This is a genomic window from Pseudoalteromonas sp. 2CM28B (assembly GCF_023161935.1).
Window position 1 is genome coordinate 1 of the sequence record NZ_JALNTH010000036.1, and the last position, 57,671, is coordinate 57,671.

Consider the following 57,671-nt stretch of genomic DNA (forward strand, 5'->3'; position numbering starts at 1 on the left):
ACCATCTTAAATGGTTTCAAACTAAGAACATACCCAAGACAATTTATTAAAAATTAGTTTTTACACAGTCTGGGCACTCAGCCGACAGTCAATATATATGGTTTAACTTACAGTACAAATCAGTTATTTATATCGCTAACGGGTAAATTGGGTTGTTTCTGGTAAATTCATTATTTTTGTCGGATGGCGTGGCTCCGCCACTTGTTTAACCTACGTTAAAAGGTAGGTTGGTTAAGCCAAAGGCGCCACCCAACAGATTTTCAGATACACGCCTTTAAAATCCGCTCATGGCACTCTCTGGCTACTCGACAACATTAAATATTGAGAATTATTGGCAAGGTATTTTACTTTGTCGGATGGCGCTTCGCTTATCAGACCTACGCGAGCACTTATCTGCCGAGAATAGTTATATCACTCCCATCTACACTCGCGCATATTCACTTTATTATTGTCAAAATTAACACCTTCTAATAACAGTTTTTGTCGTTGTTCTTGGTATTTATCACTCCCTTCGGGAAATGATATTTTACCTTGGCTATTAACCACTCGATGCCAAGGGATCACCGAATCTTTTGGCATCTCTTTTAATAAGCGACCTACCAACCTAGCATTATTAGGATAACCCGCAAGTGCTGCTACTTGGCCATAACTGGCAACATTGCCTTTGGGTATACTGGCTATGATAGTGTAAATTACCGTTTCTTTATTAACGTCCATTCTTGCTTAAATACTCCTGACTGAGTAATTTAAATTGCTGCCAAATTTTACGAGCTACAGGCCCATGATGCATAGCATGCTGACGAAAGGCTCTAATTTGCGCACTAAACTGGTGCTCTCTGTCGGTAACTATGATTTGCTGTAATGAGCCCGCGGCAATTTCTTTTTTACAATGCCCTAAACTCATCATTGCCCAACCCGCCCCTGAAAGTAGAAAAGACTTCAAGGTAGATATATCATCAATTTTCATCACCGCAGCCCCTTTTGAATAGGAAAGTCTATCGCTGTCTATGCTCAAGCCACTTTCAAACATAGCCAAACAGGGGTAAAGCTGTAACTCATCGTAGGTAAGCTGCTTAGGTAAAACCCCTTTAGCTCCTACAATGCCAATATCTAGTTTACCAATGGGTAAGCTTTCTAAATCGCCAGTTGCATGAAATAAATCAAACCACGGGCCTATTCCAAGCTCGGCTTGACCGGTATTAACTTGCTCTAAAGATACAAACCGTTTACCACTGGTTAAACGAAATTCTGTACTAGAAAAATGCTTAAAAGTATTACTTATGATCTCGTTATAACTTTGCACATGACAAATTTGCTCGTAGCAAACTCTATATTGCGCTTCATTCCCCAGCGCCAGCTCGGTTGCAAGCTGAGTAAGCTGCTCATTCGCGTTTAAAAGTTGTTTAGCCTCGCGATGAAAAATACGCCCCTTTTCGGTGAGTTGTAATCGGTATTTTGAACGGTCGAGTAGATCAAAACCTAATTTCGCCTCTAAGTTTTTAATCGCCAGTGTCAATGCAGGCTGAGTTTTATGTAGCTTTAATGCAGCGCCACTTAAACTCGCGCTTTGCACAATAGCATCTAATATTTGTAATTGGTTAAGTTTCATCGGCCACTCAGCACATCATAAGTAAAACTTATTGAGTTTCTAAAATTTAATGAATTTTATTTTATATGTTTGCAGCGTATGCTGCACACACTTATTTAGCCTTTTTTTATCATGGAGATATCATGCCACTGTTTCGCTTATGTTTACTATCTGCGACATTACTAAGTTTAATAGGCTGCTCGGAGCCCGAGAAAATAGTTAAAGAAGAGCCGATTCGCCCTGTTAAATTATTTAGTATTGGTCATGATTCGCAAACAAACATACGCAGTTTTCCTGCTGAAGTGGTTGCAAACCAAGGCTCATATCTTGCTTTTAGGGTCAACGGTGAGTTGGTTGAATTTCCTGTATTAGCTGGTGAACAAGTTGAAAAAGGACAACTATTGGCTAAGTTAGATCCTGAGGATTTTCAATTACAATATAACGAACGTAAAGCGCGCTATGAACTGGCAAAATCACAGCTAAAACGCATTAAACAATTATTCGACAAAAACATCACCAGTCAATCAGAGCTTGATCAAGCCGTTGCCAATAAACAAGTCGCTGAGTCAGCCTTTAAAATTGCAGAAACCAATTTAGAATACAGTGAGCTTCGTGCTCCTTTTGCTGGCATAGTAGCTAAAGTGTTTGTAAAAAACTTTGAGAGTATTCAAGCAAAACAAAATGTTCTGCGCCTAGAAACCCGCGATTTTATGGATGTAGAAATACAGGTTCCTGAAAAAATCGTGGCGCGTATTCAAAAAGATACCCAATACCAACCTATGGTTGAATTTGATGGCTATCACGACAAGCAATACAAACTAACGCTTAAAGAATGGGATACCCAAGCCGATCCTGCAACACTCACCTATAAAGTGGTGTTTTCATTACCGGTGCCAAAAGATTTTAACTTACTTGCGGGTATGTCGGGACAAGTGATGATAGATTTGAGTAAAGTTACACGCTCACAAACCCCTTACACTATTTTACCTATTGAGTCGGTATTTTCAGATCCTAATAAAAGCCTAAGCGATAATGCCTATGTGTGGGTTTTTAATCAGCAAACTGGCACTGTGCATAAACAAGCAGTACAAGTGGGCCAATTGCATCACGACACTATCGAAGTGCTTAGCGGCGTAAAAGAAGGCCAACAAATTGTCTCTGCCGGTGTTCACTCTTTACAAGAGGGCATGTCTGTTCGTCCTTGGAATAAAGAGCGAGGCTTATAATTATGGGCTTTGCGCAACTATCTATTGAGAAAAAAGTCATTAGCTGGATGTTTACGCTGTTGCTGTTAATTGGCGGCAGTGTATCTTATTTTGATTTAGGCCAGCTGGAAGATCCTGAATTCACTTTAAAAAAAGCCATGGTGATCACTTTATATCCAGGTGCCTCTCCACAGCAAGTCGAAGAAGAAGTGACATTTCCGATTGAAAATGCCATTCAACAGCTCCCCTATGTTGATTATGTCACCTCTATTTCATCCAATGGTAAATCACAAATTACCGTAGAAATGAAAAGCACCTATCGTAAACAGGAGCTAAGACAAATATGGGATGAAATGCGTCGTAAAATAAACGACCTTAGCCCGTCGCTACCAAGTGGTGTTTACCCCAGTAATGTGATTGATGATTTTGCCGATGTTTACGGCGTTATGTTTGCCGTCACGGGCGATGGCTACTCGTATGATGAATTAAAAGACTATGTTGATTATTTAAAACGTGAACTTGTTTTAGTCAAAGGAGTGAGCAAAGTTACAATTGCGGGCCAACAGCAGCCACAAGTAATGGTTGAGGTATCGACGCAAAAGCTTGCCCAACTCGGTATTGCGCCTAGTCATATTTATGATTTACTGCAATCACAAAACACCGTATCTAACGCTGGACGTATTCGCGTGGGTGATGAGTCTATTCGCTTGCACCCTACTGGTGAATTTAAAGATGTAAAAGAACTTGAAACCTTATTAATTTCAAAGCCTGGTGCCAGCGAACTCATTTATCTAGGCGATGTTGCAAAGGTTTACCGTGAATATGCTGAAGTACCGACTAATGTGATTCATTACAATCAACAACATGCTCTGCTTATTGGTGTGTCGTTTATGTCTGGGGTTAATGTTGTTGATGTGGGTAAACACATAGATGAGCACTTAGCATCTCTTGAGTATCAACGCCCGCATGGTATTGATATTAGCTCAGTGTATAACCAACCTAAAGAAGTAGAGCAGTCGGTAGATGGCTTTATTGTTAGTTTAATAGAGGCCATTGCAATAGTTATTATAGTACTACTTATTTTTATGGGCTTTAAAAGTGGGGTTTTAATCGGCGGTATATTATTACTGACCGTATTAGGCACCTTTATATTTATGAAGCTGTTTGCGATTGACTTACAACGCATATCATTAGGTGCGCTAATTATTGCACTAGGTATGCTGGTCGATAATGCCATTGTTGTGACCGAAGGTATTCTCATCAACCTCAAGCGCGGACAAACAAAGCTTAAAGCGGCAATTAATATTGTCGATCAAACTAAGTGGCCACTACTTGGCGCAACAGTTATTGCCATAACCGCTTTCGCACCGATTGGTTTAAGCTCAGATGCCAGTGGTGAATTTGCTGGTAGCTTATTTTGGGTGCTGTTTATCTCATTGCTATTAAGCTGGATCACCGCAATTACCCTCACCCCGTTTTTTGCCCATTTAATGTTTAAAGAAACCGAATTTAAACACGAACATAATCAAGAGCATGAAGACCCTTATCAAGGCATCATATTCAATGGTTATAAAGCGACATTAAATTTAGCTATGCGCTTTAGAAAAACAACCTTAGTCCTTATGGTTGCCCTTTTATGTAGCGCTGTAGTGGGGTTTGGCTCGGTAAAACAATCATTTTTTCCAGCCTCGAATACCCCGATGTTTTATGTCGATTACTGGCAAGATCAAGGCGCTGATATTCGCGCAACCCTTGAGGGCATTAAGCAGCTAGAAGCTTATTTACAAAAGAATGAACTGGTCACAGAAATCACCAGTACGGTTGGCCAAGGTGCGCCGCGTTTTATGCTGACTTACGCGCCAGAAAAATCTTATCCTGCTTATGGGCAGTTAATTATTCGTGTCACCAATCGTGAAGCCGTCGCAAAAGTCATGCAAAAGGTGCGTGATTACGCACAGCAACATCCGCTGTCAGCAAAGTTAAAAGTAAAACCAATGGAAATTGGTCCGTCAACCGATGCTAAAATAGAGGCGCGGTTCTCAGGCCCCGATCCGGTTGTTTTAAGACAGCTATCATCACAGGCTAAAGAGATTATCGCTAAAGACGACGGTGCCTTTAACATTCGAGATGATTGGCGTGCACGTACTAAAATGATTCGTCCGCAATTTAATGAACAAAAAGCGCGCCGTTTGGGGATCACCAAATTTGATCTTGACCAAGTTCTGTTAACGAGCCTATCGGGTAAGCAAGTGGGTGTATATCGTGATGGTACGCAATTATTGCCTATTATTGCCCGTTCACCGGCAAGCGAGCGCTTAAATGTAGACAGTGTTCACGATTTACAAATTTATAGCCCTGTTTTACGCGTGTTTGTGCCGGTTACCCAAGTGGTTGATGAATTTATTGTTGAGTGGGAAGACAGCTTAATTATGCGTCGCGATCGTAAACGCACCATTACTGTGATGGCAGATCATGATGTTTTGGGTGATGAAACGCCTGCAAAATTATTTGCTCGGGTTCGCGCTGAGGTTGAAGCAATTGATTTACCCCGTGGCTATGAAATGCAATGGGGCGGCGAGTTCGAATCATCAAGCAAAGCGAAAAAGGCTATTTTTGGCTCGTTACCACTGGGCTATTTAGCAATGTTTGCAGTAACAGTATTACTGTTTAACTCAGTGAAAAAACCTTTGGTTATTTGGGCAACTGTACCGCTGGCTATTATTGGTGTTAGTGCAGGCTTATTAGTGATGAATGCGCCGTTTAGCTTTATGGCGCTACTAGGCTTACTAAGCTTAAGCGGCATGCTAATTAAAAACGGCATTGTACTAGTTGATCAAATAAACTTAGAACTGAGTGAAGGTAAATCACCCTATCAAGCAGTGTTTGACTCAGGCGTAAGCCGTGTGCGCCCTGTAGCCATGGCCGCTATCACAACAATACTTGGCATGATCCCGTTATTATTCGACGTATTTTTTCAGTCGATGGCGGTCACCATTATGTTTGGCTTAGGGTTTGCTACCATACTGACGCTAATTGTAGTGCCGGTTTTATACACTGTGGTATTTAGGATTGATTACCCTAAAAAATAGTAGGCTAACAAAAAACGCAGCTAAGGCTGCGTTTTTATTTGCTTTGTTAAACAAGCTTAATTACTTTTTTAAGCTTAACGTGCCACTGCTGCGGGTTTTGTTTCCTGTGGCAGTATTTGCTTTGTGAGTATTTGATTTACCCACATAAGTAGTAGAGCGTTTTTGATAAGGCGTATTTCGGCTACTTTTTTTAGCCTGCTTTTGTTGCTCGTCATTATTTTCACGACGTGGTTTTCCGCCCTGAAAATCACGCTTATGAGCAGGTTTAGCGTGACTATTTTTAGCTTGTTCTGTGTTATTGCGCTGTTCAGCATCATCATAAAGTGAGTGTTCTTGCGTTTTACCTGAATCAGCAATCGAGTCGTTAATGACCGCCATTTCAGCGTCGCTTAAATGTCGCCACTGCCCTACTTTCAATCCTTTGAGGGTTACGTTCATAATACGCACACGTTTTAGTGTAACCACTTCGTAGCCTAAGTATTCACACATACGGCGAATTTGACGGTTTAAACCTTGGGTTAAAATAATGCTAAATTGCTGCGCACCAGTCTGAGTAACTTTACATTTTTTAGTGACAGTATCTAAAATAGGAATACCGTTCGCCATTTTATTTACAAACTGACGATTAAGTGGTTTGTCTACAGTAACCACATATTCTTTTTCGTGGTTATTGCCAGCTCGCAAAATTTTATTAACGATATCGCCTTCATTGGTTAAAAAAATCAGCCCTTCTGAGGGTCTGTCTAAACGACCAATCGGAAATATACGTTCAGGGTAATTAACGGCTTTAACTATATTACTTTGAATTTTACGCTCTGTGGTACAGGTAATGCCCACAGGTTTATTATAAGCAATATACACACGTTTAGGTGGCGCTTTTAATGGCTTACCATCCACTAATACCACATCAGATTGGGCAACTTTAACACCCATTTCTGGTAATTCGCCATTTACGGTAACACGACCTTGCTCAATATATTTATCGGCTTCGCGGCGAGAGCAAAACCCTGTTTCACTAATAAATTTATTTAAACGCTTTAAGTCTGTCATCAGGCAAATCTTCTTAAATATAAAGGCGCATAGTTTAAACTACTCAAGCTATTTTTTCGCGGTTAATTTTTGCTAATTTACGCCATAGGTATTCAAGCGGGCCTTGCTTAAAATAACGGCAATAAATAGCTGTAAATATAAGCTGTACAATCACTAAGCTAATGGCAACAAGCCAATAATCGAGTCGATTAAAACTAAGCGTCCACTGCGGAAAAAACACTTTAAACAATAATAACTGCATAATGGTTTGGCTTATATATAACGTAAACGCTAAACGTCCAACTTGTTGGATAAGCCTCCCTATGTAGGCGCTGTTGTCGCAAAGTTTAACAATTAAATGAATATAAAGCAGTGCAACACATAAGGCAGCAAGTTCATTAACAGGCTCTTGTAACGCATAACCAATACCTTGTTCATATGACTCTAACACTAATCGTAAGCTAGTCAGCAACACACTTAACACAGCAAGTTTAATTAGCCCCGACCTGCTAAATCCATCACTAAACACATTACATTTGTAGGCAACAATACCAATTAGCATAAAGCCAGCACTTGCCCACAGTAATAAAATTGGCACAGCCAGCAACATATAAATGCTCATTGTTATATTTTGGCTAAAATGCGCACCAATACTTTGGTAATAACTATTATATATCTGGTCAAACTCGGGAGAATCCCTATAGAGTGGTTCCTCATTAAGCCCTAACATAAATATGGCAATGGTCATTAAAGAAATAAAAGTAAAAAGCGCCGCTTTGTTTTTAAGCTCTTCATTCGTGTAATCTAAATAGCGTAATATAAATAAACCTGACACCCCATATAAAAACAAAATGTCGCCCGCCCACAATAAAAAACCATGTATTAAGCCAAACACAATCAGCCAATGTAATCGTTTTTTTAGTGGCTCAGTGCATTGGTATCGCTGATACTGAATACAAAGACCCGCACCAAATAATAACGTAAATAATGTGCGAAACCGCCCTTCAACAAATATAAGGCTTAGTATGTTTAGAAACTGATCGCTAGGTGGTGATGTTGTGAGTGGCGTATAATTAAGCTCGAAAATAGCAAAGGAAAAACAGTTAATAAATACCAGACCAAGTACGGCTACGCCCCTTATAAAGTCCATATTATAATTGCGCAAAGCATGAATTCCCTAAATATTATCTTTATAGCTATCGGCCCATTGTACCGCTTGTTTGTATAATTTTGGTAAAAAAGCACTGTCTAAATTAATCAGTAATACCGCTTTCTCAAGCGCCCACCAGCTTCCTGTTTCGTAGGCTTTGACTGTTTCAAGGATATAATATAAGTTATTTTTTTCACCAGTTAACGCTGCTTTTATATCTTCCGGGAATGGAAGTTTATCAACCAGCAAGTCCATTGGCTTGTCTAAAATAGCATCGAGCAGTGAAAAAAGCCCCGTTAAAAATGCTTCACCTTGAACCTGCTTAGCAACTTTTGCGGCTATTAATTCACAAAACCGTGCGCGAATAACGCACATCTGCATGAGCTCTATAGGCTTAGAGCGAGCTGTATGGGCAGTGACAATTAAGTTAACAAACTTTTTTAAACGTGCTTGGCCGAGGTAAACTAACGCTTGTTTTAACGACGAAATTTGGCTTTGTAGCGGAAACACACCGCTATTTAATAAACGCAGTAACTTGTAGGCCAATGCCGCATCAAGCTCAAATAAACCGGTGATCACTTTAACATCAGGATCTGGCTTCATTACTTCTGAGTAAATGGCGATCACTAGGCCGTAATTATAGTGCATATCTTTTTGTTCTATCATCACTGGGCGCGCAAAATAATAACCTTGAAAATAATCAAAGCCCATTTTACGGGCCAATTTATATTCTTCAACGGTTTCTATTTTTTCGGCTAGTAGTTTAATATTTTTGTATTTTTTAAGCTTATTCACCACCAGCGGAATTTCAGCAAGTGGAGTAAGGCGAATATCAAATTTAATTAAGTTGACCAGCTTTAAAAAGCGCTCCCACTGCGGCTTATAAACAAAATCATCAAGGGCTAATTTGTAGTTACTGTGGAATAGTTTACGACATAGCTCGTAGGTATCGTCGGTGGGCTCTATGGTCTCAAGTAATTCAATAACCACATCTTTACAAGGTAAAAAATCACACAAATCAAGTTTTAACGACTCAGGGCCAATATTGATCAATGCTTTTTTACCCGAGGTAATGTGACGAGTACCTAGGTTAAGCTGGTTTTCCATGATAAGCCTCGCCGTTGCTTGGCCATCAGACACACCAGGAAAGCAATTTTCAGGACTATCGCGAAATAGCAGTTCATAAGCAACTACATTTTGATTCCTATTTAGTATTGCTTGCCTTGCCACAAATACAGACACATTACCTACTTTATATTATTTCCACCAGACTAAGTAATTAAAGCGTAAACAAGAAGGGATGTCACTGAACTTTATAAAATTTTTTAATATAAGTATGTTATATAATCAGTTACCACACTATCCCAACTAAATCGTGCATCAGCAGCTCGCCTTTTTATTGCTTGCCATTGCTTAGGGTTTGTTTGATATAGGCTAAGTGCCTCAGTTAAACTCTGCAAGAGTGCATTAGCTTGTGTACTTAGCGTATCGCCGTTAAAACAAAATCCACTGACATTATGCTCTACGGTATCTTTTAAACCTCCGACACTGTGCACTAAGCAAGGTTGGCCGGCTCGCATTGCGAGCATCTGGCTAATTCCACAGGGCTCAAAAGAACTCGGCATTAAAAATAGATCACCTAATTGATACATTAAATCGCCAACACCTTGCCCATAGCCTTTTAAAAACAAAAAGTTGTTATTACGTGCCATGGCGCAGGTAAAAAGGTGTTCAAGTTTACTATCGCCAGAGCCAAGCACAAGTAAACGCCCCTTAAATTGATTAATGATCTGACACACTGAATCAATAGTCAGGTCTTTGCTTTGTTGCTGGCAAAGTAACAATACTTTTTGATCAGTGAGCCGCCCTACACTTGTTACAAGTGGCCCTTGCTTATCACACGCCATAAATTGTAAAACACGCTGATGAGCGATGTAGTGGCTGCTGTGTAATTGCGCGCTTTTTGCCATCCAACTAAACAAAGTCGATTCTATTTGCTCTAATAGCTTACTATAAGTTGCTTCATGTTCGTCTTGAATTGCGTAATCACAGCCGTTGAGTATGCCAATTAATTTGCCTTGCTCAGCCGCTTGCTGTAAATCTCGTTCAAGTCCTTCGCCACCAAAGAATCCGTGGGCGTCATTACTTGCTATTTGCACTTCTTGGCTATAACTCGGTGAAACCACATGTACTTTGTCGGCTAAATTAATGGCACTGCGCATAGGGTTAAAGCAATGCGGATAACGAGGGTCGCATAATCGTTGCCCGTCGTAACTTAACGAGGGAAACCATGCTTCTAAGCTTGAATCATCCCCTTTAAAAGGACGAATTCCCTGCAAAGCTAAATTGTGCACCGTATATACCAAGCGCAGCTTAGCAAGCTTGCCATAACGAGGATTAAATTTAAGTAACACGGCCACACAGGCACTATGCCAATCATGCAAATGTAACGTGTTGGGTTGTGTTAATACCCCTTGTAAAAGCGCTTCACAAATAGCGGCATTAAACAGTGCAAACTTGGTTGCATCGGTAGCAAATGGTCTATTATCGTTGTCGTTACAATACACACTCAATGATTGACTAAAAAGAGGATGACTTATCACTATTTGCCTCACCCCTTTTTGATTCTGTGGAATTTCAAACAAAGATAAAACGTGGGTCTGTGACTTAAATGCCACACTCACTTCACCAATAAAACAGCGCTCACCTAGTTCAAAACCATAATCAGGAATAACCACATCTACCGTCAGCCCCTGCGCCACTAACGCCTTTGGTAAATCACGAATAACATCAGCAACACCACCAACTTTGGCATTAGGTAACGCATCATTCTCTGCAGCAACCATTAATATATGCATTAATTTACTCTTATAGTTTGCTGCAAGGCTTTCGCCTTGCTCTTTTAATTATTGATTTAACTTTGTCAGCATCTCACGGGTTACCAAAACAATTCCCTTTTTAGATACTCTAAAGCCATTGGCTTCGTCAGATTGGCGATCATAACCAATTTCTAGTCCAGGTGGTATCTCACAGCTTCTATCAATAATGGCACGTTTTATTTTACACCCACGGTTAACTATAACACCGGGTAAAACCACCGACTCTTCAATAGTACAATATGAGCGAATATGTACATTCGAAAACAGTAATGACTTTCTTACTAATGAGCCTGAAATAATACAGCCACCGGATACGGTTGAATCAACAGCCATACCCCGACGATCGTCATCATCAAAAATAAACTTAGCTGGAGGAAGCTGCTCTTGGTATGTCCAAATTGGCCAAGTAGGGTCGTACAAATCCAATTGAGGCTCAGGCATAACCAGTTCCATATTAGCTTCCCAAAATGAATCTAAGGTCCCTACATCGCGCCAATAAGGTTGCCCTACTTGTGCGGGATCTCTAAACGGATAAGCAAACACATTATGTTCTTCAATAATGGCTGGAATAATGTCATGACCAAAATCACGCCCTGAGCCTTCTGTTTGTGAATCTTTTTGTAATTGCTCAAATAAAAACTCAGTATTGAAAACGTAATTACCCATTGACGCTAAACACGTACCAGGTTTACCAGGTACAGAGCTTGGTTCAGCTGGTTTTTCATCGAATCGTCGCACTCGGTTTTGTTGATCAACGGTCATAACGCCAAAGGTACCCGCTGCTTCTTCAACCGCGACTTCTAAACAGCATACGGTCATATCAGCACCATTTTCGACATGCTTTGCTAACAAACCGCCGTAATCCATACGATATACATGATCGCCTGACAAAATCATTACATATTTAGGTAATTCATGGCGAATAATATCCATATTTTGAAATACCGCATCGGCAGTACCGCAATACCATTCTTCACCATGGCGCTGTGACGCAGGTAATATTTCAACTGACTCACCTAATTCCTTTTTAAAATGCCCCCATGCACGATTTACATGGCGTATTAGCGAATGAGATTTATACTGCGTTGCAATTCCGACACGTCTTACACCTGAGTTAATGCAATTTGATAGTGGAAAATCAATAATACGATGTTTACCACCAAAATAAACGGCGGGTTTAGCACGCCAGTCGGTTAGCTCATGCAAGCGAGAACCGCGACCTCCAGCAAGAATTAAAGCGTAGGTTTCTCTGGTTAAATTACTTATATAACGATTTGCATAACTGGGCATATTACTCTCTCCGTTTAGTGTCAGCTGTTAGTGTCAGTGTTTGTTTTTACTGTTTGGTGTGTGGTATCAAGTGGAGTTAAATGCCATATATCATCACAATATTGACTAATTGTTCTGTCACTAGAAAATGAGCCACTGGCGGCAGTATTTAAAATACTCATTTGAGTCCAGTATGTTTGATCTGCATAGGCCTTATCAACATCACGTTGCGCAGCTATATAGCTGGCAAAGTCATGGGCGGTTAACCAAGGATCGTTGTTACTTTTAATACCATTAATCACATCGTCAAATAAGCCAGGTTCAAATAGATTGAAATGGCCACTTTCGAGTAAATGCATCACACTATTCAAATCAGGGTTATTCGCAATTATTTCACTAGGGTTATAATGCGCTTTTATGTCGTCAATGTGCTCAGCTTGTGCGCCAAATAAGAAGAAGTTCTCAGCCCCAACAGCGTCACGTATTTCAATATTAGCGCCATCTAGGGTGCCTATTGTTAGCGCGCCATTCATCATAAACTTCATGTTGCCGGTACCTGAGGCCTCTTTGCCCGCGGTTGATACTTGCTCCGATAAGTCCGTTGCAGGGCAAATGGTTTCCATGGCGGTTACATTATAATTAGGTAAAAACGCGACTCTTAGAAAAGCAGATACCTGTGGGTCTTTATTGATCACCTCAGCAACATTATTAATCAGCTTAATGATTTTTTTAGCCATCATGTAACCCGGTGCTGCTTTACCACCTAATAAAACGCAGCGAGGCACCATGCCTTGTGTGTCGCCACGGCGTATGCGGTCATATAAATGAATAACGTGTAAAATGTTAAGTAACTGACGTTTATATTCGTGAATACGTTTTACCTGCACATCAAACAGCATGTTAATATCAAACTCTACGCCACATCTTTGTTTTACTAAATCAACTAAGCGTTGTTTGTTTTGTTGTTTTGCTTGTTGCCAATTTATATGAAACTGGGGGTCATCGTAGTAACGACGTAATTGGCTAATTTGTGCAAAATCACCTATCCAGTCTTTACCTATTTTTTCGCTAATGATCTGGCTTAAACTCGGATTGCAGTATGCAAGCCAGCGCCGTGGAGTAACACCATTGGTTTTGTTGTTAAATTTATCAGGCCATAGCGCATAAAAATCTTTAAACAAACCCGCGGTTAATAACTGCGTGTGTAGTGCTGCCACACCATTAACAGAATAGCTGCCGACAATGGCTAAAAAGGCCATACGTATTTGCGGCTCGCCCCCTTCTTCAATTAATGATAAATCCCGTTGTTTTTGCACATCACCTGGCCAATGCATGGCCACCTCGGCTAAAAAGCGGGCATTAATTTCATAAATAATCTCTAAAATACGCGGTAATAATTTAGCAAATAACGATACCGACCACTTCTCTAAAGCCTCTGGTAGTAAGGTATGATTTGTGTAAGCCATGGTTTTGGTAGTGATATTCCATGCCTGAACCCAATCCAGTTCATGGTCATCAACTAAAATTCGCATCAGCTCGGCAACCGCAATACTTGGGTGGGTATCGTTAAGCTGAAACACATGATGCTGAGCAAATTCAGTAAAATCATTACCGTATTGTTCAATCCATTGTGTAAGTACATCTTGAATACTTGCCGATGATAAAAAGTATTGTTGACGTAATCTCAGCTCTTTACCATTTTCACTGCTGTCGTTAGGGTACAACACCATGGTTATTTGCTCAGCGAGATTTTTTTGTGCTACCGCTTCAGAATAACTTCCGGCATTAAATTCTGTTAAGTTAAATTCGTCCGTTGCTTCAGACTTCCAAAGTCTAAGGGTATTAACAATATTATTTTTATAGCCCGGAATAGGTACATCATAAGGCACTGCTAATACATCTTGAGAACTGATCCATTGGCGATGCTCACGGCCAAATTTATCGGTGTAGCTTTGTACATAACCAGAAAACTTAACCCGTTTAGCTTGCTCCGGTGCGCTTAATTCCCAAGGATGACCTTCTCGTAACCAGTTATCTGGTTGCTCAACCTGATTACCCTCTTTTATTGACTGATTAAACATGCCATATTCATAACGAATACCATAACCGACCACTGGCAGCGCTAAACTGGCACAGCTATCTAAAAAGCAAGCCGCTAGTCGCCCTAAGCCGCCATTGCCTAAACCGGCATCATGCTCAGCTTGTTCCACACTTTCAAGCTCAGTACAGTAAGCTTGCAGTGCCTTTGTAACTTGTGATTCTAAATCTAGATTTAATACCGCATTACCCAGCGCTCTGCCCATTAAAAACTCTAACGATAAATAGGCTGTTTTACGGCGTTTTTGTTGTTTTATTTGTTGATTGGTTTCCCTGCAGCGTGCCACTAATCGGTCTCTGATCGTCAGTGCTAATGCATGATACAAATACAACTGTGACTCGCCCACCACATCACGTCCTAAGGTGTAATAAAAGTGCCGTGTTAAATCATCACTTAAAGTACTTTCGTCTATCACTGGGCCTGCTTGCCAGCCTTTTACTACACACACTTGCTCGTCTTGCTTAGTCATAATCATCGCCTTCTAAATTGGCACTAAAAACCCAACTACTTTGTGCTGAAATATTCACGGTTGCATCTTCTTGAATAACAGATGATGCGTTATTTACACTTGATAACACTAACGTCCATGGCGCGATAATGGGCGATTGTGGTAATTGGCAGACCACAGGCTGTTTACTAGCATTAAGAATAATTAATAACGCATGCTTATTTTGCTTATCAAGTAAGCTATACATTAAAAATTGACGTGTATCTTCATGCCAATGTGTTTCATCCATTTTTTTACCTTGCTCGGTAAACCATTTAACGGTGAAGCGCTCATCAATATCATCCAAAAACACACTGTGTTTAAATGCACTGTGACCACGCCTGATTTTTAGCGCATCATCAATAAACTGAATCAATGAATGATTCAGTTGTGAGTCTTTCCAAGCAAGCCAGCTGGTGCGATTATTTTGACAGTAAGCGTTATTATTACCGCCTTGCGAGTGCGCCATCTCACTGCCAGCGGCTATCATTGGCACGCCTTTGGAGAGTAATAAGGTGAGTAGAAAGTTTTTTTGCTGTTGTAAGCGCAAACTCATTACTTCTGAGTCGCTGGTAAATCCCTCAACCCCGCAGTTAAACGAATAATTAGCGCTATGACCATCTTGGTTGTTTTCACCGTTGGCCTGGTTATGTTTTTGCTCATAACTGACTAAGTCGGCTAACGTAAACCCATCATGGCTGGTAATAAAGTTAATGCTATTTAGCGGGCCTCGGTTACTGTGTTCAAAAATATCAAACGAGCCATGTAAACGCTTTGCCACATCACTAATAATGCCTTTTTCACTTTGCCAAAAGCGTTTAATCACATCACGATATTGATCGTTCCACTCTCGCCAAGGTGAAGGAAATGCACCAAGCTGATAACCACCAGGGCCTATATCCCACGGCTCACTGATCAGTTTAACTTTATTTAACACAGGATCTTGGGCAATTGCTTGTAAAAAGGTGTGAGACGCACTAAAGCCCGTATTTGAACGCGCTAAAATGGTGGCTAAATCAAATCGAAAGCCATCAACGCCCATAACTTCAACCCAGTAACGTAAGCTGTCGAGTACCAATTGTAAGGTTTTAGGGTGATCGATATTTAACGTATTGCCACACCCTGTATCATTAATATAAACATTGGGTTGCCCCTCAATGGTGCGATAATATGTTAGGTTGTCGAGCCCTCGCAGAGATAAAATAGGGCCATCATTTCCTCCCTCTGCGGTGTGGTTGTATACCACATCCAAAATAACTTCAATATTGGCGCGGTGTAACTCGCTCACCATTTGTTTAAATTCGTTTATATCGTCATTAACCAAATAGTCTTTATGAGGAGTGAAAAAGTTAAGACTATTATAGCCCCAGTAATTTTGCAGTCCTTTAGCGGTTAAAAATTGTTCACTTATAAAAGCATGCACAGGCAAAAGTTCAATAGCTGTTACCCCTAAACTTTTTAAATGATCAATAAAACTGGGATGACTCAAACCTAAAAATGTCCCTTGTAGTGCTTTAGGGATATCAGGATGGCGACAGGTGGCACCTTTAACATGGCACTCATAAATAACGGTATTGGCCCAACTATGCTGTGGCTTTGTTTGTGTATAAGCTACCGACGCAGTCACTTTTGATTTAGGCATATCTATCGCATTATTAACCACACTTTTAGTGCCAATGGGCATTTGCCCGTAATGTCGTTCGCTCCAAGTAAATTCGTTAAACAAGTCTTTTGCATACGGATCAATCAGTAATTTATGTTCATTAAACAACATGCCTTTTTCTGGGCTGTATTCGCCATCAACCCTAAAGCCATACAATGCGCCTGTGCTTAATGGGGCTATGTGAATGCTCCATACGCCGCCTTCATTAATATTCATGGCTATTTTTAATATTTCTGTATGGCCGCTTTTATCAAATAAGCACACAAAAGCTTGGCTTGCATTAGGCGCATACAAGGCAAAGTTAACGCCTTGGTTTTGTACACTCGAACCCAGTGGCAAAGGCGCACCCTGAGTAACCTCAAAGCAATTACTCATCATTCACCTTTTCTAAGTAAAGTGTGGTTAAGCCACCAATATTAACTGTAATACTGTGATCAAACCCATGACTTGGCTGAACGACTGAGTGGATAAGCTGGTTTTTATCCTCTGTGACACGATAACCTGAGCCAAAAAAGCAAACCTCATCGGTATTTAATACCACTTTATATATGCCCTTCGCTGGCACACCTAAGGTGTAGTGTTGATAAGCCGTTGGTGTAAAATTAGCGACAATAACCATAAAGTGGTCAGCATTTTTAGCATAACGAATAAAGCTAAACATACTCTGCTGGCTGTTATTATTATCTATCCATGAAAAGCCCGTTGCACAGCTATCAAGCTCATATAAAGATGGATGCGCTTGATACACTTGATTAAGACGTTTAACCGTATGCTGAATACCTTGATGACTTTGATGCTCAAGCAAGTGCCAGTCTAGTGAATGGTCATGATCCCACTCTTTACGCTGTGCTATTTCGGCGCCCATAAACAGTAATTTTTTACCTGGGTGTGCCCACATAAACGCATAATAAGCACGCAAGTTTGCAAACTGCTGCCAATCGTCACCAGGCATTTTGTTTAGTAGTGATCCCTTGCCATGCACCACTTCATCATGACTGAGCGGTAAAATGTAATTTTCACTAAATGCATACACCATAGAAAATGTCATTTTATGATGGTGATATTTTCTAAATAACGGATCTTGCTGCATATAATCTAAGCTGTCATTCATCCAGCCCATATTCCATTTATAACCAAAACCTAAGCCATTGTGTTCAACACTTTGCGTGACCCCAGGCCAAGCCGTTGACTCCTCGGCAACCATCATAATGCCGGGGTTATTTTTATAACTGCGTAAGTTCACTTGTTTTAGGCACTCTATAGCCCCTAAGTTTTCTCGACCGCCATAACAATTAGCTACCCACTGTCCTTCTTTACGACTGTAATCAAGATAAAGCATCGATGCCACCGCATCCACACGTAGTCCGTCTATGCCAAATTGGCTAAGCCAATACATCGCATTAGAAATTAAAAAGCTTTTTACTTCAGGGCGGTCATAATTATAAATATAGGTGTTCCAATCAGGATGAAACCCTTGGCGCATATCAGCGTGTTCGTATAAATGGGTGCCATCAAAGCAATGTAAGCCATGCGGATCGCTTGGAAAGTGCCCAGGGACCCAATCAAGTAATATGCCTATATTAGCTTTATGGCATTGTTCAACTAAGTATTTAAAGCTGTTGTAATCACCAAAGCGGCTCGTAGGTGCAAACAGCCCTACTGGCTGATAACCCCAAGAGCCATCAAACGGGTATTCACTGATCGGCATAAGTTGTAAATGCGTGAACCCCATTTCAATCACGTAGCCTACAAGCTTATCTGCAAGCTCGGTGTAGCTTAAGTAACGGTTATGCTCAGCGCGTTGCCAAGAGCCTAAGTGCACTTCATAAATACTGATAGCCGCATCAATATGATTACGCTTTTGGCGATTTATAATCGCTTGTTCACTTAGCAAAATAGGCGCTGGTTTGTACTGTAATATACTGGCAGTGCCCGGTGCTTGCTGCATTTTAAACGCAAAAGGATCGGCTTTATCTAAGACCTCGCCACTGAGCGTAGTAATAGCAAATTTGTAGCACATGTCTGCACTTAAACCCGGGATAAATAATTCCCATACCCCACTGGCCGGATGAAATCGCATAAAATGGCGATTCGCTTGCCAAAAATTAAACTCACCAATAACCGATACACTGGCGGCATTAGGCGCCCACACACAAAAACGAACACCATCTACCCCTTGTTGTGTAGTAAATTGCGCACCTAGGTGAGTATAAGCATGCTCAAGGCTACCTTCGTTAAACAAGTACATAGCTTGTTCATCCAATGTACTGCTGAAGCTGTATTCATCGTAAAATGTAACATCGCTATTTTCATAACTAACCTGGCATTGGTAAACACTGCTAGGCATGCTTGATAACTCAGCGATAAATAAATCACTGTGTTTATAGCGTAACGCGCTAATAACTTGACCATCAATTAACAGTTCGACGCGTAATGCCGCTGGCAAATACACGCGTATTTCAGTGCCACTTTGGATGTTGTGCGCGCCTAAAAAACTAAACGGGTCTTTAAATCGCCCTGCAGTTAAAGCGTTTACCTGTGCGTCATAATCAACTAATTGCGTTGATACCTTATTTTTAGTACTGCCCATTTACGCATTCCTTATTGAATGTATTGCAGCCAAAAGAGCAGCATTATCTTTAAAAATATCGTCGCACGTATGTGTCAGTACCCGTCGCCAATTAGGATACTCTTTGTCGGTGCCAGGAATATTGACTGGGTAGTGTTGCTTGTCTAAATCATCAAGCTGTAATGCAAGTAAACGAGACGGCGATTTAGCTAAACATACAGCCAAAGCGCTATAAACGTCAAAAGCATCCGTGTTAAGTGACAAGGAAGTGTTTTGCGGATTTAAAAAGCGTAATAGCCGGTGCTGCTCTTGCTCTCGCTGCTGAACTAACTGCTGATACTCATCAGTATCAATCAGCCCATACTGCTGTTTAATTTTTAAATCGCTATGCTGCCACCAGCCCACAAATGGCGGTACATCATGATTGGCTATCATCAGCAGGCATTGCTCGCTAAGGTCATCACTATTTACAAATTCATCATTTTGTTGTTTTTCAAAATAAAATATGCTGTTTGAGAAAATGCCACTATCAACCAGTGCCTCTTTTACCTCCGGTGGAACAACCCCTAAATCTTCGCCTATTACTATGACCTGATTAAGATGAGATTCAATTTTTAAAATTGCTAATAAATGCTCAAATGGGTAGTACACATAACAGCCATCTTGGGTATTATTGTTTATGAAACACCACCACAAACGCCTAATCGCCATTACATGGTCGATTCGTAACCCGCCTGCTGCATCCATATTGGCGCGTATGAGTGAGCGATAAAACTGATAGTTATTGTCAGCAAGGCGCTGCGGGTTTATTGCTGGCAGCCCCCAATTTTGGCCGTTAGGTGCCCAAGGATCTGGTGGTGCGCCAAGGGTTGCATCTTGACTAAATAATCCCTGCTGGTATTTAAATTCAGTGCCCTCATTAGCACAACCCACCGCTAAATCATTAATTAAACCAATCGCCATCCCTTGCTCAATACAATGCTGTTGGCATAGCGCGAGTTGGCTGTGTGCTTGCCATTGGAGGTAATATTCAAATGTGGGCTCTGTGGTTTCTAACATAGCAAGTACATCACTGTACTGTTTACAAAACGCACTAAATTCGTTTTGCCGTGTTTGACTGCCCTGTTGTTGAAAATGCTTAAAAAGCAGCTTAAAAGCAGCATATTTGCTCTCAGTAACCGTTCTATAATCAATAAAGGCTACATTTTGGTCGCTGTATTTGCTTGAGGTATTAGCAGATAACAACTCAGTTAAATCCGGATTGTTAAAGCTGTCTGGCGATAAATTAATTGCGATATATAGCGGATTGAGTAAGGCACGATTGTTTGGGTTGTAGGGGCTGGCGCACTCAGGGTTATCTGCAAACAATAAGTGCAATGGGTTAAGTAAAATATAGTCCATATTTTGCTTTGCACATAAGGTTGCCAACTCAAGTAAATCACTAAAATCGCCAATCCCGAGTCCGGCTTTATTTTTTAATGTATATAACTGAATTGATAAGCCAAAGCGTTTTTTATCCGCTATTTGGTAGGCTTGTTCAGGGGTCGACCAAATTTGTGTTTTAGCAGATTGCTCACCCATCGTTAATAACGCATCATAATAGCCGGTTGGTAAATGCGTCAGTGGTAGCGCTATTTCTATATAACGACACCCATTTACAAAGTACTCACCTAATGCTGCATACTGAGCAATGTGTTCAAATTGCAGCTTTATATTTAATGCTGCCACAGTTAATGTAATTTTATGATGCGTATCAGCTTCATTAACACGCACCTTTAGCACATTACTAGCCTGATCTATTATGCTAACAGCAGGTACGAGTGTTAACCATGTAGCCGCATCCAATTGATAATTTAACTGGGTTATTTGCGCCGTATCACGTGTGTCAACGCCACAGCAGTGCAAAGCAGATTTACGGGTGTCTTCGCTAAATATAACGTGTTCACCCGTATACTTAGTGTATTCGTAACCAATACCATGCAAATAAAACAATTGCGATAGTGCGTCCATTCAGCGACCTTAATTAATGCGTTGTGTATTTACTATACTATTTTCTGTACCAAAATTATTAGCAATATACCCATCAGCCTGATGATCGTTATCCCACTGTTTACCATTTATTAAATAGCGAAAATGAAACTCTTTATCAACGGGAAGACGTTGCTTGCATTTAAATACGCCAAGCTTTTTGTTGTGCTTCATTGGCACCGGCTGCCAATCATTAAATTCTCCAAGTAAACAGACATCATCTGCATCTGGGTGAGAAAATTCAAAGGTTACTTCTGCTTCATTTTTTGTTTTAAAAAAGCGTTTATTCAACATAATAGGCTCCAACTAAACCATAAGGGTTATTCATCTTTGCCACAGGCCAAACAGCTTAAAAAGGCGATGTGGAATCCATTCATTCACATAAAAACAGCTTAAAGTTAATCAAAACTTTATTTACGCATTATTACAGTGCGTTATTTATTTTACCGCACTGATTTGGTGCAATTTTAACCATTGAAACTGATTTTTAAGTAAGCACTGCAACTGAGCAACTTTTAAACCAACTACACCATAACAGCTAATTAATTTGCTTTTGTCTTTATACACAAACTTATTAATTTTTATTACTACATTAAAACTATAAAAACCTTTAGCTTAACAACATCATCAGCGATAATAACTATCTACTAAGCCAACCCGATGAACACTTAAATACAATGTTGAAAAAAAGCATCCTTATTACTTCTGTTATCGTCTTTAGCATCATTACGGCTGTTGTAGGCAGTTCAATTTATACACTATATAGTAAAAAGGTGGTCTCTGTAGACCCAAAACTAAAAGAAATTTCAGGCATAGAGTTTGATAAACATAAACGGCTTTGGGCTATTAACGATAGTGGCGACGAGCCTAAGCTTTATAGGCTCAATGACGATGGTTCAATTGCAAAAGAAGTACTCGTCACGAATGCAAAAAATATAGACTGGGAAGATATGACGCAAAATAAGTTTGGTCATTTCTTTTTAGGCGACTTTGGTAATAATAAAAATGAACGTAAATGGCTAACAATTTATAAAATAGAAAACCCCATAGATATAAAAACCAATACAACAGAAGCTGAAATTATAAAGTTTACCTACCCAGAATTAGATGGCAGCCCAATACAGCCTGATCAACGTAATTATGACTTAGAAGCGTTTGTGGCTTTTGGACGACATTTATACTTGTTTACTAAAAATCGCACAGAGCCATTCGATGGAATTACTAACGTTTACAAAGTAGGCGACCATGCAGCGAATTTTGATGCCCAGCTGATAGATTCATTTAAAACGTGCACCACTATGGAAAAGCTTTGCTGGATCACATCCGCAGCACTTAGCCCAGATAGAAAAAAGCTCGCACTACTAGATTCAACCAGTATTTGGCTGTTTGAAAACTTCAAAGGCGATAAGTTTTTCTCTGGCGATGTATTTAAAATTGACTTAGGTATTGTAACCCAAAAAGAGGCAATCACCTTTTATGATGACAACACCATCGCCTTTACCGATGAAGAATTCAAAGGCATTGGCGGCAATGTTTATTTTATAAAGCTCGACCAAGTAACCAAAGTAAAAGTGCAGCGAAGCCATCCTCAGCCGCAGTAGTTTAAAATAAATCTATTTCTGAGAAATTAACTTGTACACTTATTAAGTTCTCGGCAAGTAAATCTTCATAGATACAAAATTTATCTCGGCCATTATTTTTTGCATAATAAAGCGCTTTATCTGCGCTTTCTAGCACTGCAATTGGAAAATCATAAGGACTAATACGCTCTAAACCAGCACTGATCGTCATATTTTCAACAAAAGGAAACGATGTATTACCTAATGAGCTGTATAAATTCAGCCATTTTATTACTGATTGAGTCAGCATCTGTGGGCTCAAAAACAATCACGAATTCTTCCCCACCAAAACGAAAAATTAAATCTGTTGAGCGAAAAAAGTGACGCATTTTTTGCGCTAATACCAGTAACACTTCATCTTTACAGATATGACCTTATTGATCATTTATATTTTTAAAATGATCAATATCTAAAATAGCCAGCCAAGATGTTGATGCCTACTTTTGTTGCCTTTTATCCTCATCTCGGGATGAGCCGTGCATTTTTAATACTTGTTTTTCAATTAGCTGTTTTATTTTTTTCTCAAAGGTCTATCTATTTAACAGACCCGTTAATTTGTCTCTTTCGTTTTCATGGAGTATCACTAAATAGTTTTCAAATATGCGGCAAAAAGCATATAGCATCACTTGAGCCGAACTATCTAAACTTTTTGAAACCACAGAAATGGCAGCAACTGTTTTTTCTTGGCGGGTAATGGGGAGGCAACGGCGTTCAATTCCATCGGCAGACTGAACAGTAATAATACAGGCAGAGCGTAAACACGATAGAAGTTCATCCTCAGGCTGTGCAACAATTTGTCGTTGTACCCACTCTAATTGCTTTTCACCCGTCACTTTTAAGCAAAGACTTTGCTCAATAGTCAGTTGGCCTTAAAATTCTATATCTTTATAAACTAAGACCTTTTTACAGCCTATAAATTCTTGGATGGTCGATGTCAAACTATATTCAAGAGAATCTACATCTCTATTTTTTGCTATTTTGATGACTGAATTCAGTAAATTTTCTTGCATTGTACTCCCTAAAGCAAACTGGGCGTTTGAGCATTAATAAAATTTAGAATAGACCACGCAGTGGAATATGCTAAATAAAAATTCAAGCATCAATGCTCATTCAGTTTAGGAGCCGCGCTTTTAATATATTAAGAACTGTAAGTGCTATTTTAGCTATTGGTCATGCAATTAATAAACTTCTCAGAGAGCTGTGTTATAGCCACTTTATCAGTGTACATAGGCTCGTTATTTTTTATTATAAACTCAGCACATTGTGCTTGAGATTGTTTGAATTTTTGCTTACATGAGTTTACCGATTCGCCAATTACTTCTTGGTAGATAGTTTCATCACACAAGCTATCGGCAAATTGACTCGCCCCGGTAATAATTTCATTAATGCTGACAGGAGAGGATTCTAATTTGAAGAATATATCGCTGTAAGTTTCAACCGTTATGCTCTGTGCAGGGTCAAATAAAGTCGTTTTTGCACTTAAATATGAGCCACCTATTAATAATGCCACAGCAGCCATTGTTGTGTATTTCATAACATTTCCTTGTAAAGTCTTAGCCCAGTGGTGCTAAAAACGTCCTATTTCACTCACATCTTATTAGCCAATGCTAATAAAATTAGTAACTGTATTGATGAGATTTATTAAGTACCGGAGAATTGCAACAAATGCAGGGCAATAAGCCTATTGATTTGGTTAAAAATATTCCTTGTTCCTAATATCGAGTAGACTACAATCAAGTTAGCTTAAATGCAATAATTAATGCTCACTGAATGTACTAAATAAATCGAATTAACGCTTAAATTTAGTCTCTAAAATAACCGAGGAACGGGTACGCTCTACCCCATCTAAGTTACCAATATCATCAAGTAAGTGGCTTAACTTCTCAAGGTTCTGTGCTTCTACAATGGCAATTAAATCAAACTCTCCACTAATTGCATACAACTGAGAAATCGCATCAATTTGCTTTAATTCAATATTAGTTTTTGTTGTTAGCTTATGTTTTACTTTTATTGAAACATGCGCAGAGACCAAGCTATTTAAAAAGTCATCTCCAAAGTCAACGCTATAACCCTTAATGATCCCACTTTGCTCTAATTTTAGCATTCTGCTTTGCACCGTTGAACGAGATAAACTCAAGTGCCTTGCAAGATCAGAAATGCTAGCGCGGGCGTTCGTTTTTAATACTGAGAGTAGTTTTTCATCTTGGGGAGTTATCATAATGCTAATTAAATTCGTTAATTTGACTATTATTCTAATCATTTTTCACAAAATAGCACTGCAAATTTCATTCATAACCTTTGATAATGACATTTTTAATAAGTAAAACACATTGTATTGCTGAATCATCTTGACCTTATCGTTATTTTTTCAGCAACGTATTTTTTATGTGAATAATTTAGGTGTAAAAATGCAAGTAACCAGAGATTTATTTAACGACGTAATGGTCCCTAATTACAACCCTTCAGCTGTTGTTCCTGTTCGCGGTGAAGGCTCACGTGTGTGGGATCAGAACAATAACGAATTTATCGATTTTGCCGGTGGTATTGCAGTTAATTGTTTAGGGCATTGCCATCCTGCATTAGTCGGTGCACTTAAAGAGCAAGGCGAAAAAATTTGGCACTTATCAAATGTAATGACCAATGAGCCAGCTCTTCGTCTAGCTAAAAAAATGGTTGATGCCACGTTTGCTGAAAAAGTTTACTTTGCAAACTCAGGGGCTGAAGCAAACGAAGCAGCATTAAAATTAGCACGTCGCTTTGCACTGGATAAATTTGGTGCTGAAAAAACTAAAATTATTGCTTTCAATAAAGGTTTTCATGGTCGTACATTTTTCACTGTAACAGTGGGTGGCCAAGCTGCTTATTCTGACGGTTTTGGTCCAAAACCTGCTGATATTGTGCATTGTGACTACAATGATATTGCCGCTTTTGAAGCCTTAATTGGTGATGATACCTGTGCGGTAATGATGGAGCCATTACAAGGTGAAGGCGGCATTGTGCCACCAACTAATGAATTTGCACAAAAAGTACGTGAACTGTGTACTAAACACAACGCACTACTTATTTTTGATGAAGTGCAAACCGGCGTTGGCCGTACAGGTCACTTATACGCATACGAAGGCTTAGATGTTGTTCCTGATATCTTAACGACGGCTAAAGCCTTAGGTGGCGGTTTTCCAATTGGCGCTATGATCACCACCACTGAAATTGCAGCACACCTAAAAGTAGGCACGCATGGGTCTACATATGGTGGTAACCCGTTGGCTTGTGCTGTTGCAGAAGCGGCATTTGATACCGTTAATACGCCTGCTGTATTAGATGGCGTAAAAGAGCGTGAACATATGTTCCGTGATGGTTTAAATGCAATTAATGAAAAATACCATGTATTTAGCGAAATCCGTGGTAAAGGCTTACTAATCGGTGCGGTACTAAATGAGAAATTTGAAGGCCGCGCTCGTGACTTTTTAGTAGCAAGTGCAAATAACGGCTTAATGAACTTAGTAGCCGGTATGAACGTTATTCGTTTTACACCTTCATTAGTGATCCCATTTGAGGACATTAAAGAAGGCTTAGCTCGCTTTGAAAAAGCAGTAAGCGATGTAGTAAACGGTTAATAACTAAGTAAAACATAACTAAGTCCTGAGGCAAACACACGTTTACCTCAGGATTTTATATGTTGTTGGAGCAAGTAGTTAATGCAAGTATTACGTCCTATTACTGTCAATGATTTTGCAGCACTTAAAGAGATTGCCATTGAGTCTGGCCATGGCTTTACCTCTTTACCTGTCGATGATGGGCAACTACAAGAAAAAATTGATCGTGCGCAAAACAGTTTTACTAAAAACGTAGATAAGCCCATCGACGAAAGCTATCTATTTGTTTTAGAAGACAGTGAAACCGGAAAGGTAATTGGTACTACCGCCATTGAAGCGGCCGTCGGGTTATCTGTACCTTTGTATCATTATCATCTAGGTAAAACCGTTCATCACTCACCTACCTTAAACGTTTACAATACCGTAGATATTTTGAGTATGTGTAATGACTACACTGGCTGCTCAGAAATATGTACTTTATTTTTACGTGAAGACAGTAGAAAAGGCCTGACGGGACGTTTTTTATCACGTTCACGTTTTTTATTTATGGCGCAACACAGTGAGCGCTTTGCCGACACAGTAATTGCTGAAATGCGTGGTGTTAGCGACGAAGACGGTCACTCGCCATTTTGGCAATGGTTACAGGAACACTTTTTTAGCATTGAATTCCCACAAGCCGACCATTTAGTGGGGTTAGGCGATAAAGTGTTTATTAGCGAACTCATGCCTAAATACCCTATCTATGTGAATTTGCTGAGCAAAAAAGCACAAGCGGTGATTGGCCATGTGCATGATAAAACCAAACCAGCACTTAAACTGCTTGAAAAAGAAGGATTTGAACACCGCGGATATGTTGATTTATTTGACGCAGGCCCCACTGTAGAAGCAAAACTCGGTAATATTCGCAGTATTCGTGATTCACAGGTGTGCCCTATTACTATTGGCGAGCTTGAACATATTAATGAGCAAAGCTCAGACACCCTTGCTATTTGTAATCAAGGGGTTAGTGACTTTAGAGCCACGTTCACTAAACATGCTCATTACAATCAGGCAAAGCACACCTTAATCATCAGCCAAGAAGTAGCTGATGCACTTCATTTAAAACAAGGAGATGCAGCGCGATTTTTCCGCCTGTAACATTATTTATGAACACACAACTAATTAATAATCAATGGCTTGTAGGCAAAGGCCCAGCGTTTGATTCTATTAACCCAAGTAATGGTGAAATTGTATGGCAAGGTAATGGCGCCAACGCAGAGCAAGTTGACAGTGCCATTAAAGCGGCAAGAGCCGCGCAAGTTCAATGGGCAGATATGCCAATTGAGCAACGTATTACTATTTTAGAAAACTTCGTAGCCCAACTAAAAGAACACAGCGAAGAGTTAGCCACTATTATTGCTCGTGAAACAGGTAAACCGCTATGGGAAACACGCACAGAAGTGGGCGCGATGACAGGCAAAGTGGCCATTTCGATCCGTGCTTACAATGAACGTACTGGTACAACCGAAAACCCAATGCCTGGTGCAAAAGCCTTTATTCGCCACAAACCTCACGGTGTGGTCGCTATTTTTGGTCCGTATAATTTCCCTGGGCATTTACCAAACGGCCATATTGTACCAGCCATACTAGCCGGTAATACCGTGGTATTTAAACCATCAGAATTAACACCTCATGTAGCGCAGTTTACCTTAGAACTATGGTTAAAAGCAGGCTTACCTGCTGGGGTTATAAACCTTGTTCAAGGTGAGTTAGAAACAGGTAAAGCGCTGGCCTCACACCAAGATATAGATGGCCTATTTTTTACTGGTAGCTCAAACACAGGGCATTTATTACATAAACAATTTGCTGGCCACCCAGGTAAAATTTTAGCGCTTGAAATGGGCGGTAATAACCCGCTAGTGGTTAAAGATGTTGCTGATGTTAGCGCCGCCGTGCACGATATTATTCAATCGGGTTTTATCACCTCAGGCCAACGCTGTACTTGTGCACGCCGTTTGTTTATTGAAAAGTCGCCCAATGGCGATGCTATTTTAGAAAAGCTGATTAGCGCCACCAAAAATATCTTAGTAGACGATAGCTTTGCGGACGAACAACCTTTTATGGGTGCCATGATCAGTGAAAAAGCCGCATTAGGCATGGTGGCAGCGCAAGCTGAGCTAGTTAAACAAGGTGCTGAGATTCTTGTTGAGCTTAAGCAGTTAAAATCAGGCACTGGGTTTGTAAGCCCAGGCATTATTGATGTCACTAATATAAGCGAAATTGCCGATGAAGAACACTTTGGCCCGCTTATAAAAGTATATCGTTACACTGATTTCAATAGCGCTATAACAGAAGCAAACAACACCAGCTTTGGTTTATCTGCTGGTTTACTTGCTGATAGCGAAGATGATTACAGTCACTTTTTAAAACGTATTCGTGCCGGCATTGTTAACTGGAACCGCCCTATTACAGGCGCATCAAGCGCAGCGCCATTTGGTGGTATAGGTGCCAGTGGCAACCACAGAGCCAGTGCGTACTACGCTGCAGATTACTGCGCATACCCAGTGGCCTCAGTAGAGTCAGAAAAAGTTAACTTACCGCAAACCCTCGCGCCGGGCTTAATAATTGAATAACAATTTAAACAGATTTAAGGATTTACCATGCATACTGATGTAAACACATTATTTGATAACCTGTGGCAAAACTACCTAAGCGTAACGCCATCGGCTGACAAAATTCATGACCTATTAGGCTCAACGCAAAAAGACGATATAATCAACGACCATATTGCGCTGCGTACCTTTAATATTGAAAAAGTAGGCCTTGAAAAACTGGCAGCGCACTTTTTAGCAATTGGTTATAAAGAATGTGGTGAGTACCATTTTGAAGCAAAAAAACTCTACGCTAAGCATTACGAGCACAGCGATCCAACGCAACCTAAAGTGTTTATCTCTGAGTTATTAGTTGAAAAATGTTCACCTGAACTACAAGCAATTGTCACTGATATGGTTTCACAAATTGACGAAAGCGCAGTGACTGCCGATAACTTTTTATATTCAGGTACACATTGGCAAGTAAGCACCGATACATACAAAAAGCTATTAGCAGAGAGCGAATATGCGGCGTGGATGTCTGCGTGGGGTTATCGTGCCAATCACTTCACCGTGAACATTAATACTTTGGCTAAGTTTGATAACATCCATGATGTAAACCAAGCTCTTAAAGATGCAGGTTTTGCACTCAATACCTCAGGAGGTGAAGTAAAAGGCTCACCAGAGGTGCTATTAGAGCAATCATCAACATTAGCTGATGAATACGCTGTAACCTTTAGCGATGGCGATATGCGCATTCCTAGCTGTTTTTACGAGTTTGCTATTCGTTATCCAAAACCTGATGGTGAAATTTACACCGGTTTTGTCGCTGCCTCTGCAGACAAAATATTTGAAAGCACCAACGCACGATAACCAAAGTGTGTTGAATTTAAAAAGCCCACTTTTGGGCTTTTTTTGTGCCTAATGAATGGTTTAAAACAATTTTATATATCGATAAAACGATAAATAAAAATGAGAACAATCAATTGATCCCTTATGGGCATGCAGGCTTATGTGTGTAAACTTAAACGCAGTTGCTTATTCCAACTGCGTTTTTTGCTAAAAAAAGTAGCCGCCCTTCCTCTTTAATATTATAAAAACAACGGCTTATAGTCGTTTTCTAGTTGTTCGAATGACAAATCGCCAATAAATCGACCAAAGCTGAGCCACGTAGCAAGGCCTCTTAAATCTTTAAAATGAGGCGGCACAAATTGCGGATTTTCAATGACACCTAAGTCATGCAATTGCGATATTAATCTAAAGTCATCAATTGATATTTTACCCACCAGCAATAATGGCAACTGATCAATTCGACCAAGCTGTATCGCCACCCTAATTAAGTTGTAAACTAAAACAAAGCCTTTTATGTAAGCAATATCTTTGGTAAAGGGTAAGCCGGTTGCGGTACTGCCTCTAAAAACGCGCTGTGCAAGGGTATAGCTGTCGTCTTTTGATAAACCTTGAGCAACGTAATCTCGGTAAATATCGATAAACTCAGCGCCATCAATTACTTTCGTCACCGCTTGAATACGGTTTACTAATTTTGATAAGCGACGTGGTGTTGACTTAAGAGTAATAATTTCCGTCAGTACTGCAAGCCCCTCTTGGGTCACCGTAGAGCTTGGTGTGCCTTTACTCAAGCAAGTTAAATAAGGTTGCGCTAAGCCATTTTGAGTGGTGCCTACATGGATCCAGCCCTCGTGCACCTCTAAAATATCTAATTCGCGCTGAGAAAACTTAACATCTTGATTGAGCTTAATATTATTAGCACCTGCTGCCGCATCGCTGACAATACCATCACTTAGCATCACTTCTACGTTTATTCCCGGCATGCTGGCATTGACCTGTTCAGATAAAATCCGCACCGCGTCGCTGGCATCAATATTTTTAGGATCTTCAGGCAAAATATCCGCTGCAAGTAAATTTTTTAAAGGCTGTTCGAGCATATTAGCCAGTTCTGATAGCGATGGCTCACCGGCATGAAACAAATCTTTAGGATGACCAAATAGCTCCACTGATAAGTCATGAAACTCTGGCGTACCGCGGTATTCAAGCATACTCAGAACCGTTTTATATTCGGTACACATTTTACCCATATATTGTGCAATTGGGTTTAATTGTCCCAACTGGTTAATAATATTGCGGTGCAGTGTTGAAAATGCTTGGCGCAACTCGCTAGGAACAAATCCTAAATCGCGCTGTTGATAATAAGCACGATCAATAAGTGGATTTTTTTGACATTTTTGTCTAAAAAATTCCTCTTTAATTTGTTTATCCCAATTTATTGCATCGAGTATTCTAATGGGTGTTTGCAATGCAATGAGTTGGTCGGATAATTCACGAGTTTTCAAAAGTAACGCTTTGTCTATCATGGTAAAAGCTCAACAAAAAGTGAACTTTGAGCATAATTTATAAATGAAAAATAACAAAGCAATATCATACTTTTTAGACTATTGTTTTTATGCTGATCGACCCTCACTTCTATAGCGTATGAGTGATTAAATAAAAGGGACAAACAATGAAAAATGAAATCGACAATAAACAGATTCTAGCGGTTTACGAACGCATTCAACAACGCGGAGAAGTCACAGAAGAAGGTAAATTTTATCAAGGGATCACTGCATATTCTGACATAGATGGCTATACCGTCTATTTACAAGGTAGTGGTGTTTTACTTCGCTTTGGGTTTCATAATACTTATCACCTTGATTATGAACATGACAAACACAAAGACGACTTTTTGAAAAAACTTTACAACATAGCTAATGAACAGTGATGCGATCAACAAATAGAAGAAACAGACCAACCAGTTCGCGCAATTTGCAGTTTATTAATCAAGTTATTGCGCAATTAAAAGCAGAGCCTGAAAAACTGCAACTCATCAAAAACAACCTTGCTTATTACCGTGCGCAAACGCATTTAAAACGTGGATTTTTACTTGCAATAGAACGTTTTGATTGGGTATTTGAAGCGACCGATAATATTGATGAAATTTGCGACCAAATTATGGCTGACGATTATATTGGCAACCGTTTAAGACGTTATCCTTTGTTATTTAAAGGCGTTGTTGAAACCTAAACAGCGTCTTTATTTATCTCTTCACTAAGTTAACATTTCTGTAAATTAATCTCATATTTCACTTCCTGAATCTTTTTTCTTGGATCTTCCGACAAACTCGCCTTACCACTTTTTAAAGTAACCTGCCCACAAAAAATACAATTAGTACTCTAATAGTTATCACACTAATAAATAAATCATTAAAAGTTTCACCAATCATGTAAACAAATAATTACACCGCAAAATTCAATCAAAAAAACACACGTAACAAATTGTTATTAAATGATATTTTAAAAAAATCCAGCTTGTTAATATAACTTCATTTTAGACTTATTTTATTAATTATTTATCCACATTTCAGACAATCACCATTTGCACGAACCTTGAATTGTTAGAGCTATTACCTTAAGCTTATCTTTATTGAACGATCAATTAATAAAAATTATGCCTAAAGTTGGAATGGAACCTGTAAGGCGTCAGCAGCTAATTGACGCAACAATAGAGTCAGTTGCGCAAAAAGGGTTACAAGCAACCACAATTAATAGTATTAGCAAAAATGCGGGGATGTCCTCTGGCATAATTAGCCATTATTTTGGTGGGAAACAGGGGCTAATTGAAGCAACTGTGCGTTACTTACTGTCTAACTTGAAAGATGATTTGATCAGCAAAGTAGATGAAAAGACTACGCCAACTCAAAGGTTAATGTTTATTGTTGAATCAAACTTTGCGCTAGTACAACAACGAAAAGACACCACTCGGACGTGGTTAAGTTTTTGGGCGCAATCAATGCACGACAAGGAACTTCATCGTTTACAAAATGTAAACAGCAAACGCTTGCAAAGCAATTTAACCGTTTCATTTAAGCAATTAATGCCTTTAGCGCAAGCAAATCTCGCGGCAGAGTTAACCGCAGCAATGATTGATGGTTTATGGCTACGAGCCGTATTAAGCCAATCAGACGAAAATCAGTTTAAACACAGTGAATCACTGGCTAAAAACTACGTACATTCACTTATCAAGCAATATGGAGCCTAACGTGACTACACCTATCTATCAAAACTTTATCAACGGTCAATTCCTTGCAAACAAAAGCGGCGAAACATTTGATGTAGTAAACCCTGCAACCGGCCAAGTAATTTATGCCGTTGAAGTTGCCGATGAATACGTTCAAAACGCAGCAATTGAAAGTGCAAAACAAGGCTTTAAAGTTTGGTCAGCCATGACCCCTATTGAGCGCAGCCGTATTTTATTAAACGCCGTTGCTATTTTACGCAAGCGTAATGATGAGCTTGCACTAGTTGAAGTGCTCGATACCGGTAAACCAATGCAAGAAGCTAACTGCGTAGATGTTGAAACAGGTGCAGATGTAATTGAATATTTTGCAGGCCTTGCCCCTGCGCAAGTTGGTCAACAACAAATGGTTGGCGATGACTTTTACTACACACGCAAAGAGCCTTTAGGTATTTGTGCTGGTATTGGTGCATGGAACTACCCATTACAAATTGCATGTTGGAAGTCTGGCCCTGCCCTTGCAGCGGGTAATGCATTTATTTTTAAACCTTCAGAAGAAACCCCGCTTGGCGCAATTAAATTAGCCGAGGTGTTTATTGAAGCAGGTGTACCCGCTGGCGTATTCAATGTAGTTCAAGGCGCGAGTGAGGTAGGCCAATGGCTTACTGCACACCAAGATATTGAAAAAGTATCATTTACTGGTGAAGTAGGTACCGGTAAAAAAGTCGTCGCCAGTGCTGCAGGTACATTAAAAGATGTGACTATGGAACTAGGTGGTAAATCGCCGTTACTTGTCTTTGACGATGCCAATATAGAGCAAGCAGTAAGCGCGGCAATGTTAGGGAACTTTTATACCCAAGGTGAAATTTGTACTAATTGCACTCGTATCTATGTTCACAAAAATGTGTACCAGCAGTTTATTGATGAGCTTAAAACACGCACCGAAAACAATATTATTGCCGGCGATCCACAAGATTTAAACACTAACTTTGGCGCGCTTATTTCTAAAAAGCATCAAGATTTAGTGCTGAGCTACATCAACAAAGGCATTGAAGAAGGGGCAACGCTATTAACCGGTGGCTCAACGCTTTCACCAGCCTCAGCGCCAAATGGTTATTTTGTAGCGCCAACCGTATTTGTTGATTGCAACGATGAAATGACCATCGTCAAAGAAGAAATTTTTGGCCCAGTAATGAGCGTTTTAGTGTTTGATGACGAAGATGATGTTATTGCACGTGCTAACGGCACTCACTTAGGTTTAGCTGCAGGCGTTTTCACTAGCGATATTAAACGTGCTCATCGCGTTATTCATCAGCTACAAGCGGGGATTTGTTGGATCAATGCTTACGGTAACTCGCCGGCAGAAATGCCTGTAGGTGGCTATAAGCAATCAGGTATCGGCCGCGAAAACGGCATACAAACGCTTGATCATTACACGCAAACTAAGTCTGTTTATGTTGGTATGGCTGACATAGAAAGCCCATTTTAAGGAATCATTATGAACCACTCTTTTGATTATATTATTGTAGGCGCAGGGTCGGCAGGCTGTGTGTTAGCAAATCGCTTGTCTGAAGATTCAAGTAACAAGGTATTGTTACTTGAAACCGGCGGCAGCGATAAAAGCATCTTTATTAAAATGCCCACTGCTCTGTCGATTCCAATGAATACCGATAAGTATGCGTGGCAATTTCATACGCAGCCAGAAAAGTACTTAGATAACCGTGAAATGCACTGCCCACGCGGTAAAGTGCTTGGCGGCTCATCATCTATTAATGGCATGGTGTATGTACGTGGTCATGCAAAAGATTTTGATGAATGGCAGCAACATGGCGCTAATGGCTGGAATTATCAAGCCTGTTTACCGTATTTTAAAAAAGCAGAAAGTTTTTACCTAGGTGAAAACAGCCATCGTGGTGGAAAAGGCCCCCTTGGCGTTAATAACGGTAATAACATGGAAAACCCTTTGTATAGCGCCTTTATTGATGCTGGTGCTCAAGCGGGTTATGCCACTACAGCTGATTATAATAGTGCTCAACAAGAAGGCTTTGGCCCTATGCACATGACCGTTAAAAACGGTGTGCGCAGCTCAGCCTCTCGTGAATATTTAGATCCGATTAAACATCGCAGTAACCTAACAATTGTAACCGATGCACTTGCGCAGCGCGTTATTTTAGACGGTAAAAAAGCAACCGGTGTTGAATACAAGCTCAATGGCACAGTTAAAACAGCCACAGCAAGTAAAGAGGTTATTTTAAGTGCGGGCTCTATCGGTTCTCCTCACCTGTTACAACTGTCCGGTATTGGTGATACACAAATACTTGAAAAAGCAGGTGTTGAAGTAAAACATCACCTACCAGGTGTTGGTCAAAACTTGCAAGACCATTTAGAGTTTTACTTTCAATATAAGTGTAAACAACCCATTACCTTAAACGGTAAATTAGGCTTGTTTTCTAAAGGTTTAATTGGTGCAAAATGGCTGCTTACCCGTAAAGGTTTAGGCTCAACTAATCACTTTGAATCATGTGCCTTTATTCGCTCAAAACCTGGTGTTGAATGGCCTGATATTCAGTATCACTTTTTACCCGCAGCAATGCGTTATGATGGACGCAGTGCATTTGCAGGGCATGGTTTTCAAGTGCATGTAGGTCATAACAAACCTAAAAGTCGTGGTAGCGTCACCATTGCCTCAGCGGATCCGACGCAGCCACCAAAGATTGTGTTTAATTATCTTGAGCACCAAGACGACATTGAAGGCTTTAGGGCGTGCGTACGTTTAACGCGTGAAATTATTGAACAACCTGCCTTTGACGACTTTCGTGGTGAAGAAATTCAACCAGGGCAACAAGTTCAAACGGATGAGCAAATTGATGCCTTTGTACGCAAAGCAGTGGAAAGTGCTTACCACCCTTCTTGCTCTTGTAAAATGGGTGAAGACGACATGGCTGTAGTTAACTCAAATACCCAAGTGCATGGCATGCAAAGCTTGCGTGTAGTTGACTCGTCGATTTTTCCAACCATACCTAATGGTAATTTAAATGCGCCTACCATTATGGTGGCCGAAAAAGCCGCTGATATTATTTTAGGTAATAAGCCTTTAGCTCATACAGGAGTTGATGTTGTGAATGCCACTGATTGGCAAACTTCACAACGAAATAAAACCCTTTAATTTAGCCTGCCATAAAGGCCACTCTTTTAAGCAAAATGCTTTAAGGAGTGCCTTTATGCGCCTTGCAGTGGCTCACAAGCATAAATAGGTTATGCCTGTGTTAATGCAAGCACAATAAAAACGGAGTATATATGTGTTATTTTTATTCATTCTGGGAGGGCGATAATGACTATTTGGCTTAATGCAGGCATTATTTTCACCTTACTTGCCATTGTTACTATTTTAATAAAATGGGGTAATGTACGTGTAGTAGGCGTCACACCAGTGAGAACATTCACTTTTATAGCAATCCTGTTTACCTCAGGCCTAGACGTTGGCCTTATTATGTTTCCTTTAACCGAATTTGCCGGTTATGCAGACATAAAAGCAAGCCCAGAATATGCATTTGCCAACCCACTCTCTATTGAGTTTGGTTATTGGGGATTTTTAATTTGGGGATTTTATTTTCTTACGTGCTTTTATTTCTGTGTAATAGAACCCAAAGTGAAATTTTTTGAAATTCCATGGGTTAAGTTTATAAATAATGTCGTTATTATTGGTACCTGTGCGTTTACCGCTTACTTATTACTGAGTAACTTGCCGTGGTATTTACCTGAACTCGGTGATGGCTCAAATGTTATTCCTGCGTTTTACTTAATCGTGCTTGCCGCTATTTGCTTTGCGGTGTATTCAAGTACCGATATTAAATATGTACGCTTTTTAAGTATTGCAACTACTTGGTTGTTTATAGCCCTAATTGGCTTTATGTGGGCTGATGCCTTCTTATTTGGCGACAGTGAACTCTCTGCATTTACTAAAAACATCGGATTAATTGGTAATTACTTTGCCAACATCAATGAGTTTGTATTACCACTTAATGATTACCATGAGTTTTACTTATTTTGGTGGTTTGCGTGGAGTATTATGATTGGTCAATTTACATCGCGTTTTGTGGGCGGTTTAAAAACATACCAAGTACTGGGCGCTATGTTAATTTTCCCGTCAATTCCAATCGCTATCTGGTTTAGTGTGTTATATCACTATCACGAAGCCGGCATTCCAACTTCAGGTATTAAAAACTTTGCCATGGTGTTTGTAGGTATCGTGTTTGTTATCAACTCGCTCGATTCACTGATCCGTTTATACACAGATAATTTAAACTTAACTGTAAAACGCCTTGGTAAACTTAAGTACATTGCCATGAACGTTGTCGCTTTGTCGCTACTAACATTGCTATTTAAGCTTGAGTTTTTACAAATTCAATGGGTTGGTGCTTTAGTTATAGGGTTATTCTTTATTTGTATTGGTTTTATTGCCTACAGCAAACTTAAAACAGTCAGCAATATCGAAGGATCGCCTAAAGCGAATAAAATTGATTACACAAAAATAGAAACAATCAGCTAGGAAATCACATGAACAATAAATTAAAACACCTTTTTATCGCTTTACCATTAACTGTTTTATCAACAACAGCAGCGGCTAACTGGTCAACAACGATTACGGCTGCATCTGATTACACCTTTAATGGTGTAACTCAAACAGATAACGATCCTGCGCTACAAGCAAGCCTTGATTACGCGTATGATAACGGTGTTTATGCCGGTGTATGGGCATCAAACGTAGATTTTGGTGATGAAACCGACTTTGAACTAGATGCATACGTAGGCCGATACATTCAGTTAAACGAACAAGTAAGCCTTGATTACGGTATTGCTTATTACACTTACCAAGGTAATAACAGCGATGGTAACTACGCAGAAGCGTATACTAAATTTGGTTACGCCAGTGACTACGGCCAAACAGAGCTTAACTTTTGGTACAGCTGGGATTACTTTGGCTACGATACTGGCCATGTGATTTCGATGATTGCGCACACTTTCGAGCTTGCGCCAAATCATGCGATTCGTGCCAGCTTTGATATTTCAAACTCACTCGATGGCAATAAGTTCCAATGGGATGAAGCTAAGGGCGACAAATCGTATTATCACTACCGCTTAGCGTACCAAACAAGCTATGAAGGGTTTGGTATTGAAGTAGCAGCTGAGAATACCAGCTTGGACTACGATTACGCCGATGAGCGAATTGTACTTGCTATCTCACGTACTTTTGACTTGTAATAACTAGGTTTACCATTTATTAAAACAAAAAACACGCTATCCAGTAGCGTGTTTTTTATTGCCTAGCAAAACCTTGCTTTCATAATGTTTATAACCTTATAACTGCCACGCGTAACTGACTTTAGTACAGAAAGTACGTTGGTCACGCTCAATGCTTTTTAACGAGTCACCCTGATAACCTTTATCTGAATAACCTAAATAAAATAACGTTTGTGCGTTAATTTTGTATGAGTAAACCAGCTGACTTCCATAATCTTTGTTGATTTCGCTAACCTGATAAAAATAAGCATCTTCATTTCTGTCTATATCTTCAAACTGTAAAATCAGCTTAAGCATAGCGCGCATACTAAACTTATAATAAAGCCTAAAATCAATAAGGTTTGCGGTAAAAACACGTCGCCCTTGGTAATCATCTAGATGACTATAGTTGTGTCAAACATCCATCTGCCAATGATTATTAATATCCCAAACAGCCTGCGGTTGTGTAGTTAAAACATCACCTAACTGCTCATTAGTGTAATCTATACGGCTTACGTATTCGGCGTAAAACGATAATCTTAGATCTTTTATAGGTCTAAAAGCGGCAAGTTATTGGTATCAGCATTCGCGATTTGATAATTAAGCGTATCTGACTGATTAAACCATAGCTGCCATCAACCGATAGCACCGTATTATGGTAGTCACTACTTTCTCTATGTGTAGAAGTGACACCAATAGTACCTTGTTGGCCAATATCATATTGATATCGCGCCACCGCCGCTTTGGTTTTATCATTTAGGTTGGCAAAGCCCGAGCCTTGGTTAGTTGGCAATAAAATATTACCGTTATCGTCATCTGCAAACATTAGCGCATAACTGTGGCTGTCGGTTTTACCGGTGAGCTTGGCGCCAATAGTAGGCTCAGCTATGGTATGGGAATAAAGCAGTTCAAATAAGTTACTTTTAAAGTAAGATGCGCCATCTAAGAAAAACGGGCGTTTTTCAGCGTAATAAATAGAATATGTGGTGTTTACATCCAGTTCTAACGAATCGGTTTCTACCTGAGAAAAGTCAGGGTTTATGGTGGCATTAATTACGGCATCTTTAGTAATACCCCAACGAAGATCAAGCCCTAATTCAGTGTCTACATCGCCATTATCCCACGCACCCAGGTACTTATGTTTTTTGATCGTTTCTTAATGCGGTTAATGTTGGCGTTAATTGCAGGTTTTTACTCGGTGCTAAATTATTAAATCCGCTTATTATGTCAAACTGACACAACGAAGTAGAATGATTATGTGTCGAGAAGTTTTAATTTATTAGCCACACCATTCCAGCTATCGGCATCTTCCGGGGCGGGTTTAACTTGGGTGATGCGTGGCCATATTTCTGCTAGCTCCGCATTTAATTGGGTAAACTCTTTTTGCGATTCAGGTAATTCATCTTCTTGAAAAATAGCATCAGCGGCACACTCAGGTACGCATAAACCACAGTCAATACAGTCAATAGGGCTAATAGCCAAAAAATTAGGGCCTTCAAAAAATGCATCTGCAGGGCATACTGATACGCAATCAGTGTACTTACATTTTATACAGTTTTCGGTGACTACAAACGCCATAATGGTTTAATACCTAATGTTTCACAATAACAGCTGCGGATCATACCCAACCCTTACCAAAACACAATAAATAAGTGCCAAAAGTGGGCAATTTAACGTAACATATGTCGCTTATAAATCAGCGCTTTGTGCCCCCCCTTATTGTGAGCGGAATTTAATCCCCGCTATGACACCTAAAGAGATATTAATGATACGTTTAACCGAAATAAAGCTGCCGCTTGACCATGACGAAAATGCCATAGGCCAAGCCATCATCAATAAATTAAATATAAGCCCAGAGCAGCTACACAGCTACAATGTGTTTAAACGCGGTTACGATGCACGTAAAAAAAGCGCTATTTTACTGATTTACACGCTTGATGTTGAAGTGGATAACGAAGCACAACTGTTAACCTCGTTTGAAAAAGACCAACACGTTAAAGTCTCCCCTGACACCAACTACAAATTTGTAGCGCACGCCAATAGCAGTATTAAAGAACGCCCTGTGGTAATTGGCTTTGGCCCTTGTGGCTTATTTGCCGGTTTAGTGTTGGCACAAATGGGCTTTAACCCAATTATTTTAGAGCGCGGTAAAGAAGTGCGTGAGCGCACCAAAGACACCTTTGGCTTTTGGCGTAAAAAGGCCCTTAATACAGAATCAAACGTACAGTTTGGTGAAGGTGGCGCAGGCACGTTCTCAGACGGTAAGCTCTACAGCCAAGTAAAAGATCCAAAACATTATGGCCGTAAAGTCATTACTGAGTTTGTAGAGGCCGGCGCTCCTGAAGAAATTTTATACGTGAGTAAGCCGCATATTGGTACTTTTAAACTAGTAACCATGATTGAAAAAATGCGTGCCCGTATTATAGAACTTGGTGGAGAAATTCGTTTTAGCACCCGCGTTGACGATATTCATTTAGACAAAGGCCAAGTGACTGGGCTTACACTTTCTAATGGTGAACAGCTTGAAACTCGCCATGTGATATTAGCGGTTGGCCACAGTGCCCGCGATACGTTTAAAATGATCCACGATAAAGGCATTTATGTTGAAGCTAAACCCTTTTCAGTGGGCTTTAGAATAGAACATAAGCAATCAATGATTGATGAATGCCGCTTTGGCGATAATGCGGGTAACCCTATTTTAGGCTCAGCAGATTACAAATTAGTACACCATTGTAATAACGGCCGTACTGTATATAGCTTTTGTATGTGTCCTGGCGGCACGGTGGTTGCCGCTACATCTGAAGAAGGCCGAGTCGTCACCAATGGCATGAGCCAATATTCACGCAGTGAACGTAATGCTAACAGCGCTATTGTAGTGGGTATTTCGCCAGAAAAAGACTTCCCTGGGCATCCCCTAGCCGGCATTGATTTACAGCGTAAGCTAGAAGAGCAAGCCTATGAACTTGGTGGTAAAAACTACTATGCCCCAGCACAGCTGATTGGTGACTTTTTAAAAGGTAAATCATCGGCTAATTTAGGGGATGTACAGCCTTCGTATACACCAGGTATAAAACTGACTGATTTAAGCAACGTATTACCTCCTTTTGCCATTGAAGCCTTGCGTGAAGCAATTCCTGCCTTTAACAAACAAATTCGTGGTTTTTCAACCAAGGATGGCTTACTAACGGGTGTAGAAACGCGTACTTCATCACCTATCAGTATCAAGCGCGATAAAACTTTCCAAAGTATTAATACTAAAGGGCTTTACCCTGCAGGTGAAGGCGCAGGTTATGCAGGCGGTATTTTATCGGCGGGTATTGATGGCATTAAAGCCGCAGAGGCGGTTGCGTTATCGATGCTAGAAAACGCCTAACTCGATTTAATCGGCCTTTATCGAAAAACCTCACAACGTGAGGTTTTTTTGTGCTAAAAATAACCTGTGTTTCCATAAAATAGATAATAACAATGAGTATAAAACGGCTACTTTTAATCTTATGTGTTTGTACAATAACTAACTTACACGCAGCGGCTAACAATACAGAGCTTAAAACCATTAGTGACATTCACAGTGCCTATAAAAATAATACCACCACCGCTGAGCAGCTTACCCGCACTTATATCAACAGAATAAACGAGCTCAATCCTAAATATAATGCAGTAATTAGTATTGAGCCCACTGCAATTGAACAAGCCAAACAACTCGATGCACTGTTTAAAGCCGGAAAATGGGCAGGCCCTTTACATGGTATAGCGGTATTACTAAAAGATAACATTGAAACAACAGGTACATTACCTACCACAGCAGGCTCACTGGCACTTAAAAATAACATTACCAATAAAGATGCCTTTGTGGTTAAACAATTACGCCAAGCAGGCGCTATTATTTTAGGTAAAGCGAACTTAAGTGAATGGGCTAATTTTCGCTCATCGTATTCATCATCTGGTTGGAGTGCAATAGGCGGGCAAACCCATAACGCCCATGATGTAACTCGTAATCCGTGTGGTTCAAGCTCGGGCTCTGCTGTGGCGGTTGCTTTAAATTTTGCGCCTATTGCGCTGGGCACTGAAACCGACGGCTCAATTACCTGCCCTGCTTCGGTTAATGGGGTGTACGCCATTAAACCCAGCATGGGGCAAGTTTCGCGCGCAGGCGTGATCCCTCTTTCTAGTAGCCAAGATTCGGTAGGCCCAATGGCGCATTCTTTAAAAGATGCACTCGCAGTATTATCAGTCATTCAAGGTGAAGACCCTAATAATGTATCGACACTCAACGTAAATAGAAAGCTTGATAGTATAGCGCCTAAGCCATCACTGAGGATAGGCGCGTTACCTGCCAGTAAGTTTACTGTGGCAACACAAAAGCTTTACGCTAAGCAGTTACAAACATTAAAAGACGCAGGTCATACCGTTGTCAATGTTGCAGTAAAAGATGACTTAAGCACGCTTTACGTTGATGAATACGCCATCCTACTTTACGACTTTAAAGCCGAAATTAACCACTACTTAAGCAAAACACCAACGCAGGTAACCGTAAAAAGTTTAGATGAGTTAATCGCATTTAATAGCGCAAATAAACAGCAGGAAATGCCCTACTTTGAGCAAGATATTTTACAACAAGCTAACGCGGTTGATTTGAGTGAAATACAACGATACAAAAGCACCAAAGCGCGATATCGCGCACTAGCAAACCGCGCTATTAGCAATTTATACCGCAATAATCAGCTCGATATTGTAATTGCCCCCACCGTTTCGCCCGCGTGGAAAACCGATTTAATTAACGGTGATAACTTTAAAGGCAGTAGTAGTTCATTGCCTGCTATTGCAGGAACAACCCACATCACTTTGCCAGTAGGTAAAGTAAGCCACTTACCGGTTGGTTTATCAGTTATAGCTAATCAGAACGATGAAGCGGCTGCGTATAAGTACGCTGCTATTATTGATAATGTATTAGGCATAAAAAAACCTGAGTAAACTCAGGTTTTTTAATGGCTTAGCTGTCTTACTTTTTAAGTGATAGCTTTTCGCCTTTTAAGCTTTTACGTACATTAGAAATTCGCGAACGGTTTTTCGCTCTCGCTTCACCGGTAGCTTGGCCTGATGGCTTATTAGCACGGGTGCGGCGTAAATGCGCTGGCTTTTTACCAATTTTATCAATCAGTACTTCACGATTACTTACTTCGTAACCTTCTAAGTAAACACGTTTAATTTTTTGACCAATTAAGGTTTCAATTTCAAACAACATGTTTTCTTCTTCGCGACTCACAAACGAAATTGCTTGTCCTTGGTTACCAGCACGACCGGTACGGCCAATACGGTGAACATAATCTTCAGCAAGCCAAGGTAAATCAATATTAATAACACGTGGTAAACCGTCAATATCAATACCACGGGCCGCTACTTCTGTTGCAACGAGCACGCGTACTTTGCCTTCTTTGAATTCACGTAACGCACGACGACGGTTACCCTGCGATTTATCACCATGACACACTGCCGCTGGGATACCGTCTAGGTTAAGCTCAGTAACTAGCTCATCTGCGGTTTCTTTCATGTTTACAAACACCAGCACTTGCTGCCAGTTTTTCTTACCAATTAGCTCAGAAAGTAACTCTTGCTTACGGCGCTCTTCTACCGGGTAAACCACGTGTTGTACTGTGCTTGCGGTGCTGTTAGTTTGATCAACACGCACAATTTCAGGTTGCTTTAGCACTTTAGAGGCAAATTGTTTAATTGCTGCTGGGAAAGTTGCTGAAAACAATAAGATTTGACGCTCATCAGCACAGCTTTTTATTACGCTTTGCATGTCATTAATAAAGCCCATATCGAGCATACGGTCAGCTTCATCAAGGACTAAATGTTTTACTTGGGCAAGGCTTAAGTTACCCAAACGAATATGATCAAGTAAACGCCCTGGTGTTGCTACTACAATATCCACACCTTCTTTGAGTGCAATTTCTTGTCCTGCGGTATTAACACCACCAAATAAACTCACTACTTTTAGCGAAGTGTACTTAGCAAAGTCTTTAAAGTTATTCGCTATTTGCTCTGCAAGCTCTCGCGTAGGCGCAAGGACTAAGGCGCTTGGCGCATTCGTAGTACTGCTATCTGACTCAAATAACTTTTGGATAATAGGGAGTGCAAAGGCAGCGGTTTTACCTGTACCGGTTTGTGCACTTGCTAAAACGTCTTTACCTTTACGAACAGCCGGAATAGCTGCGCGCTGAATGGGCGTAAGGGTGTGGTAATTAAGTTCGTCTAACGCCTGAATTAGTTCAGGGGCAAAACTAAAAGATTTAAAATTCATTGCTGTATAACCTGCGGCCACATTATCAAGGGTCGCAAATTATACAGTAAAATCGCTTAAACAGTTAGTTTTAAACACCAGAAACCGCTAATTTATAAAATGCAGGGTAATTAGCTATTTCCTACAATGGCTATTCTAAATAAAGTTAATCAATAGAAGGCTTTTGTACTTGATTAAGGATTAAAATTTTGATTTACAATTTGGGTAGGTATGCCTATGTTAGTTTTTGACTAGAAATTTAAATAAATTGAGTTATATAGTGAAAAAATACTCGCTTGGGGTTTAATCCTTTGTTCAATCATTACGGTAAGTGGTTGTGCAAATAGCGGTAACCCGTCAATGGAAGATTTAACAGAAGTAGATGCCAGTGCAAAAATAATAAAAGGTAAAACAACTCAGCAAGAAATACGTATAGAATTTGGAAGCCCGTATAAGACGAGCTATACAGATGGTGGACTATCAATATGGAAGTATCGTTATGATAATACTTCAGCATTTACGGTTGAAACAGTTGGCTCTATCTTATTTGCCTATGGTTTAGCTAGTACAAAATCAGAAGGCACACGTAGTGAGCTAGTAATGTTATTTGATGAAAATAATGTTGTTAAGCAGTTCAATATGTCAAATATTCCTATTGAATCTGGAACTGGCCTTTTTTAGTGTGCTAAGTATTTTAGTAAAAAATAGCCAAAGTGAGATAGGTGGGATATAAGCTCAGAGCATCCTATGAAAAGTCATTCTTAAATGCTAAAAACCCAGCGCAAACCAAACTAGAACTGGCAGTGCCTATTAGCCAAGATATTGATATTCGATTAGCGGTCACTCATGCTAATTCCGCTATGTGGCAGCTTAAACTCAACTACTATTGGCAGTGATATAAAAAGCAGCCTCTGAGTTTACAGTAGGCTGCTTTAAAAATGTGTCTAATAAAGACTTTAAGAATTTAAGATAAAATCAAAACTTTACTAATATCCACACACTGCGCTCGGCTACCGACAAAATCTTGCTCATTAAGCTGATTAATCAGCGTTTCACCTTGTTGCTGTTGCTCATCGTTGAGCGGCACGTAAGGCATTCTAAACACTGGGTTAACCGCACCTGTCATGATCATCGCGGTGTTAATCGCAATTGGGTTTGGCTCGCAAAACAGCCAGTTCATTAATGGTTGTAATGAGTTATTAAGCGCATCATTTTTGCTATCCATTAATTGACGGAACAACCCTGGGATCAGGTTAGACGTAACTGAAATAACGCCATGTGCTTTATGAGTATGGCGTGCATCGTGTGCTTCGTCATCATTACCAGACCAACACGCAATACCTTGTTGTTCATAGTGCGCTATACGCTCATTGCCACCACATTCTTTAACACCAATAAAGTGCTCATGCTGTGCTAGTGGTTCAATAATATCAGGGGTGAGGTCTTGACCTGTGCGCCCTGCTACGTTGTAAATAAACGCCGGACCAATATCAAGCACACGTTTAAAGTGCTCTTTAACACCCGCAATAGATGTGCGCCCGTAGTAAGGATTAATTTGCAATGAGGCATGCATGCCGCTGGCAAAACCATATTTTGTTGCTTTAATTGCTTCGCGCGTATTATTACTGCCGGTGTTACCTACAATCAGTAATTTATCACCAAATTTATTGGCACTGTGCGCAATTAGCATTAAGTGCTCTTCCCAGTTCATTAACTGGCCTTCACCGGTGGTGCCACCAACAACTATGCCGTCAACACCCGCTGCAATTTGTATTTCAACGAGTTCATCATACTTTGCAAGATCGATCTCACCATTGGCTAAGTAAGGTGTTTTAATTGCAGTAATAAGGCTTGCTTGTTTAATTTGTTCTAGGGTGCGCATAAAAAAATCATTGTTATTAATACTTGGCCTATTTGTACCATATTTACCGCGCTATTTGCAGTGATAGCCAGTATTTAATTATAAAATGGCTTGTGTTATTGAGTTTGATGATACAAAATAAACAACTGTATAAATAAACAGTATTTTGTTTTTTACTATTAAGCGAGCCACTATGCGTTTATCTGACTATTTAAGCACTCACTTTTATCACACTGATGAGTTATGCCAAGCACTCAACATAGACACTGAAACTCTTGAAGATTGGCAAGCGCAAAGCATTTTCCCTAAACCCAGTTATTGCATTAAAAACCAGATGAGTTGCAGCTCTTATTCAGGCTTGTATGAATGTGAAGAATACGACGATTACTATCCCCGTGGCTGCGTAAACTGGGGTCAAGGAGTTATAAAGCAAAAAATTGAGTCATCTAATCAGGCGTTTAATTTGTTTGCTCAGTACTATACCCAATGCTTAGCTAAGCTTGCACAGCAAGGCTTTATATTTAACGAAGAATTGTTTGGCTGTGAAATAGAAGAACATTTACAGCAAGTGTGGCAACAGTTTTTATGCAGCAAATATGGGGTGCTCACCCAAAATGGCTTAATTGATGAAATTGTGGCTGTGGATATTGGCAGATTATTAGTGGACGATATAACCGAACTGCGCAGTAAAGCCAGTTTAGATAAGGATGAGCGCGCCCGTATTCACCCCGCCATGAAGCTTTTAAATAAAGCCCTTAGCCATGGCGCCGATCACGAAAAGCAACTTACATTACGTAGCCGCTATATTGATGCCCTTATTTTAAAATACGATTTATCGATTAAATAAAGTTACAGCTCCTGCTTTTCTATTAACTGAGAGTCATTTAACCAATGGTTTTATATACATCAATATTGGTAGAGGTAATAAATGTACCTACTGCATCACCAAAGGCTTTAAAGTGTGGTGCGTTTTTATGGGCTTCAAAATGCTCAGTAGACGCCCATTGCTCACTCACTAAATAGATGGTTTGCTCAGCATCGTTTTTAACTGATAGCTCGTAACGCAAGCAGCCTACTTCTTGGCGCGAGGTCTGTTGTAAGTTTTCGAGCTCGGTTAAAAGGCGATCTGCATCGCTATTTTCACTCGATAGTGTGGCAATTACCGTTAACATGGGTGTTCCTTGTTTAAAAAATAAAGGTGCAGCTTTACTGCACCTGTTTTAGCTTTAGCTCTTTGGTTATTGATCCCACTGCGGTGCAAAGTCTGGCGTTGCTTGGCGGTCGTTGCAATCAAGGCCATCTATACGCGCTATGTCTTCATCATCAAGTTTAACTTTGTCGTTAAAGTTATCTTCTAAGTTTTTACGCTTGGTCGATGATGGAATGGTGGTCATGCCATTTGCATTTTCCCATGCAATAACCACTTGCGCTGGCGTTGCATCGTGTTTATTGGCAATATCTATAATGGTTTGATCGTTCAACACTTTACCAACCACAAACGGCATATAGGCTGTTACATGTATGTCATGCTGAGCACAAAAGGCGCGCAGCTTGGTGTTGGTTAAATAAGGATGCACTTCTACTTGGTTAGTAAATATTTCACGCGAGTCTAACGTTTGCATCGCTTCTTTTAAGTTCGCAATAGTGAAGTTTGATACGCCAATATGTTTAGTTAACCCTAACTTTTTAGCTTTTAGTAGCTCAGTCAGGTATTCGCTCATAGGCTCATTGTTTGATGGTGCAGGCCAGTGAACTAGCAATAAATCAACCGAGTCAACTTGCAGCTTTTCTAATGACTTTTCTACACTTGCGATAAAGTCGTTTTTATTGAGTCTATTGTTCCATACTTTGGTGGTAATAAATAATTCATCTCTGGGGATATTACTGTCTTTAATAGCTTGGCCAACTTGTTCTTCGTTACCATAAATTTGCGCGGTATCAATATGACGAAATCCTACTTCTAACGCCATTTTTACAGATTCATAAGCAGTTTTACCTTCTAAACGAAAAGTACCCATACCTAAGTCTGGCATTTCAATTACACGTTGTGTCATAGCTTTATCCTTATTAAATAATTGGTTTAAAATTCAAACGTCGCGTTTACTAAATACACCGATTATTTTTTTGATTTAAAATTTTGACCTCATATAAACACTGAGGCCATTCATTTTTATTTCAAGACTAACCTATATGAGTTCGGCTTTATTTAGCCTGAACATTATGTTTATCTAGCCTGCCACTGTATCGAGTGACTATTAAAGCCAGTAATGAAACAACGGCCCCAATCCATGCGGTATCTTTTAGTTCCATATGCTCGACTACAAGCCCCCCTGTAACAGAGCCTAAGGCTATTCCAATATTAAACGCTGCGATGTTTAAGCCCGATGCGACATCTACCGCATTAGGAGTGTGCTTTTTTGCCTGTTTTACTACATAAAGCTGCAATCCTGGTACATTACCAAATGCAAATGCCCCCCATATTAAAATAGTCAGCACCGCGGCTACTTTTGATTCCATAGTAAAGGTGAAAGCCAATAAAATAATTGTTAACGCGCTAAATATAATACTCAGTGCGCTAATTGGGCCTCGCTTGTCGGCTAATTTTCCGCCCCATATATTACCAACAGCCACCGACACACCATAAACCAGCATTATTAAACCAATAGCGGATGGTGCAAAGCCAGTTTGCTGCTCTAATATAGGCGCTAAGTAAGTAAACGCGGTGAACGTACCGCCGTAGCCTAATATAGTCATTAAATAAACGAGCAATAAGCGCGGCTTAACAATAACCTGTAGCTGCTCTTTAAACGTCGCCGGAATAGACTGCTTTAAGTTTTTTGGTACTAAAATAGCGCTGCCAATTAGCGCAATTAAACCTAATGCCGAAACCACTAAAAAAGTTGCACGCCAGCCAAAGTGCTGGCCAATCCATGTTCCTAATGGCACACCCGTTACAAGCGCTACCGTAAGGCCGGTAAACATAATTGCGATAGCGCTCGCCTCTTTGTCTTTACTTACCAAGCTTGTTGCTATCATTGAGCCAATAGAGAAAAATACACCGTGAGCTAAGCCAGTTAGTATGCGCGCCAGTATTAGTGTTTCGTAACTCGGCGCTTGCCAAGCTAATAAATTACCCATAACAAATAAGCCCATAAGGCTTATAAGTACCACTTTTCGGTTCCAGCGCCCCGTTAATGCAGTGAGTACCGGTGCGCCAATAGCTACACCAACTGCATATAAGCTCACTAGTAAGCCTGCTGATGGTAAGCTCACGCCTAAATCGTTTGCAATAGTTGGCACTAAACCCACTATAACAAACTCGGTTGTTCCAATTGCAAATGCGCTCAAGGTAAGCGCCCATAAAGCCAATGGCATAAATACATCCTCATTTTTTAAATAGATGCATAGTGTGTGTAAAAACCCCTTTGCAATAAATAGCATAAATGGCAAAATACTTTTGTTTATTTTGCAAATATAAATGAGTGAATTTATGCCTGTTCAAGCTAAAACTGAAGATCTAGAAATGTTTATTACCATTGTGGATTGTGGCAGTTTTTCCGGTGCGGCTAGTTTACTTGATTTAAATGTAGCTAAGGTTTCAAGAGCGCTATCTCGCCTTGAAAACAGGCTAAACTGCACATTATTAAACAGAACAACTCGGCGTTTAGAACTGACCGAGGAAGGACATATATACATAGAATATGCGCGAAAGGCTTTAAACACGCTGCTCTTAGGGGAAGAAACAATAAAGCTACTAAAGCAAGCACCTAGCGGGCACTTACGTATAGATGCAGCAAGCCCTTTTGTTTTGCATCAACTAGCGCCACTAGTTAATGAGTTTAAAGAGCAATACCCGCAAATCACGCTCGATATTACCTCCCACGACAATATTATTGATTTACTTGAGCGCAAAACAGATTTAGCTATTCGCATTGGAGACTTAAAAGATTCAAACCTACACGCGCGTAAATTAGGCCAAAGTAAATTAAAATTGGTCGCAAGCGCTGATTATTTAAAAAATGCGCCACCGTTACAGCAAGTTTCAGATCTTAAAAACCATAACCTAATTGGTTTCAGTGAGCCCAATAGTCTTAATCAATGGCCCTTGAAGCATGAGCAATCGCTGCACTTTGATTTAAGGGCTAGCAGCGGCGAAACCATTAGGCATTTATGTATTGCTGATCAAGGCATAGCACTTCTCTCACAATTTATGATTGCAGAAGATTTAGCCAAAAAACGATTAATAGAAGTTTTACCCCACAGCGTGAGTAGCCCAAATAGCCGAGAGTCTATTTATGGCGTTTATTACAAAAATGGGGCGGTTTCTTCCCGTATCGTAGCGTTTTTAGATTTTATACAACCGCGACTAAGTTTATAAATCGCTTTTAAATTGAGTTTAAAGAGCAACTTAATGAAATAATTTACATTATTGACGGTTTTAAGATTAAGCTGAGTATAAACACTGCAGTTGCATTATTTGGATGAGGTAGTATGGATTCTTTAACACAAGTCGCATTAGGCAGTGCCGTAGGCTACGCGGTACTAGGCAATAAAGTAGGTAGAAAAGCCGTTGCGTGGGGCGCTATTTTAGGCACTTTACCCGATTTAGATGTGTTTTTACCCTATGGCGGTAGTGTAGAGGCATTTACCTATCATCGCGGTTTTAGCCATTCTTTATTTGTGCATTTATTAATAAGCCCGCTAATTGTATGGCTAATATTAAAAATACACACAGGCATGCAGGCTTGTAAAGTTCGTTGGTTTTGGTTGGTTTTTTTGTGCTTATCAACACATGCTTTATTAGATTCACTCACCGTTTATGGTACTCAGCTAATGTGGCCCTTAAGTGAATACCCTTTTGCGGTATCCAGCATGTTTATTATTGATCCCCTTTACACCTTGCCGTTATTAATTGGTTTAGCTTTTACTTTATTACCTAAAATAAGCACAAGTAAAGCCTATAAAATTAATGCAATTACACTTAGCCTAAGCACAGCGTATTTATGCCTTGCCTTTGTGTTTAAACTCAATATTGGCGATAAAGTCAACACTGCGCTGCAAAACAGAGGCATCACAGTCAATGAATACATTAGCACACCAGCACCATTTACTACTTTGCTTTGGCGGGTGGTTGTTATGTCGGATGGGAGATATTATGAAGGCTATGCATCGGTGTTTGATACACCCAACGAGGTTACCTTAAATGCATACCAAACAACCCCTTCTTTGCTAAACGAGATTAAAAATGAATGGGGTGTTAAACGCTTGCAGTGGTTTACAAAAGGGTTTTATTCCGTTCGCGAGCAGCAAGACAAAGTTATTCTCTCTGATTTACGCATGGGCATGGAGTGTGCCTATGTGTTTAATTTTGTTGTCGGTCAGAAAGATGGCTCAGCAATCAGTGTCGGTAATTTTGAAAAAATAAGTCAAAGACCCAACTTAAACAACTTACCTAAAATATGGGATAGAATTTGGCACCCCGATACCGTATTGGCATCGCCATTCGCAAAAAATAATTGTGTAGAGCAATAATACCAACTATAACTGCCATCTTTTGGGTAAGCTCAACTCAATACCTTGTTGAGTTTACCTCTATTTAGTTAGGGGTTATCGTATAATTGGGTTCTGTTTTTTCCGCGCTCTTTGGCTTCATATACCGCATTATCGGCTTGAGCAAATAAATCAGTAAACGTCGTTTTCGCACGACTTAAACTTACCCCAATACTGGCGGTTACTGGGCGATTACCTACTTTAATCTCAGCAATTAATAAATGCAGCCTTTGGCAAAATAACAAAGTATCTGCTTTATTTGTATCTGGCAGCATAATTAAAAACTCTTCACCGCCATAACGAGAAATAAGGTCGGTTTGTCGACCAAAATGTTTAAGACGTTGCCCCAACTCTTTTAAAACCCGATCCCCTTCTAAATGCCCAAAGGTATCATTAACGACTTTAAAATTATCAATATCGATAATTAATAATGCAACCGACTGCTTTGATCGCATAGCCTGTTCGAGTAACAGCACGCTGCGGTAATTCATCTCTCTTCTATTTAATAAGTTGGTTAACTCATCGGTAGACGCTAAAGATTGTAAGCGTTCAGTTTGCGCTTCTAACTTTTCCCGTGTTTTAATCAGCTCGTCGTAAAGCTTATCTCGCTGAGTCGCGTTAAAAAAGCTCCAGTATATATAGTCCTTTTCATCAAGCTGAGCATTAACGGTAACCGCCATACGCTCCCCTTGAGCACTGAGCATAATTAACTGCATTTCTTGGCATTGCTTTTCGTGCAGTAAGGTAGGAAACACATAACTTTGTAAAAATATTTTTGATGATTTAGTTATAATTTTATCAACCGACTTGCCAATAAGCTCATTAGTATTCCACTGTAATTCCTTTTGAAAATAAGTATTTGCATAAACAATAATGTTATCTGCATTTGTCACTAATGCACCATTTAAAAAGTGATCTGCGGAATAATCAGCAAGTTTTTCATCTACTTTATTAAGTGACATGTGGCTAACTCACAAAATCAAAAATTAAACGTCTGACTGTTTCTGGGTGCGTCATATGTATACAGTGGCCATGCGCACTAATAACCTTAAGTGTTGCATTTGAAATTTCATTCGCTACAAACTCCCCAACAGAAGGCGCGGCTAAAGCATCATTTTCACTTTGTAAAATTAAAGTAGGCTGTTTTATATGTTCAAGTATAAAACGGTAGTCGGATAAAAACGTGGCTTCTGCAAAGGTTTTTGCAATAAGGGGATCGGTTGAGCAAAAACTTCCCGATAGTTCCGCTATAAATTCATCAGGATGAGAACTCCCCATAACCAAAGGCGCTAAGTAATTGGCCCAGCCAATGTAATTTTTATCCATTAGGTTTAGTAGTTCGTGCAAATCTTGTTTTTCAAATCCGCCAAAATAATCAGGGGGTAAATTTAAAAAACACGGTGAGGGGCAAACCATAACAAGCTGAGCAAATAACTCTGGTTGCTCAATGGCAGCAAGTGCACCAATTGTTGCGCTAACAGAGTGGCCTATAAATGTAATATCGGTAAGTTCAAGTGCGGCACATATTTCTAGTACGTCTTTGGCATACCCATCAAGGGTTGAGTAGCGCTGTTTATTATATTTAGCCACATCAGAGTTACCTGAGCCTACATAATCAAACAGCACTAAAGTAAAATGTTGTTCAAGGGCAGGAATAATAAATCGCCACATATTTTGGTCACAGCCAAAGCCGTGAGCCAACACTAAGGTTTTATCACCCTTGCCAATTATTTTGACGTTGTTTCTTTTGCGTATTTCATTTAAGTGCGGCATTAGAATGATCCTTTTCTTTGTTCACCTAATAAAAGGAGTGCATTTATTAAACATAGTGAGGCTACTGTTTATACAAATAAGTGTAACTCATTACAAAGCTTTATACATCAATTAGTTATATGAAAGATAATCAAGAGAAAAACTACATACTATTGTCTTAAAAAAGTGTGATTTTATATTTTACTTAGGTATAAAAACACACACCTTTGTTAACATTAAATTACATACTTGGCAGCCAGCATCATCTTAATAAAATGGCTATTACAACCAAACGGATTAGTTTTGGTGCTCATACTGCCCGCGATAAACTTCAAATACTTTTAATACGGTGTGTTGCTCTTTTGAAAGCGAGTCAAACCAATCGTCAAATAACTCATCATCGTCTTGTTCGCTTAATGCTAAATAATGAGCAAGTAATTCAATGATATCGTTATGAGTACATGCGAGTGAGTCAACTTGTTTTGCCAATACACTATGATCGCGCTCCCTAAGAGTATCCATGACTCCTTGGTCGATTTGGTCTTGTTGTGCCTGAGCGTCACTCATAAAACTACCTCTATTAACGTTATTAAATTTTTATTATTTTTTTTTGCTGAGACTAGTTATAGCAGCCTAAATACTAATAGCTAGTACTTTTGATCTAAGTGCTTATTTTTTGACTGCTTTGTGCAAATACGCAGCAATTACGTAGCAATTACGCTGCGTTTAAGGCTATTTAAAATGATTTGCAAAGGGAAAATAAATACGTTAAATTAAGTGATATACTATCACATAACATTAAAGGCGTTTAATGAAGCCCAATATTCACCCTGATTACCATGTGGTTGCTTTTCATGATACTGCAGCTGATTCTTACTTTATTATTGGTTCAACCATTAAAACCAATCGCACTATCGAAATAGACGGTAATACATATCCCTATGTGCCTATTGATGTTTCATCTGACTCACACCCATTTTATACCGGAAAACAAAAAACACTTGCTACTGATGGCCGCGTTGCGCAATTTAATCGTCGCTTTAAAAACCTCTCTACAGCTAAAAAGGAAAGCAAATGAAAGTATTAAGTTCATTAAAAAGTGCAAAACAACGACCAGGTTGTCAAATTGTAAAGCGCAAAGGGCGAGTATTCGTGATATGTAAAAACAACCCTAGATTTAAAGCCGTGCAGGGTATGAAGAAAAAATAGTGGGATAAATAATAATGCCGAGTTTATACTCGGCATTATTGTTAAAGGGTATTTACTTTACTTCAACAGAAAACTCAGGCACTGCCTGAATAACCTTTTTCACGGTACATGTATTTACAGCAGCAATAAGTGCTTTTTTATATTTTTCGGGGAAACCTTCTGGCAAGCCAATTTCGATTGAAAAAAGCTTCTTACCGTTTTCATCTACATTTTCGTTATTTTGTGTCAGCGTCATGCCGTCGGTTGAGATCTCTCTTTGCTGACAAAATTTACGCGCATAAAAACCAGCGCACAAAACCATGCTAACCAAAAAGTAGTCAAACGGCTCTGGGTGCTCTGCCCCACCACCAGCGTTTATGCTTTGATCGCTTATCACCTCATGCTCACCAAACTTAGCACTCAACTTTTGACCTTCTAACATTGAAACTGAAATTTCCATTGCTAATCCTTATTTTCCAAACAGTAATTCAAAAAAGCCTGGAGGCTCATGTAATTTATGATATTTTTTGCGTAAATTATCGATAGCTTTAAGTGGTTTTTTTGCAGCTTCGAGTCCCTGCTCATTCGCTACTTTTTTGGCTAACTGGGCTTGAACAAGTACTTTATCGAGCCCTTGCACCGACTTCTCAGCTTCTTTATAAAATTTGGCTTTCTTACCTTGCTCTATCAATCCAATAAATTCATCGATAGCACCATTAAATTCTTTAAGTTGGGTTGCTTCAACACTTTGTTTATAAGCCAGCCCTATATTTTTCATGGTCTTTTCTAAATCACTTACGTCATTAGCGGCAACTGTTTGACTAAAGAGTAATACTATTAACAATAAAACTGCTTTCATTCATAAATCCTAAAAAAATTAATTGCTGCATACATGGTAAACTTACTAGGGTATTATATAGCATAACGCTTAGATGTCACCACGGAGCTAGTTAGCAAGATAAAAATCGAGCTTTATAAAATATATAGAGAAACATATGCCTTTGTTTAAATTACACCGCCTGATAACTTTTTCCTGCCTGCTATTCAGTAGTTACAGTATTAATGCCTTAGAGATCATATTCATCAATCCTGGCTTTTCAAATTCAACTGAAGCTAATAGCAATAAAACCGGTGATTTTTGGTTTCATGTTTCTAAAATTATGCAAAATGCTGCCACAGATTTAGATGTGACATTAACTATAAAATACGCCAATCGAAATCATATTTTAATGAAAGAGCTGATCCAGCAGGCCATTAACGATAAGCCTGATTACCTGTTATTGGTAAACGAAAAAAATGTCACCAGCCAATACCTATCTAAAATAAACAGTAACAATGTTCCCATTTATTTTTTATTAAATCGCCCTTCCCCTGCGTCTCTCGAGCAATTGCAAAAAAATGGCGTCAATGTGATCGGCAGTATTACCCCAAATAATCGCGTTGCAGGTAAATCATTGATGCAGCAGCTTTATAAAAAGTTTACCAATAAAACAACAACTAGCGCACATATATTGGCGTTATTAGGCGACTATGCAACGCCTGCTTCTATTATGCGCACTCAAGGGTTAATGGATTTTTTAACGCAAACACCGCAAGTCACCTTAACCGGTAAAGAGGTTGCCAATTGGTCTGAACAAGAAGGGTTTACAAAAACCTTGGCGTATATGCAGCAAGTCCCTGAAATTAACATTATTTGGTGTGCGAATGACGCGATTGCGTTTGGCGCAAAAAGGGCATTAAAACAGCTAAACATACAATCACAGGTTATTGTGGGCGGTATTAACTGGGAGGTTCCACCTAATACTGGTTCAGAGCTTGATGTATCTATAGGAGGTCATGTTTTATTAGGGGCTCATGCAATTATAAACTTATTTGATAACCATACTGATTTAAAGCGTTGGCCACTTTTTCACAGCACTAATGATATTTTTCAGCCACTCAACGATACAAATAAGCCTTTATATAATGCAATTAATGCGAATAACCTAGCCGAAATAGACTTTTCGCAGTTTAGTAAAACCCGCCCAGACAAAGTTGAATTTACTATAGAAAACTTACTACTCGCGCTTGAGTAATGTAACTGTAAAGCCCCTTTACAGTTACATTGATTACTTTAAACGTCGTTATTTATGCTCTATTAGATAACCAGAGTGTTTGATACGGTGCTAATTGCATAGTTTTAAGCTCTTCATCCAGCACTGTTTTAGAGAGCAGCTCAACCCATTGCTGAGTATTTATTAAGTTTAAATCGGCTAGGGTTAAGCTTTGTGGCTGACTGCTAATATTATAAACACAAAAAATGCTTTGTTGGCGGTCTATACTTTGTCGCCAAAAACCAAATAACCCCTCTCCTAAGTGCAAAGTAAATTGTGTGGCATTAGGATGGAATGCTACTTGCCTTTTACGCACTGCTAATAACTGTTTTATTCCCTTGAACACCTGGTGGTGATGGCTGTATTTTTCTTCAATTGCCGCTAACAATTTTGATTCTTGCCAGCGATGACGATTAATTGCGCGATTGTGCTGCGAATTTTCAAAACGCTCATAGTCATTAGTTGTACCAAGTAAGCTATGTATATATAGCCCCGGTATTCCTTCCATTGCAAACATAATGGCATGGGCACACAAAAAACGCTCAAGGCCATATTTATCTGCGCCATTATGCGTACCTTGTAAGGCATCAAACAAGGCAATATTTAGCTCATAGGGGGTATGTGTACCATCGAGACTGGTGCGCATTGAAACACGCCCCCCAAATTGCATGGTCGTACTTACTAACGAAGCAACTTCACTCGGTTGTAATAAGCCTTCAATTGGCCTCAAACCAATGCCATCATGAGAGGCTATAAAATTAAA

General features: G+C 39.8%; 52 protein-coding genes and 2 pseudogenes (1 of these 54 running past the window's edge). 24 read left to right on the top strand and 30 right to left on the bottom strand.

Annotated elements, in window-relative coordinates; all coding sequences use genetic code 11:
* Positions 1-411: 411 nt before the first annotated feature.
* Together MTN96_RS29530 and MTN96_RS29535 are read right to left on the bottom strand one after the other, a co-directional pair.
* Positions 412-717 carry an MGMT family protein gene (locus tag MTN96_RS29530; RefSeq protein WP_138627672.1) on the bottom strand — a complete coding sequence of 102 codons (306 nt, stop codon included), beginning with the start codon at positions 715-717 and terminating at the stop codon, positions 412-414.
* Positions 707-1,609, bottom strand: a complete 903-nt coding sequence (locus tag MTN96_RS29535) for a LysR family transcriptional regulator (RefSeq protein ID WP_138627671.1) — start codon at positions 1,607-1,609, stop codon at positions 707-709. The genes MTN96_RS29530 and MTN96_RS29535 overlap by 11 nt, the downstream gene beginning before the upstream one ends.
* A 122-nt stretch (positions 1,610-1,731) precedes the next feature.
* On the opposite strand from MTN96_RS29535, the gene MTN96_RS29540 reads away from it, so the two are divergent.
* On the top strand, positions 1,732-2,814 hold the full coding sequence (locus MTN96_RS29540; RefSeq protein ID WP_248533744.1) for an efflux RND transporter periplasmic adaptor subunit: 1,083 nt from the start codon (positions 1,732-1,734) through the stop codon (positions 2,812-2,814).
* Between the two features lie 2 nt (positions 2,815-2,816).
* Positions 2,817-5,882, top strand: coding sequence for an efflux RND transporter permease subunit (locus tag MTN96_RS29545; RefSeq protein WP_138627669.1), 3,066 nt, complete (start codon positions 2,817-2,819; stop codon positions 5,880-5,882).
* Between the two features lie 60 nt (positions 5,883-5,942).
* On the opposite strand, the gene rluF is transcribed toward MTN96_RS29545, so the two are convergent.
* The 10 genes from rluF to MTN96_RS29595 form a co-directional block, all read right to left on the bottom strand.
* Positions 5,943-6,932, bottom strand: coding sequence for a 23S rRNA pseudouridine(2604) synthase RluF (rluF, locus tag MTN96_RS29550; RefSeq protein WP_138627668.1), 990 nt, complete (start codon positions 6,930-6,932; stop codon positions 5,943-5,945).
* A 43-nt stretch (positions 6,933-6,975) separates the two neighbouring features.
* The gene (locus MTN96_RS29555) at positions 6,976-8,061 is read right to left on the bottom strand and encodes a DUF418 domain-containing protein (RefSeq protein ID WP_248533793.1); all 1,086 of its coding nucleotides are present in this window, start codon (positions 8,059-8,061) and stop codon (positions 6,976-6,978) included.
* Between the two features lie 27 nt (positions 8,062-8,088).
* The gene (locus MTN96_RS29560) at positions 8,089-9,303 is read right to left on the bottom strand and encodes an EAL and HDOD domain-containing protein (RefSeq protein WP_036983965.1); all 1,215 of its coding nucleotides are present in this window, start codon (positions 9,301-9,303) and stop codon (positions 8,089-8,091) included.
* Positions 9,304-9,386: 83 nt separating this feature from the next.
* Entirely contained in the window at positions 9,387-10,919 is a 1,533-nt protein-coding gene (locus MTN96_RS29565) for a glycogen synthase (RefSeq protein ID WP_069438936.1), read from the bottom strand.
* Between the two features lie 48 nt (positions 10,920-10,967).
* Positions 10,968-12,230, bottom strand: coding sequence for a glucose-1-phosphate adenylyltransferase (gene glgC, locus MTN96_RS29570; protein ID WP_248533746.1), 1,263 nt, complete (start codon positions 12,228-12,230; stop codon positions 10,968-10,970).
* Positions 12,231-12,250: 20 nt separating this feature from the next.
* A complete protein-coding gene (locus tag MTN96_RS29575; RefSeq protein ID WP_248533748.1) occupies positions 12,251-14,776 on the bottom strand; it encodes a glycogen/starch/alpha-glucan phosphorylase in 2,526 nt (841 codons plus the stop codon).
* On the bottom strand, positions 14,769-16,832 hold the full coding sequence (gene glgX / locus MTN96_RS29580) for a glycogen debranching protein GlgX (RefSeq protein WP_138627664.1): 2,064 nt from the start codon (positions 16,830-16,832) through the stop codon (positions 14,769-14,771). The genes MTN96_RS29575 and glgX overlap by 8 nt, the downstream gene beginning before the upstream one ends.
* Positions 16,825-19,047 carry a 1,4-alpha-glucan branching protein GlgB gene (gene glgB, locus MTN96_RS29585; RefSeq protein WP_248533750.1) on the bottom strand — a complete coding sequence of 741 codons (2,223 nt, stop codon included), beginning with the start codon at positions 19,045-19,047 and terminating at the stop codon, positions 16,825-16,827. Before glgB ends, glgX begins: the two co-directional genes overlap by 8 nt.
* A complete protein-coding gene (gene malQ / locus MTN96_RS29590) occupies positions 19,048-21,036 on the bottom strand; it encodes a 4-alpha-glucanotransferase (RefSeq protein WP_248533753.1) in 1,989 nt (662 codons plus the stop codon).
* Between the two features lie 9 nt (positions 21,037-21,045).
* Entirely contained in the window at positions 21,046-21,348 is a 303-nt protein-coding gene (locus MTN96_RS29595; RefSeq protein WP_013463235.1) for an isoamylase early set domain-containing protein, read from the bottom strand.
* A gap of 383 nt (positions 21,349-21,731) precedes the next feature.
* On the opposite strand from MTN96_RS29595, the gene MTN96_RS29600 reads away from it, so the two are divergent.
* Positions 21,732-22,655, top strand: coding sequence for a hypothetical protein (locus tag MTN96_RS29600; RefSeq protein ID WP_028834784.1), 924 nt, complete (start codon positions 21,732-21,734; stop codon positions 22,653-22,655).
* A gap of 1 nt (position 22,656) precedes the next feature.
* On the opposite strand, the pseudogene MTN96_RS37195 reads toward MTN96_RS29600, so the two are convergent.
* The 4 genes and pseudogenes from MTN96_RS37195 to MTN96_RS29630 form a co-directional block, all read right to left on the bottom strand.
* Positions 22,657-23,536: pseudogene (locus tag MTN96_RS37195) on the bottom strand (GGDEF domain-containing protein).
* A 6-nt stretch (positions 23,537-23,542) separates the two neighbouring features.
* Positions 23,543-23,683: a hypothetical protein gene (locus MTN96_RS29620; protein WP_248533757.1), complete on the bottom strand. Its 141-nt coding sequence runs from the start codon at positions 23,681-23,683 to the stop codon at positions 23,543-23,545.
* A 149-nt stretch (positions 23,684-23,832) separates the two neighbouring features.
* Complete coding sequence (locus MTN96_RS29625) at positions 23,833-24,207, bottom strand: hypothetical protein (RefSeq protein ID WP_036983956.1); 375 nt, start codon at positions 24,205-24,207, stop codon at positions 23,833-23,835.
* 255 nt (positions 24,208-24,462) lie between these two features.
* Positions 24,463-24,891, bottom strand: coding sequence for an Lrp/AsnC family transcriptional regulator (locus MTN96_RS29630; RefSeq protein WP_036983954.1), 429 nt, complete (start codon positions 24,889-24,891; stop codon positions 24,463-24,465).
* A gap of 190 nt (positions 24,892-25,081) precedes the next feature.
* On the opposite strand from MTN96_RS29630, the gene MTN96_RS29635 reads away from it, so the two are divergent.
* From MTN96_RS29635 to MTN96_RS29650, 4 genes are all read left to right on the top strand, one after another.
* Complete coding sequence (locus MTN96_RS29635; protein WP_138562442.1) at positions 25,082-26,287, top strand: aspartate aminotransferase family protein; 1,206 nt, start codon at positions 25,082-25,084, stop codon at positions 26,285-26,287.
* An 81-nt stretch (positions 26,288-26,368) separates the two neighbouring features.
* On the top strand, positions 26,369-27,403 hold the full coding sequence (astA, locus tag MTN96_RS29640; protein ID WP_013463229.1) for an arginine N-succinyltransferase: 1,035 nt from the start codon (positions 26,369-26,371) through the stop codon (positions 27,401-27,403).
* An 8-nt stretch (positions 27,404-27,411) separates the two neighbouring features.
* Positions 27,412-28,878, top strand: a complete 1,467-nt coding sequence (gene astD, locus MTN96_RS29645) for a succinylglutamate-semialdehyde dehydrogenase (protein WP_138626924.1) — start codon at positions 27,412-27,414, stop codon at positions 28,876-28,878.
* A 27-nt stretch (positions 28,879-28,905) separates the two neighbouring features.
* The gene (locus MTN96_RS29650) at positions 28,906-29,709 is read left to right on the top strand and encodes a DUF1338 domain-containing protein (protein WP_036983952.1); all 804 of its coding nucleotides are present in this window, start codon (positions 28,906-28,908) and stop codon (positions 29,707-29,709) included.
* Positions 29,710-29,927: 218 nt separating this feature from the next.
* Here MTN96_RS29650 and MTN96_RS29655 read toward each other — a convergent pair whose 3' ends face one another.
* Entirely contained in the window at positions 29,928-31,208 is a 1,281-nt protein-coding gene (locus MTN96_RS29655) for a flavohemoglobin expression-modulating QEGLA motif protein (RefSeq protein WP_064663025.1), read from the bottom strand.
* 146 nt (positions 31,209-31,354) lie between these two features.
* Here MTN96_RS29655 and MTN96_RS29660 point away from each other — a divergent pair, with 146 nt between their 5' ends.
* The 7 genes from MTN96_RS29660 to MTN96_RS29690 all read left to right on the top strand — a co-directional run bounded on the left by MTN96_RS29660 (position 31,355) and on the right by MTN96_RS29690 (position 38,166).
* Positions 31,355-31,612: a DUF3081 domain-containing protein gene (locus MTN96_RS29660; protein WP_248533760.1), complete on the top strand. Its 258-nt coding sequence runs from the start codon at positions 31,355-31,357 to the stop codon at positions 31,610-31,612.
* Entirely contained in the window at positions 31,612-31,914 is a 303-nt protein-coding gene (locus MTN96_RS29665; protein WP_024600891.1) for a hypothetical protein, read from the top strand. The genes MTN96_RS29660 and MTN96_RS29665 overlap by 1 nt, the downstream gene beginning before the upstream one ends.
* A gap of 438 nt (positions 31,915-32,352) precedes the next feature.
* Positions 32,353-32,928: a transcriptional regulator BetI gene (gene betI / locus MTN96_RS29670; protein ID WP_008111458.1), complete on the top strand. Its 576-nt coding sequence runs from the start codon at positions 32,353-32,355 to the stop codon at positions 32,926-32,928.
* 1 nt (position 32,929) lies between these two features.
* Entirely contained in the window at positions 32,930-34,393 is a 1,464-nt protein-coding gene (betB, locus tag MTN96_RS29675; protein WP_036984072.1) for a betaine-aldehyde dehydrogenase, read from the top strand.
* 9 nt (positions 34,394-34,402) lie between these two features.
* The gene (gene betA, locus MTN96_RS29680; RefSeq protein WP_214552175.1) at positions 34,403-36,070 is read left to right on the top strand and encodes a choline dehydrogenase; all 1,668 of its coding nucleotides are present in this window, start codon (positions 34,403-34,405) and stop codon (positions 36,068-36,070) included.
* Positions 36,071-36,235: 165 nt separating this feature from the next.
* On the top strand, positions 36,236-37,453 hold the full coding sequence (locus MTN96_RS29685; RefSeq protein ID WP_248533762.1) for a BCCT family transporter: 1,218 nt from the start codon (positions 36,236-36,238) through the stop codon (positions 37,451-37,453).
* 8 nt (positions 37,454-37,461) lie between these two features.
* The gene (locus MTN96_RS29690; protein ID WP_248533765.1) at positions 37,462-38,166 is read left to right on the top strand and encodes a TorF family putative porin; all 705 of its coding nucleotides are present in this window, start codon (positions 37,462-37,464) and stop codon (positions 38,164-38,166) included.
* A gap of 96 nt (positions 38,167-38,262) precedes the next feature.
* Here the strand turns inward: MTN96_RS29690 and MTN96_RS29695 are convergent.
* Positions 38,263-39,428 (bottom strand): annotated as a pseudogene (locus MTN96_RS29695) (DUF5916 domain-containing protein); the annotation flags it as partial.
* Positions 39,429-39,438: 10 nt separating this feature from the next.
* Complete coding sequence (fdxA, locus tag MTN96_RS29700) at positions 39,439-39,762, bottom strand: ferredoxin FdxA (protein WP_008114035.1); 324 nt, start codon at positions 39,760-39,762, stop codon at positions 39,439-39,441.
* Positions 39,763-39,949: 187 nt separating this feature from the next.
* On the opposite strand from fdxA, the gene MTN96_RS29705 reads away from it, so the two are divergent.
* Both MTN96_RS29705 and MTN96_RS29710 read left to right on the top strand, forming a co-directional pair.
* A complete protein-coding gene (locus tag MTN96_RS29705) occupies positions 39,950-41,557 on the top strand; it encodes an NAD(P)/FAD-dependent oxidoreductase (protein ID WP_248533767.1) in 1,608 nt (535 codons plus the stop codon).
* Between the two features lie 92 nt (positions 41,558-41,649).
* Positions 41,650-43,155: an amidase family protein gene (locus tag MTN96_RS29710; protein ID WP_248533769.1), complete on the top strand. Its 1,506-nt coding sequence runs from the start codon at positions 41,650-41,652 to the stop codon at positions 43,153-43,155.
* A 28-nt stretch (positions 43,156-43,183) separates the two neighbouring features.
* On the opposite strand, the gene MTN96_RS29715 is transcribed toward MTN96_RS29710, so the two are convergent.
* The gene (locus tag MTN96_RS29715; protein WP_008114027.1) at positions 43,184-44,485 is read right to left on the bottom strand and encodes a DEAD/DEAH box helicase; all 1,302 of its coding nucleotides are present in this window, start codon (positions 44,483-44,485) and stop codon (positions 43,184-43,186) included.
* A 339-nt stretch (positions 44,486-44,824) separates the two neighbouring features.
* Here MTN96_RS29715 and MTN96_RS29720 point away from each other — a divergent pair, with 339 nt between their 5' ends.
* Positions 44,825-45,145 (top strand): hypothetical protein, encoded by a 321-nt coding sequence (locus MTN96_RS29720; RefSeq protein ID WP_051498260.1) that lies wholly within the window; start codon positions 44,825-44,827, stop codon positions 45,143-45,145.
* 41 nt (positions 45,146-45,186) lie between these two features.
* Positions 45,187-45,360 carry a hypothetical protein gene (locus tag MTN96_RS29725; RefSeq protein WP_171034703.1) on the top strand — a complete coding sequence of 58 codons (174 nt, stop codon included), beginning with the start codon at positions 45,187-45,189 and terminating at the stop codon, positions 45,358-45,360.
* A 68-nt stretch (positions 45,361-45,428) separates the two neighbouring features.
* Here the strand turns inward: MTN96_RS29725 and dapA are convergent, their stop codons facing one another.
* Positions 45,429-46,346, bottom strand: a complete 918-nt coding sequence (gene dapA, locus MTN96_RS29730; protein WP_069438951.1) for a 4-hydroxy-tetrahydrodipicolinate synthase — start codon at positions 46,344-46,346, stop codon at positions 45,429-45,431.
* 172 nt (positions 46,347-46,518) lie between these two features.
* On the opposite strand from dapA, the gene MTN96_RS29735 reads away from it, so the two are divergent.
* Positions 46,519-47,172, top strand: coding sequence for a DUF6058 family natural product biosynthesis protein (locus MTN96_RS29735; RefSeq protein WP_214552179.1), 654 nt, complete (start codon positions 46,519-46,521; stop codon positions 47,170-47,172).
* Positions 47,173-47,209: 37 nt separating this feature from the next.
* Here MTN96_RS29735 and MTN96_RS29740 read toward each other — a convergent pair whose 3' ends face one another.
* The 3 genes from MTN96_RS29740 to MTN96_RS29750 form a co-directional block, all read right to left on the bottom strand.
* Positions 47,210-47,497, bottom strand: coding sequence for a putative quinol monooxygenase (locus MTN96_RS29740; protein ID WP_036983942.1), 288 nt, complete (start codon positions 47,495-47,497; stop codon positions 47,210-47,212).
* 66 nt (positions 47,498-47,563) lie between these two features.
* Positions 47,564-48,379, bottom strand: coding sequence for a 2,5-didehydrogluconate reductase DkgB (dkgB, locus tag MTN96_RS29745; RefSeq protein WP_248533771.1), 816 nt, complete (start codon positions 48,377-48,379; stop codon positions 47,564-47,566).
* 148 nt (positions 48,380-48,527) lie between these two features.
* The gene (locus tag MTN96_RS29750) at positions 48,528-49,700 is read right to left on the bottom strand and encodes an MFS transporter (RefSeq protein ID WP_010388973.1); all 1,173 of its coding nucleotides are present in this window, start codon (positions 49,698-49,700) and stop codon (positions 48,528-48,530) included.
* Positions 49,701-49,815: 115 nt separating this feature from the next.
* On the opposite strand from MTN96_RS29750, the gene MTN96_RS29755 reads away from it, so the two are divergent.
* On the top strand, positions 49,816-50,703 hold the full coding sequence (locus tag MTN96_RS29755) for a LysR family transcriptional regulator (protein ID WP_248533795.1): 888 nt from the start codon (positions 49,816-49,818) through the stop codon (positions 50,701-50,703).
* 113 nt (positions 50,704-50,816) lie between these two features.
* Complete coding sequence (locus MTN96_RS29760) at positions 50,817-51,857, top strand: metal-dependent hydrolase (RefSeq protein ID WP_248533773.1); 1,041 nt, start codon at positions 50,817-50,819, stop codon at positions 51,855-51,857.
* Between the two features lie 68 nt (positions 51,858-51,925).
* Here the strand turns inward: MTN96_RS29760 and MTN96_RS29765 are convergent, their stop codons facing one another.
* The 3 genes from MTN96_RS29765 to MTN96_RS29775 all read right to left on the bottom strand — a co-directional run bounded on the left by MTN96_RS29765 (position 51,926) and on the right by MTN96_RS29775 (position 54,194).
* Positions 51,926-52,837: a diguanylate cyclase gene (locus MTN96_RS29765; RefSeq protein ID WP_248533775.1), complete on the bottom strand. Its 912-nt coding sequence runs from the start codon at positions 52,835-52,837 to the stop codon at positions 51,926-51,928.
* Positions 52,838-52,841: 4 nt separating this feature from the next.
* Entirely contained in the window at positions 52,842-53,648 is an 807-nt protein-coding gene (locus MTN96_RS29770) for an alpha/beta fold hydrolase (RefSeq protein ID WP_248533777.1), read from the bottom strand.
* A 276-nt stretch (positions 53,649-53,924) separates the two neighbouring features.
* Complete coding sequence (locus tag MTN96_RS29775) at positions 53,925-54,194, bottom strand: hypothetical protein (protein WP_138626911.1); 270 nt, start codon at positions 54,192-54,194, stop codon at positions 53,925-53,927.
* A 244-nt stretch (positions 54,195-54,438) separates the two neighbouring features.
* Here MTN96_RS29775 and MTN96_RS29780 point away from each other — a divergent pair, with 244 nt between their 5' ends.
* Positions 54,439-54,705 carry a type B 50S ribosomal protein L31 gene (locus MTN96_RS29780; RefSeq protein WP_028834757.1) on the top strand — a complete coding sequence of 89 codons (267 nt, stop codon included), beginning with the start codon at positions 54,439-54,441 and terminating at the stop codon, positions 54,703-54,705.
* A complete protein-coding gene (gene ykgO, locus MTN96_RS29785; protein ID WP_002958669.1) occupies positions 54,702-54,836 on the top strand; it encodes a type B 50S ribosomal protein L36 in 135 nt (44 codons plus the stop codon). The genes MTN96_RS29780 and ykgO overlap by 4 nt, the downstream gene beginning before the upstream one ends.
* Before the next feature lie 52 nt (positions 54,837-54,888).
* Here the strand turns inward: ykgO and MTN96_RS29790 are convergent, their stop codons facing one another.
* Together MTN96_RS29790 and MTN96_RS29795 are read right to left on the bottom strand one after the other, a co-directional pair.
* Positions 54,889-55,275 carry an OsmC family protein gene (locus MTN96_RS29790; RefSeq protein ID WP_248533779.1) on the bottom strand — a complete coding sequence of 129 codons (387 nt, stop codon included), beginning with the start codon at positions 55,273-55,275 and terminating at the stop codon, positions 54,889-54,891.
* 9 nt (positions 55,276-55,284) lie between these two features.
* A complete protein-coding gene (locus tag MTN96_RS29795) occupies positions 55,285-55,674 on the bottom strand; it encodes a cytochrome b562 (protein WP_036983935.1) in 390 nt (129 codons plus the stop codon).
* A gap of 136 nt (positions 55,675-55,810) precedes the next feature.
* Here MTN96_RS29795 and MTN96_RS29800 point away from each other — a divergent pair, with 136 nt between their 5' ends.
* A complete protein-coding gene (locus MTN96_RS29800; RefSeq protein ID WP_248533781.1) occupies positions 55,811-56,890 on the top strand; it encodes an ABC transporter substrate-binding protein in 1,080 nt (359 codons plus the stop codon).
* A 52-nt stretch (positions 56,891-56,942) separates the two neighbouring features.
* Here MTN96_RS29800 and MTN96_RS29805 read toward each other — a convergent pair whose 3' ends face one another.
* Positions 56,943-57,671, bottom strand: the 3' portion of a protein-coding gene (locus MTN96_RS29805; protein ID WP_248533783.1) for an alpha-amylase family glycosyl hydrolase. Its footprint extends 1,050 nt past the window's final position; the window shows 729 of its 1,779 coding nt (coding positions 1,051-1,779); its start codon lies beyond the right edge, outside the window — the gene reads right to left on this strand; its stop codon occupies positions 56,943-56,945.

Excerpts from the sequence above, each read along its gene's own strand:
- MTN96_RS29530 (WP_138627672.1), bottom strand. The coding sequence starts at position 717 with ATGGACGTTAATAAAGAAACGGTAATTTACACTATCATAGCCAGTATA.
- MTN96_RS29535 (WP_138627671.1), bottom strand. The coding sequence starts at position 1,609 with ATGAAACTTAACCAATTACAAATATTAGATGCTATTGTGCAAAGCGCG.
- MTN96_RS29540 (WP_248533744.1), top strand. The coding sequence starts at position 1,732 with ATGCCACTGTTTCGCTTATGTTTACTATCTGCGACATTACTAAGTTTA.
- MTN96_RS29545 (WP_138627669.1), top strand. The coding sequence starts at position 2,817 with ATGGGCTTTGCGCAACTATCTATTGAGAAAAAAGTCATTAGCTGGATG.
- rluF (WP_138627668.1), bottom strand. The coding sequence starts at position 6,932 with ATGACAGACTTAAAGCGTTTAAATAAATTTATTAGTGAAACAGGGTTT.
- MTN96_RS29555 (WP_248533793.1), bottom strand. The coding sequence starts at position 8,061 with ATGGACTTTATAAGGGGCGTAGCCGTACTTGGTCTGGTATTTATTAAC.
- MTN96_RS29565 (WP_069438936.1), bottom strand. The coding sequence starts at position 10,919 with ATGCATATATTAATGGTTGCTGCAGAGAATGATGCGTTACCTAATGCC.
- glgC (WP_248533746.1), bottom strand. The coding sequence starts at position 12,230 with ATGCCCAGTTATGCAAATCGTTATATAAGTAATTTAACCAGAGAAACC.
- MTN96_RS29575 (WP_248533748.1), bottom strand. The coding sequence starts at position 14,776 with ATGACTAAGCAAGACGAGCAAGTGTGTGTAGTAAAAGGCTGGCAAGCA.
- glgX (WP_138627664.1), bottom strand. The coding sequence starts at position 16,832 with ATGAGTAATTGCTTTGAGGTTACTCAGGGTGCGCCTTTGCCACTGGGT.
- glgB (WP_248533750.1), bottom strand. The coding sequence starts at position 19,047 with ATGGGCAGTACTAAAAATAAGGTATCAACGCAATTAGTTGATTATGAC.
- malQ (WP_248533753.1), bottom strand. The coding sequence starts at position 21,036 with ATGGACGCACTATCGCAATTGTTTTATTTGCATGGTATTGGTTACGAA.
- MTN96_RS29595 (WP_013463235.1), bottom strand. The coding sequence starts at position 21,348 with ATGTTGAATAAACGCTTTTTTAAAACAAAAAATGAAGCAGAAGTAACC.
- MTN96_RS29600 (WP_028834784.1), top strand. The coding sequence starts at position 21,732 with ATGTTGAAAAAAAGCATCCTTATTACTTCTGTTATCGTCTTTAGCATC.
- MTN96_RS29620 (WP_248533757.1), bottom strand. The coding sequence starts at position 23,683 with ATGCAAGAAAATTTACTGAATTCAGTCATCAAAATAGCAAAAAATAGA.
- MTN96_RS29625 (WP_036983956.1), bottom strand. The coding sequence starts at position 24,207 with ATGAAATACACAACAATGGCTGCTGTGGCATTATTAATAGGTGGCTCA.
- MTN96_RS29630 (WP_036983954.1), bottom strand. The coding sequence starts at position 24,891 with ATGATAACTCCCCAAGATGAAAAACTACTCTCAGTATTAAAAACGAAC.
- MTN96_RS29635 (WP_138562442.1), top strand. The coding sequence starts at position 25,082 with ATGCAAGTAACCAGAGATTTATTTAACGACGTAATGGTCCCTAATTAC.
- astA (WP_013463229.1), top strand. The coding sequence starts at position 26,369 with ATGCAAGTATTACGTCCTATTACTGTCAATGATTTTGCAGCACTTAAA.
- astD (WP_138626924.1), top strand. The coding sequence starts at position 27,412 with ATGAACACACAACTAATTAATAATCAATGGCTTGTAGGCAAAGGCCCA.
- MTN96_RS29650 (WP_036983952.1), top strand. The coding sequence starts at position 28,906 with ATGCATACTGATGTAAACACATTATTTGATAACCTGTGGCAAAACTAC.
- MTN96_RS29655 (WP_064663025.1), bottom strand. The coding sequence starts at position 31,208 with ATGATAGACAAAGCGTTACTTTTGAAAACTCGTGAATTATCCGACCAA.
- MTN96_RS29660 (WP_248533760.1), top strand. The coding sequence starts at position 31,355 with ATGAAAAATGAAATCGACAATAAACAGATTCTAGCGGTTTACGAACGC.
- MTN96_RS29665 (WP_024600891.1), top strand. The coding sequence starts at position 31,612 with ATGCGATCAACAAATAGAAGAAACAGACCAACCAGTTCGCGCAATTTG.
- betI (WP_008111458.1), top strand. The coding sequence starts at position 32,353 with ATGGAACCTGTAAGGCGTCAGCAGCTAATTGACGCAACAATAGAGTCA.
- betA (WP_214552175.1), top strand. The coding sequence starts at position 34,403 with ATGAACCACTCTTTTGATTATATTATTGTAGGCGCAGGGTCGGCAGGC.
- MTN96_RS29685 (WP_248533762.1), top strand. The coding sequence starts at position 36,236 with ATGACTATTTGGCTTAATGCAGGCATTATTTTCACCTTACTTGCCATT.
- MTN96_RS29690 (WP_248533765.1), top strand. The coding sequence starts at position 37,462 with ATGAACAATAAATTAAAACACCTTTTTATCGCTTTACCATTAACTGTT.
- fdxA (WP_008114035.1), bottom strand. The coding sequence starts at position 39,762 with ATGGCGTTTGTAGTCACCGAAAACTGTATAAAATGTAAGTACACTGAT.
- MTN96_RS29705 (WP_248533767.1), top strand. The coding sequence starts at position 39,950 with ATGATACGTTTAACCGAAATAAAGCTGCCGCTTGACCATGACGAAAAT.
- MTN96_RS29710 (WP_248533769.1), top strand. The coding sequence starts at position 41,650 with ATGAGTATAAAACGGCTACTTTTAATCTTATGTGTTTGTACAATAACT.
- MTN96_RS29715 (WP_008114027.1), bottom strand. The coding sequence starts at position 44,485 with ATGAATTTTAAATCTTTTAGTTTTGCCCCTGAACTAATTCAGGCGTTA.
- MTN96_RS29720 (WP_051498260.1), top strand. The coding sequence starts at position 44,825 with ATGGAAGATTTAACAGAAGTAGATGCCAGTGCAAAAATAATAAAAGGT.
- dapA (WP_069438951.1), bottom strand. The coding sequence starts at position 46,346 with ATGCGCACCCTAGAACAAATTAAACAAGCAAGCCTTATTACTGCAATT.
- MTN96_RS29735 (WP_214552179.1), top strand. The coding sequence starts at position 46,519 with ATGCGTTTATCTGACTATTTAAGCACTCACTTTTATCACACTGATGAG.
- MTN96_RS29740 (WP_036983942.1), bottom strand. The coding sequence starts at position 47,497 with ATGTTAACGGTAATTGCCACACTATCGAGTGAAAATAGCGATGCAGAT.
- dkgB (WP_248533771.1), bottom strand. The coding sequence starts at position 48,379 with ATGACACAACGTGTAATTGAAATGCCAGACTTAGGTATGGGTACTTTT.
- MTN96_RS29750 (WP_010388973.1), bottom strand. The coding sequence starts at position 49,700 with ATGCCATTGGCTTTATGGGCGCTTACCTTGAGCGCATTTGCAATTGGA.
- MTN96_RS29755 (WP_248533795.1), top strand. The coding sequence starts at position 49,816 with ATGCCTGTTCAAGCTAAAACTGAAGATCTAGAAATGTTTATTACCATT.
- MTN96_RS29760 (WP_248533773.1), top strand. The coding sequence starts at position 50,817 with ATGGATTCTTTAACACAAGTCGCATTAGGCAGTGCCGTAGGCTACGCG.
- MTN96_RS29765 (WP_248533775.1), bottom strand. The coding sequence starts at position 52,837 with ATGTCACTTAATAAAGTAGATGAAAAACTTGCTGATTATTCCGCAGAT.
- MTN96_RS29770 (WP_248533777.1), bottom strand. The coding sequence starts at position 53,648 with ATGCCGCACTTAAATGAAATACGCAAAAGAAACAACGTCAAAATAATT.
- MTN96_RS29775 (WP_138626911.1), bottom strand. The coding sequence starts at position 54,194 with ATGAGTGACGCTCAGGCACAACAAGACCAAATCGACCAAGGAGTCATG.
- MTN96_RS29780 (WP_028834757.1), top strand. The coding sequence starts at position 54,439 with ATGAAGCCCAATATTCACCCTGATTACCATGTGGTTGCTTTTCATGAT.
- ykgO (WP_002958669.1), top strand. The coding sequence starts at position 54,702 with ATGAAAGTATTAAGTTCATTAAAAAGTGCAAAACAACGACCAGGTTGT.
- MTN96_RS29790 (WP_248533779.1), bottom strand. The coding sequence starts at position 55,275 with ATGGAAATTTCAGTTTCAATGTTAGAAGGTCAAAAGTTGAGTGCTAAG.
- MTN96_RS29795 (WP_036983935.1), bottom strand. The coding sequence starts at position 55,674 with ATGAAAGCAGTTTTATTGTTAATAGTATTACTCTTTAGTCAAACAGTT.
- MTN96_RS29800 (WP_248533781.1), top strand. The coding sequence starts at position 55,811 with ATGCCTTTGTTTAAATTACACCGCCTGATAACTTTTTCCTGCCTGCTA.